Here is a 42,333-nt window from a genome sequence, read left to right on the forward strand (position 1 = left end):
AGCTAGATGTCCTAATTCCGCAAATTTAAATTTCCCTTTTATTCTCCCTGTAATTATTTCTGGTGAATTAATAGTGATGGTTCTGGTACTATCTTCAAATGATGAATTAATATTAAAATCTTTGAAAAAATAATCGCCTTTTTGGTTGGTGTACAACATATCTTTAAAATCCAGATTACCCACCAAATCATCAATAGAATTTCCTTTTACGTTAATATTTATTTCTCCTTTTAAATTTGAAATACTATCACGTTTAAACAAATTAATAGTATTTAAATCGCAATAATCTACAACTGCTTTAAAATTAAACGTATATATTTTTGAAGAAAAATCTGCCAATCCATTAAAATTCAGCTTAATATTTTCATCATTTACTTCTGTTTCGCCATTAAAATGTTTCTTTTTAACAACGCCATTAATTTTAATATTCTTATATGCATATTTATTGTATTCGTAATTGGTAATTATTCCTTTTACGGATGTATTCATTTTTTCTAAAGAAAATCCTTCTCCGTCTACATCCAAAGAAGTTGATAACAAACCAATTGAAGGATTGTCAATTAACTTACCTAACTGAAAATCAATAAATTCAATATGTCCAATATACGTTGCATCATCAATATTTGTAACATTTGTAAGCTCTAAATCTGAAATTACACTTCCCAAATTAGAATTCATAACCAATTTGGCATCAATTAAATTAGGTGTAATAAAGGTTTTTCCCTTTAAGGTAAATTTTCCTAATTTAGAAAATTCAGTAGGCAATGTATTTCCTAAAACATTTGGAAGTAATGCTTTTAAATGATAATAATCTGATGTTAAATTATCAATATCTCCTTCTAAAGAAAACCCGTTTTCCTGATTAAAAACATTTTTAAAATTAATAGTTCCTTTAATAATGGCGCCTTTATCAGATTCTAAATCTAAATTATGTGTTATAAAATTATTGAGTGTTCCTGTTATTTTTGTTGAAAAATGCAATTCATCATCAGTTCCTAATTCATTATAGAATTTTTTCAAATCTATTAACGATAAATTTGCCTTTTGAACGTCTGCATTTAATTTTACTTTATTATTAAAATCCGAAAAGTCATCTCTATGGTAATTAAAAATAATATCTGCCTCTAATGAAGATTCCGCAGTTTCTAACAACGTATTATTAAAACTCATGGAAATTTTAGAATACGAAAAGTTACTTGTTAAGTTTTCAACCTCAATATTTCTATTTTCAATAAAATGAAGGTTTTTAATATCAGCAGTAACATTTGGTCCTTCAATTTTAAAGTTTTTTGCACTACCCTTTATTTTTTTGAAGAATATAGGTTGATCATTTTTAATATTAGCATCTACAACTTCAACATATCCATTGTTTAATTTTAATCTGGTTGAAGTTAATAAAAACCCAGATGGTTGATCACTCACTGTTCCATCATCAAATTTATCTACAAACACTGTTAAAGCATCATCTACTTCTCCTTTGTAGGTTTTAATATTTAAAATAAAATTATCTAAAAATATTTGGCCAAATTCTGGTTTTCCATCCACCAATTTTTTAAAACTAACGATTGATGTAGTTAAGTTTTCAATATAAATTAACGTATCTGCATGGTGATTTTTAATATAAACTTCTTTTAATTTTACATTTCCTAAAAATGACAAATCAACTTTTTTAACATTAATATCAACATCAAATTCTGTTCTTAAATAGTTTGTTGCTTTTTTTCCAAGCGAAGTTTGTACTGCCGGGATTGACAGTAATACACTAACTACTGCTAATGAAACCAGTAGTATTAGTAAAATATTTACAACTATTTTTTTAATTCGTTTGATATGCGCTAAATTTGCAAATTAACGGCAATTATTATGCCTATATTTTATTTAAATGACTAAAATTAATCCAATTTATATTCTTGGTATTGAATCGTCTTGTGATGATACAAGTGCCGCTGTTTTATGCAACGGAAAAGTACTATCAAATGTTGTTGCCAATCAAGAAATTCACACCAAATATGGAGGTGTTGTTCCTGAATTAGCTTCCAGAGCACATCAACAAAATATTGTTCCTGTTATTCAACAAGCAATTCAACAAGCAAATATCGACAAAAAAGAGTTACATGCCATAGCTTTTACGCGTGGACCTGGATTAATGGGGTCACTTTTAGTGGGAACATCGTTTGCAAAGTCACTTTCTATGGCTTTAAATATTCCATTAATTGCTGTAAATCATATGCAAGGGCACGTTTTAGCTCATTTTATTGAAGATGAAACTCAACAAAAACCGCCATTTCCTTTTTTATGTTTAACAATTAGCGGTGGACATACGCAAATTGTAAAAATTACCAATTATTTTACCATGGAAGTTATTGGTGAAACTACTGATGATGCCGTTGGAGAAGCGTATGATAAATCGGCAAAAATTTTAGGGCTGCCATATCCTGGCGGACCTTTGGTTGATAAATATGCGCAACTTGGCAATCCAAAAGCCTTTAAATTTACAAAACCAAAAATGCCAAATTTAGATTTTAGTTTTAGTGGACTAAAAACAGCTATTTTATATTTTATTCAGAAAAATGTAAAAGAAAATCCAAATTTTATTGAAGAAAATCTCCACGATATTTGTGCTTCTATTCAGTACACTATTGTGCAAATATTATTCGATAAACTTAAAAAAGCAGTGAAACAAACAGGAATTACACATATTGCAATAGCCGGTGGTGTAAGTGCTAATTCTGAAATACGTAAAACCTTAAAAGCTACTGAAGAAAAATATGGATGGACTACGTACATTCCAAAATTTCAATACACAACAGATAATGCTGCTATGATTGCTATTGTTGGGCATTTAAAATATTTAGAAAAAGATTTTTCTGAAACAGATATTGTGGCAACTGCACGTTTAAAAGTACAAGAAGGTTAAAAATTTAAATTAGGTTTTTCTTTCATAAAAAAAGTATCAGCATATTTTTGCAAAAGTATCAGCATACTTTAGGAAAAGTTTCAGCATACTTTGGAGAAAGTATGAGCATACTTCTTTGAAAGAATCAGCATACATTTTAAACTACAATTACTTACTGAATATCAACTTGTTGCAAAATTAAATTTTCGATTATTCAAGTAACAACAAAATGCATAAAAAACCACTTTAAAATATTATCGCTCTGAATCAATTGTTGTTGCAACAGCTCGGTTAAAAGTGCAAGAAGGTTAAAAAATACTATTATTTTAAGATTTATCTGTACTGAAATTGTAATTTTGCAAAATGAAAAATGTTTTTCAAAAAATAACAGTTGTATTTATGGTCGCAATATTATTGCTATCCATTACATCTTTTTCAATGTATAAACATTTTTGTAATGATAATTTAGTTGAAATTTCTAATTTTTCAAAAGTTGATTCTTGCTGTAAAACTAAAATTGTTTCCAATAATTTTAACATTGTAAAGTTTTCAAAAAAGGATTGTTGTCAAAATGAAATTGTTATGAAAAGTAATACTTCTTTTCAACATACTAATTCTTTAAAATTAATAAAATCTCAATACGTTTTAGCTTTTTCATTTTATACAATTTTTGTAAAAAAAATGAATTTCATTAAAGTTAACACTACATTTTATCAAGATTTTTCTCCTCCTAAAATTTTACGAAACAAACAAGTACTGTTTCAGTCCTTCTTAATTTGATTTTATAGTTCTTTTTGAGAATAGCATTGGCTATTAAAACAAGATTTCTATTTATCACAATTAAGATTTTCATTCATGAAAAAATATATCATTTATTTATTCATCCTCCTTCCTTTGGGTGCAATAAGTCAAAATAGTACGAAAGGAAAAATTTTAGACACCTCTAACACTCCAATAATTGGCGCAAATATTTATTGGGAAGATTCTACAATTGGTGTTGTTTCAAATGAAAATGGGTTATTTGAAATTAAAAATTTATCAAACAATAATACTTTAATAGTAAGCTATATTGGTTATAAATCACAATCTATTACTATTGATAAATCAACTGAATTAACCATAAACTTAAGTCCAGATAATGAACTAAATGAAATTAGTATTAATTCTGTAAAACAAAGTTCCAACAGACCATCGTATGAAATTAAAAACATCATTAATGTAAATAAGGCAGAATTGTTAAAAGCCGCTTGCTGTAATTTAGCAGAGAGTTTTGAAACAAATCCATCTATTGACGTTAATTATTCCGATGCGCTAACTGGAACAAAACAAATTAAAATGTTAGGTTTATCAAGTCCGTACATTCAAATTGTTCAAGAAAATGTTCCTAATATTAGAGGTGCTGCTCAGGCATTTGGACTTTCATTTACTCCAGGAACTTGGGTTGAAAGCATACAAGTTACCAAAGGTGCAGGAAGTGTTGTAAATGGTTATGAAAGTATAACCGGTCAAATTAATGCCGAATTAGTAAAGCCTTTAACTGATAAAAAGTTATTTATAAATGCTTATACATCCTTAGATGGAAGATCTGAATTAAATACGCATTTCAATAAAATTTTAAATGATAAATGGAGCGCTGGTTTATATGTTCATGGAAATTTAAGAACTAAAAAAATGGACGAAAACAACGATGGTTTTTTAGATGCTCCGCTTTCTAATCAAATAAACATTATGAACAGATGGCAATATACCGATACAGAAAAAGGTTGGGTGAGCTTTGTTAATTTTCGCTATTTAACCGATAATAAACAAACAGGGCAAGTAAATTTTAATCCTGACATTCATAAAAAAACTAGTACATTTTGGGGAAGTGAAATTGAAACCGAAAGATTTGAAACCTCCGCAAAATTGGGTTATGTTTTTCCAGAAATGCCTTATAAAAGTTTTGGATTGCAATTTGCATTTAGCGACCACAAACAGCATTCTTATTATGGACTAAAAGATTATAATATAAAACATCAAAGTTTTTATGCTAATTTAATTTTCAATTCTATAATTTCAGATACAAGAAATAAAATTGTAACTGGACTAAATTCAACTTTTGATGATTTTAATGAATTAGTTTTAAATTCAAATTACACAAGAAACGAAAAATCTGTTGGTGCTTTTTTTGAATATAATTATGATAATTTAGACAATTTAAGCTTATCGGCAGGAGTTAGAGTTGATGCTCATAATTTATTAGGAACTTTTATTACGCCACGTTTACACGTTAAATATAACGCTTGGGAAACTGGAACATTCCGATTTTCAGCAGGAAGAGGAAAAAGAGGCGCTTCTATATTTGCCGAAAATCAAAAATTATTTGGCACAAACAGAACTTTAAATATTACTAATAATAATGGTAAATATTACGGATTAAAACCAGAAATAGCTTGGAATTACGGAACTTCATTCAATCAAAAATTTAAATTATTTAATAGAAGTGGTGATGTAACCATTGACTTTTATAAAACAATTTTTGATGAGCAAGTTATTGTAGATTGGGAAAATCCAACCGAAATTTCGTTTTACAATAGTTCAACAATAGGAAAAGCAAATAGCTTTCAAATTGAGTTAAATTACAGTCCGGTAACACATTTAGCAATAAGAACAGCCTACAAATATCAAGATATTACAAGTAATTTTATTTCCGGCGAAAAACAAGAACCATTACAACCTAAAAATAGATTTTTTACAAACTTATTTTTTGAAACTCATCAAACAGAAAAAGGTGGTAATTGGAAATTCGATTTCACATACAATTGGCAAAGTGAACAGCGAATTCCGGACACTAGTATTTATAGTTTAAAGTATCAACTACCACTATATTCAGACAATCACAGCGCTATAAATGCACAAATAACAAAGGTTTTTTCACCACGATTTGAATGGTATTTAGGTGGCGAAAATTTAACCAACCAAAAACAACAAATACCCGTTTTAGGAGCTGATGATCCTTTCGGAACAAATTTTGATACAAGCTTAGTATATTCGCCTGTTATTGGTGCAATGTATTATACAGGAATTAGATTTAATTTAGAATAAAACGTTTATTATGAAGAAATTACTATTATTTATTGGAATTTTATGTATTGGAATTTCAAGTGAAGCACAAGAAAAAAATAAAAATGCAAAAATTACTTTTGAAGTAAATGGTATTTGCGAAATGTGCAAAGAAAGAATTGAATTGGCAGCCTTAAAAACTAAGGGTGTAAAATTTGCGAATTGGACCATTGAAACGCATGAACTTTCATTAATATTTGATGAGCGTAAAATAGATGAATTAACCATTCACAATAATATTGCGGCTGTTGGTCATGACACAAAAAAAGTAACAGCAACAGATGAGGCGTATAACAATTTGCATGATTGCTGTAAATATGATAGAGTGAATCCAGAATTTGGACATTAAATTAATTGCTCAATTATACTATATTAACTTATTTCAAAAATAAAATTTTGAAATAAGTTAATCTGTTTTAATAAAGGCAGACAATCGTTAATTATTTGTTATTTAGTAAAACAGAAATATCCTTTCCTGTTGGCTCTTCAAATATTTCTAAATCAAAATAAGGAACTGCAGCAATCACATGGTCAAAAATATCTGACATAGTAGCTTCATAATTAGACCATTTTTTATCACTGCTAAAACAATAAATTTCTAATGGAATACCTTGTGAAGTTGGTGCTAATTGCCTTACCATTAAAAAAAGTTCTTTACTAACTTCTGAATTTTGATGTAAATAAAGGTCCAAATATTTTCTGAAGACTCCAAAATTAGTCAAATTTAACCCGTTAATTAAAACGGACTTATCTGCTCCAATTTTTTCATTATGCAAAGTAATTTCAACATGCTTATCTTCAATATATTGCTTTACTAATTGAATTTTCTTAAATTCTTCTATCTTTTCTTTCGTTAAAAATTTAATAGAATTTTGTTTAATAAAAACAGCTCTTTTTATTCTTCTTCCACCAGACTCTTCCATTCCTCTCCAATTTTGAAATGAATCTGAAATTAAACTATACGTTGGAATTGTAGTGTATGTATTGTCCCAATTTTGAACTCTTACTGTAGCCAAATTAATATCCGTAACCGTACCATCTGCTCCAAATTTACTGTAAACAATCCAATCACCTATTCTTACAATATCGTTTACTGAAACTTGAATGGAAGCTACAAAACCTAAAATAGTATCTTTAAAAATTAACAATATTACAGCAGAAGCTGCTCCAAGTGTTGCAAAACTTAAAACATCTCTTCCAGTTAACTGATAAACAATAAAAAATATGGCAACTCCCCATAAAAATATCATGACAACTTGCGAATAACTTTCTAAAGGTTTATCCTTAAATCGTTCCGTTGTTCTTAAATATTGTTGAGTTGACTTTAAAAAGCTTCGTATTATTTTTACAACTAAAATAATACCATAAATGTTTATTGCAATGGTGAACGCTTTTAATAAAAATGAAAAATCACTTAAAATTAGCGGAACTAAATATTTTAAAATAAATAGTGGAATTATATGTGCAATATATCTTGGAAACTTACTTTTCACTAAAAAATCATCAAATGTAGTTTTGGTTTTTATAGAGAAAAGATAAAATAATTTTACAATTACAAAACGTAAAATTCTATCTAAAAAATAAGCTATTACAACAATTACACTAAAAGTAATTATCAAATTTATGGTTGCTGCCCAAAAATCTGGCAACCCTTTATTTAGTAATATTTCTTTTATAAGATTTAAATACTTTATCATTAATAAATTTTGAATCATAATTTTAAATTTAGTGATAAATAGGCAAAAGCAGATTTTAAAAAAAACTGGGTAAAAAGCGTCATTCTGAACTTGATTCAGAATCTCATCATGCTGATTATAAAAAAGAATGAGAACCTGAATCAAGTTCAGGTTGACGACACGTTTATTTTAAAACGCCACTAAATTATAAACTTTCAAATTGAATTAAAACTCAGCGTTTACATCCCAAGCTTCTAATTTATCTTTAATTGATTTTATAAACATACCTCCTAAAGCTCCATTTACAACTCTGTGATCGTATGAATGTGAAATAAACATTTTGTGTCTAATTCCAATAAAATCTCCTTCAGAAGTTTCAATAACTGCAGGCACTTTTCTAACAGCTCCTAAAGCTAAAATTGCAACTTGTGGTTGGTTAATAATTGGCGTTCCAAAAACACTTCCAAAACTACCAACATTTGTAACCGTATACGTTCCTCCTTGAATTTCATCTGGCTTTAGCTGTCCTTTTCTAGCTCTTTCAGCTAAATCGTTTACAGCTTTTGTTATACCAACTAAATTTAATTGATCGGCATTTTTTATAACAGGTACAATTAAGTTTCCATCTGCTAACGCAGCCGCCATTCCTAAATTAATTGCTTTTTTCTTAATTATTTTATCTCCAGAAACAGCAATATTTATCATTGGAAATTGCTTGATGGCATTTGCCACAGCTTGCATAAAAATTGGAGTGTACGTAATTTTTTCTCCTTCGCGAGCCAAAAATGTATCTTTAACTTTCTCTCTCCACTTTACAATATTAGTAACATCAACTTCAATAAATGATTGTACATGTGCCGATGTTTGAACAGATTCTACCATATGATGCGCAATTAACTTGCCCATTCTGCTCATTTCAATAATTTCATCTTCTCCATTCACAGAAACAACAGAAACTACTTGCTTCACAATTTCTTTCTTTTCTACTACAACATCTTTTACTAAATTTTCAACCTTTGGAGCAGGTATTTCTTGTATTATTTCCTTCTTCTCAGAAATCTGAACTTGTCTTCCACCATTTATATAAGCTAAAATATCATTTTTAGTAACCCTATTATCTGTTCCAGTACCCACAATAGCTTCTAATTCTTCCATTGAAACACCTTCTGTTGTAGCAATATTTCTAACTAAAGGAGAAAAGAATTTTCCTGAAGCCGACGTTTTTTCAATGACTTTAGATTGTGTAATATCCGCAACATTTTGAACTATTTCAGCAACATTTTTTTCAATTGCTGTTGAAATAGGTTGCTCTTTTACTTCTGAATCTTTAGCAGAAGTTTCAATTATTGCAATGGTTTCACCAACCTTTACTATTGCATCATTTTCAAACAGAACTTCTACAAGTGTTCCTTCAACTTCACTTGGCACTTCAGAATCTACTTTATCTGTGGCAATCTCAACAATTGCTTCGTCCAATTCAATAGTATCTCCAACTGATTTTAACCATGAGGTTATAGTTGCTTCTGCAACACTTTCACCCATTTTAGGAAGTTTTACTTCAAATCTTGCCATTTTGATTTTTTTTAGAATTGCAAATTTACAAAAAATATATAGTGAATATAATAAATGGATCTATTAAATATTTTTTTGAATCCCATATTTTTAACACTTTCATAATTTAAACACAATATATATAATGTAAAATACATTATATAAAAATTTAAATTCTAAAATTATACATTTCATAAATTAGAAAGCGCCATAAACAATTCAATAAAATCAATTTTAATTAATTTGTAACCAAGGTTACGTAAGTCTGTAACAAAATACGCACAACATTTTACTGAAATTAATTTTAATCGTTCTAAATAGCGATTAAACACCTGTTTATCAGCGTTATAAAAATGTTAAAACAATGACTTAAATCATAAAATTAATGTAATGTAGTAATTAAATTTACTAAAGATTTAAAACAAACAAATATCTAATATTATGAAAAATTTAAAATTAATAGGATTCTTGATGATTTTAGCATCAAGTTTAATGTTTATACAATGTACCAGCGATCCAATTATGGGACCACAAGGTTTAGCTGGTGTTGATGGTGTTAATGGAGTTGACGGAACTGATGGAACTAACGGCGTTGATGGAACCGCTAGTTGTGTTGCTTGTCACAATAACTTAAACAAAGAACATGCTGAAGAGTCATATTTAGTATCTATTCACGCAAAAGAAACTTTGCATACAGACAGAGGAACTGGTGACATAATTACTACATCTGCTTATACAAACAGATCAGGATGTGTTCAATGTCACACAAGTGGAGGTTATATTGATAGTATGAATGGTGTTGAATTAAAAGGTGGTTCTGGTTACCCAAGTGGTTTAGCTTATTCTGGTAACCAAGCAATTACTTGTACAACTTGCCATGGAACACATAGCACATTTGACTTTGCAAATGATGGATTTGATTATGCTTTAAGAGCTGGAATTATGCCTGTTGCTTTAGATCAAGATCCAGCTTATGCAATGGATATGGGATCTAGTAACACATGTGTAAAATGTCACCAACCAAGAGGTTTACCTCCAACTGTAGGAGATGCTTCAGGTAATGTTAAATTAAATGGTCGTTTTGGACCACACCACGGACCACAATCTACATTATTAGAAGGAATTCAAGGTGCAATGTATGCTGGATCAGCTGTTTATCCTGCACCAAAATCTGCAACTCATAGAACTGGATCTTCTTGTACATCATGTCATATGGGTCAACAAGATGAAGGTGAGCACAATGGATTACACTCTTGGCATCCATCTGAAAAAGCTTGTTTAACTTGTCATACTAATGGAGCTCCTTCTGAAGTTTCAGGTTATGCTGCAGATATGGAAACATTAAAAACTTTATTAATTGCAAAAGGTGCTTTTGATGGTACTGCAGATGCTTTTACATCAAACAGTGTTCCTTTAAAAGTTGCTCAAGCTGCTTGGAACTTTGCCCTTTTACGTGAAGATAGAAGTAATGGTATTCACAATCCTGGATATGCAAAAGCATTACTTAAAAACTCTATTGAAGCTGCACAATAAATAATAATAGTTAGATATTAAAGTTCTAGGGAACTAAGTTAGTAGTTCCCTGAACTTTTAAAACTAATTACTACTTATAAATAGTTACAGTATTAACTTAAAATTTTTACGAAAATTTTAATAAAAGTTAATTAACAATTTAAAACAAAACAAATGAAAAAACTATTGCAAATAGTTCTAGTTAGTAGCTTAAGTTTACTATGCTTTTCATGTTATTACGATGAAATTCCTGAAAAACTGGTAATTGATATTCCTGAAATACCAGACACTCAAGTTATTTCTTTTGGAACTGAAATACAACCTATATTTTCTAAATGTACAGGTTGTCACGGTGCAAACATAAGTCCAGACTTAAGAGCTGGAAACTCATATAGCGCCTTAGTTCCTAAATATGTTACCGCAAGTAATGCAGATGCTAGCAGATTATACAATTATTTACCAGGAAATGGACACCACGATGTTGGTATTTCATTAAGTGCTAATGAAATTGCTTTAATTAAAGCTTGGATAAACCAAGGAGCTAAAGACAACTAATAAATAAGACATTTAATATGAAAAATTATAAAATATTACTTCTTGCTTTTTTAATGCTCCCTTTTATTGGGTTTACCCAAGAAGAAGAGGTTGTTGAAAAAGAAGTAGTTAAAGAAAAACTTGAAAGACCTGCCTATGAAAGTTCTTTTATTGTTGATAATCCAACAAATGTGTTGTTTTCTAAAAATGCTTTAGAAGTTACTATGCAACACAGATTTGGAACTATTAATGGTGGAGATAATGATATGGCTGGTTTTTGGGCTCCGTCAAACATTAGAATTGGTTTAACTTATGCAATTCATGAGCGATTAACTATTGGTTACGGAACAACAAAATTTAATAGATTACAAGATTTTAACTGGAAAGTTGCATTATTAAGACAAACACAATCTGGTAGTATGCCTATTAGTGTTTCTTATTATGGAAATTTTACGATTGATGCAAGATCAAAAGAAAATTTCAATATGATTCAAGACAGATATTCTTACTTTAATCAATTAATTATTGCTAAAAGATTTAGTTCAAAAGTATCATTACAAATTGCACCAAGTGTATCTCACTATAATTTAGTAGATCCAACTATGCAAAATGATATGGTTTCTGTATCTTTTGGAGGAAGATTTAAAATTAGTCCACAAACTTCTATTTTAGTTGATTATAGCCAACCGATTACACAGTTTGACGCTAATCAGCCTAAACCAGGTTTAAGTATTGGAACCGAGTTTGCAACTTCTGCACATGCTTTCCAAATATTTTTAACTAACTATAATGGTTTAGTTTCACAAAAGAATTATATGTACAACCAAAACGATTTCTTTAAAGGCGATTTCTTAATTGGATTTAACATTACAAGAATTTACAACTTTTAAATTTTTTATAAATCACCCTTTTAGAAAACAAAATACCAATATTTCATTGGTATTTTGTTTTCTTTCGTTAAAAGAGCTCTATACTTAAATAATTTTAGATAATGTTTTGCATATCAACATTATAAAAATTTAAAAAAAATCAGTAAAAAGTCTGATTTTATAAAAATTCGCTGACAAAAGTCATCATAAAAAACAAGTTATGTAACTAAATTTACATAAGAATATTGCTCATAATTATTCGCTTAGATTTATACTATTATGGAAAATAAAAAAACTGAAAACGGAAGCACAAACAGACGTAAATTCCTAAAATTAGGATTAATGTCTAGTGTTACAGCTGTAGCCGGAGCTTCAATAATATCTAATTTTGCCGCAGATGAGGAAACCAAACCTTCTGGTGAAAAAATGAGATTACTTACACCAGACGGGAAAATTGTTGAAGTAGATGCATCAAACGTAAATAAATACCCAGAAGCATTAATAACACCTGAAGAATCAAGAAAAGGAATTCCAAACAGAAAGTTTGTGATGGTAATTGATTTGGCCAAATGTAAAAACGCAAGAAAATGTGTTGAAGGCTGTCAAAAAGCACACAATTTAGATCATAATGAGGAGTTCATGAAAGTACAATTAATACAAGATAATCCAGAGGCTTCTCCTTATTGGTTACCAAAACCTTGTTTTCATTGTGATGAACCACCTTGTGTAACTGTTTGCCCTACTGGAGCAACTTTTAAACGTGATGATGGTATTGTTTTAGTTGATAATGATCGTTGTATAGGTTGTAAATTTTGTATTACAAGTTGCCCATACTCTGCACGTCAATTCAACTGGGGACATAAAGATAAATTCGATGATAAATCACAGCCTTATTCACCAGAAACTAGTGTTCCTGCCGCGGAAGGTACCGTTATGAAATGTGATTTTTGTCCAGATATGCTACGTCAAGGAAAATTACCACATTGTGCATCATCTTGTCCAATGGGAGTAATTTATTTTGGAGATAAAAACGAAGATATTGTAACTAATGGTGAAGAAACTGTTCGTTTTTCAAAATTAATAGAAGACCGTGGAGGATATCGTCATTTAGAACATTTAGGTACAAAACCAAATGTATATTATTTACCTGCTGTTAACAGACAATTCCCATTAGAAAGAGGATTTAATGTTGAGGAGGATATTATTGAACGTTATAAAGATGTTCCTTATGTTCAACAACTAAAAAAAGACGGTAAAATTTAACTTTAAAACTCTTAATTATGAATTTAGAAAATAGAAAAAGAGAATTGGTTAAAGAATTTTCTCCTTTACTTGAAAAAACTACCAAAGTTTCAAAAATTTGGATGGGAATATTAGTTGCAATCATTTTGGTTGGAATTTATGCTTTCTTTTTACAATTATTTAAAGGACACGAAGTTACTGGTATGCGCGACAACGTTGTTTGGGGTGTTTACATTATTAACTTTATATTTTTTGTGTGCTTAAGCTATTCGGGAGCATTTATTTCCGGTATTTTACACTTCTACAACACGCCTTGGAAAAATTCAGTGTCAAGAATTGTTGAAATAATTACAGTGCTATCATTAATTATTGGACCTATATTTATTTTATTGTGTATTGGTAGATTAGACAGATTGCATTATTTATTCTTGTATCCAAGAATTCAATCACCAATTACTTGGGATATTATAGCAATTATGACCGATTTAGTAGGTTGTTTTATTTACTTATACTTAACATTTATTCCTGATTTGGCCATTTTAAGAGATCACAGTGAAGATGCACCAAAATGGAGACAAAAATTATATAAATTTTTAGCAATAGGTTACCAAGACACCACAGAACAAAGAGAAACTTTACATAAAATAACTAAAACAATGTCTGCAATGATTATTGCATTAGCAATTGTTGCGTATTCAGTTTTAGCGTGGATTTTTAGTTTAACGTTGCAACCTGGTTGGAACAGTTCAATATTTGCACCATACTTTATTATTGCTGGACTATATTCTGGTATTTCAGTTATAATACTAGCTATGTATTTAATAAGAAAATACTACAATCTAGAGCATTACATTAGAAAAGTACACTTTGTTAGTGCAGGTATTATCCTTTTAATACTATCATTATTATATGGTTATTTTACATTTAGTGAGTATTTTTCTAGATGGTTTAGTCATAAAATTCACGATACAAATTTATTAAACACATTGTTTACACGTTATTTTTGGCAATTTGTTTTAGCAAATTATGTAGGTGTTTTAGTGCCCGTTGTTATTTTATTTTTCAAAAAATTTAGAACTATAAAATCAATCACTTTTGCTTCAGTAATTGCAATTTTAGGATTATGGCTTAATAGATATTTAATAGTTGTACCAACTTTAGAAACTCCTTATTTACCAATTCAAGATACCAGAGAAGAATTTGTTCATTACACAGCCACTTGGGTTGAATGGTCTTTAAGTTTTGCCGGAGTAGCTGCTTTTATTTTATTCTTCATTTTAATTATGAAATTAGTTCCAATCATACCAATGTCTGGAATTATTGATCAAGAAAGAGAAGCTTTCAATAAAAAAGGGAATGCTAAACAAACAATCACTGAATAATAATAGTAAAATTAGAAATTATGCAACGTAACATATTTAAAAACACATCATTTACTTGTTTTCTTTTAGCGCTATTATTTAGTTTTAGTTTAGTTGCTCAAGAAACAACTGTAGATGATTATAAATTGTCTTTCTCTTTTAAAACAGTTAAAAAGTTTGACAATACACGTCTACTTGAAGTTTCATTTATTGGAAAAAATAGAGAAGATAGAAAAGATAAAATTCCTGTTTTTGATGCTGAAATAAAATTCTTTAACATTGCTAATGATGAAGAAATTTTATTAGGAACTGCAAAAACTTCAAATGAAGGTGTCGCACAATTAATACTTTCTGAAAAACAAAAATATATAACTGATGAAGATGGTTATATTAATTTAACCGCTAGATTTGAAGGTTCTGATGCATTAGATGCTGAGGAAGAAGAAATTTTGGTTAGAGATTTAATTTTAGAATTAAACTTAGAAGAAATTGATAGTGTTAAAACCATTTTTGTAAAAGCATTTACTTTAGATAGTTTAGGTGTTAAAACACCTGTTGAAGAAGTAGATGTAATTATTTCAATAGAAGGAATGCTTTCTAAAATGAAAATTAAAGAGGGTACTATTGAAAATGGTGAAATTGAATTTGAATTACTTCAAAATATTCCAGGTGATAAAGATAAAAATTTCACCGTTTATGCTCAAATTTTAGACAACGATGAATTTGGTGATGTAATTCAAAAACAAACCGTAAATTGGGGAACATTTAATAAAATAAATACAATAGACGAAAACAAACTGTGGTCTGAAGCCGCGCCAATATGGATGTATATTGTATTAACAATATTATTAGTTGGTGTTTGGGCAAATTACATTTATACGGTATATAATTTATTTAAAATAAAAAAAGAAGGAAAAAAATTAGAATTAAGCCAAGAAGAATAAAATATTTGCTACTTTTATTACAATTGGCATTGTATTTGAATTTAGATTAACAATTAATATATAACAAACAAAAATTAAACAAATGAAAACATTTAAAATTTTAATGATTATAGGTGTGGTTAGTATTGGGCTTTTGTCTTTCACTAAATTGGTGCAAGAAGAGTGGAAAGTTCCTGCTAAATACCAAACTATGAAAAACCCTGTAGAAGCAAGCAAATCTAATGTAGATTTAGGTAAAACTTTATATGCTAAACATTGCAAGTCTTGTCATGGTAAAGAAGGTTTAGGTGATGGTCCAAAAGCAGAAGAAGTTGATGGACATTTAGGAGATTTTTCTTCTAAAAAATTCCAAGCTCAAACTGATGGAGCGTTATTTTACAAAAGTTATTTTGGAAGAGACGATATGCCAAGCTATGAAAAGAAAATGCCAGAGAAAGATGATATGTGGGCAATTGTTCATTATTTAAGAACTTTAAAGAAATAAACCATATTTCTTATTCATAAAAAAACCGAACAATTGTTCGGTTTTTTTATGCTTTTATAATTTCTTAAAGACTAAATGGTCATAGAAAATATACGAGTGTCTGGCTTATTTTCTATTAATCGAAGATCAAACGTCATACAAATATTACGAACAAACATTCTTCCTTCTTCTTTTACCGTAACCTTCTCTTCTGAAACCTCAACCAAGCCATCATCAATTATTGGTTTTAAACGCTCTATAATTTCTTTTTTAACCTGTGCATCTAATCCAATTTTCCACTCAGTTTCTAAATTACACATTAGGTTTAAAATGTGCTTTCTAATAATTAAATCTTTATCGGTTAATAAATGACCTCTAAATATTGGTATAATACCTGCATTCACTTTATCAGTATAATCATCTACATCCTTTTCATTTTGAGCAAATGCGTACCAAGAATCACTAATGGAAGACATTCCCAAACCAACCATTAATTCAGTTTTTCCAGCAGTATAACCCATAAAATTACGATGTAACTTTTTAGCTTCCATTGCCTTATGTAAAGAATCGGATGGTAACGCAAAATGATCCATTCCAATTTCTACATAACCATTGTCAAAAAACAATTGTTTTCCAAGTTCATATAAATGACGCTTTTCGCTATCCTTTGGCAAATCACTATCTTCAAAACCACGTTGCCCAACGCCTTTTATCCAAGGCACATGTGCATAACTGTAATAAGCTATTCTATCTGGTTTTAAAGCAATAGTATTTTTAATGGTTGTTCTAATACTTTCTTCAGTTTGAAAAGGTAATCCGAAAATTAAATCGTGACTAATAGACTCATAACCAATCTTTTTTGACAAATCATGAACTTTTTTTACTTGCTCAAAACTTTGAACCCTATGAATTGCTTTTTGAACTTTCGGGTCGTAATCCTGAATACCAAAACTATTTCTTCTAGAGCCTAAATCATACAAAGTTTGTAACTGTTCTTCTGAAGTATGATTTGGATGTCCTTCATAACTAAAATCGAAAGTTTCAAATTTATCAGCTCTTTTAAAAATTCCGTTAATCAGTTTTTTTAAATTTTCTGAAGAAAAGAACGTTGGTGTTCCTCCTCCTAAATGAATTTCTCTAATTTTTGGTCTTCCTTCAAACAAATCGCAATATAAATCCCATTCTTTTAAAACGGTTTCAATATATGGTTGTTCAACTTCATGACGTTTTGTTATTTTTTTATGACAAGCACAAAATGTACATAAACTCTCACAAAAAGGTAAGTGAATATATAAGCTAATTCCCTCTATATCATTACTTTCAATAAAAGATTTTTTAACTGTTTTTTTCCAGTCTGATAGAGCAATCCCTTCTTTATCCCAAAAAGGAACCGTTGGATAACTGGTATATCTTGGACCAGGAATATTATATTTTTGAATTAAGTTTGTCATTTTTTAGCTATTGGCTGTTGGCTGTTGGCTTGCTAAAAAATAGCTACCAAAAACTAACAACTATTTTATTTATATTCTTTTACAGCATCAATAAATGCTTTTGCATTGTCTAAAGGTATATTTGGTAAAATTCCATGACCTAAATTAACAATGTACTTATCTTTTCCAAAGTCGTTAATCATTTTTGTAACCAACTTTTTAATTTCTGCTGGTGGTGATAACAATCTTGATGGATCAAAATTACCCTGTAAGGTTATATTATTTCCTGCAAATTTTCTTGCCATTTGTGGCGTAATTGTCCAATCTACACCCAAAGCAGCAGCATTTGATTTTGCCATATCTTCTAAAGCAAACCAACATCCTTTTCCAAATGCAATTACAGGAGCTTCGTCTCTTAATGCTTCAATAATTTGATTGATATATTTCCAAGAAAATTCTTGATAATCAACTGGAGAAAGCATTCCTCCCCAAGAATCAAAAATTTGAACTGCATTAACACCTGCTTTCACTTTTTCTTTTAAATAAGCGATGGTAGTGTCTGTTATTTTTTGAAGTAATAAATGCGCAGCAACTGGTTGTGTAAAACAAAATTCTTTAGCTAAATCGAAATTTTTTGACCCTTGTCCTTGCACACAATAACATAAAATTGTCCAAGGTGAACCTGCAAAACCAATTAATGGAATGTCATCATTCAACATTTGTTTGGTAATTTTTATGGCATCCATCACGTATTTTAATTCAACTGTTACATCTGGCACAACAACTTCATCTACAGCTTTTGCAGTTCTAATTGGATTTGGTAACCACGGTCCTACTCCATTTTTCATTTCCACCTCAATATTCATTGCTTGAGGAATAACTAAAATATCTGAAAATAAAATAGCAGCATCCATTCCAAATCTTCTAATTGGTTGTACTGTTATTTCTGACGCTAATTCTGGAGTTCTACAACGTGTAAAAAAATCGTAATTATCTCTAATTGCAATAAATTCTGGCAAATAACGCCCCGCCTGACGCATCATCCATACCGGTGGACGCTCTACAGTTTCGCCTTTTAAGGCTCTTAAATATAAATCGTTTTTAATCATATTATTTATTTATTTGAAAATATTAGTGTTTTGTTTTCTTAAACTTAAACACTAATCCTCATCTTCATTTTTTTTATTTGCAACTGCTTTCATTGCAATATTTATAGCTGTTCTTACTTTATAAATATCTCTTTTGCTCATTGCAGTTGCTAAAAACCAAGCTTCAAACTGTGATGGTGGTAAAAACACTCCGTTTTCCATCATTTTCCAAAAGAAGGTTTTGAATTTTTTAGTATCGCTAGTTTGAGCAGTTTTAAAATCAACAACTTTGGTTTTTGTAAAAAATGGATTGATCATTGATCCAAATCTATTTACTTGTAAATCAATTCCATTTTCTTTAGCTGCATCTAACATTGCTCTTTCTAAAAATGCGGCCGTTTTTTCAAAATCTTTATACGGATCTTGTTTTTTCAACTCTTTTAAAGTCGCAATTCCGCAAGCCATAGCTATTGGATTTCCAGATAACGTCCCAGCTTGATACATTGGTCCTAATGGCGCCACTTTTTGCATAATTTCATTTCTTGCACCATATGCTCCCACTGGAAAACCTCCTCCAATAACTTTTCCTAAACATGTAATATCTGCTTGAATACCTAACAACTCTTGAGCACCACCAAATTTTGAACGAAAGCCAGTCATAACCTCATCCATAATTAAAAGAACACCGCTTGCTTTGGTTAAATCTCTTAATTCTTCCATAAATTCTTTAGTTGGAAGAACTACCCCCATATTTCCCGCAATTGGTTCAATAATTACAGCAGCAATATCATTATGTCTTGCCAAATGTCTTTCAACACTATCAATATTATTATATTCTGCAATTAAGGTATTTTTTACTGCATCATCAGGAACACCTGCGCTACCGGGTAAACTTAATGTTGCTAAACCAGAACCCGCAGCCACTAACAACGCATCTGAATGCCCGTGATAACAACCGGCAAATTTTATTATTTTATTTTTACCCGTAAATGCTCGTGCCAAACGAATTGCACTTAAAACAGCTTCTGTTCCAGAATTTACAAAACGAACTTTATCCATTCCTGGAAAAGCATCACAAACCATTTCTGCTAAAATAAGTTCTCCTTTAGTTGACGCCCCAAAAGTGTAGCCTTTTTTAAGGTATTTTTTAATAGTTTTTTCAACAACACTATTTCTATGCCCTAAAATCATTGGACCATAAGAAAGCACCATATCTACATATTCATTATCATCAACATCTACAATCTTGCTTCCTTTAGCGTGGTCAATAAAAATAGGAACTCCACCTACAGATTTAAATGCTCTAACAGGTGAATTTACGGCACCAACTAAGTGTTTTTTTCCCTTAGTATATAATTCTATTGATTTTTCTAATTTCATTTTAATTTATTTTTTCAATAATACTTTAGCTACATCTTTCGCAAAATACGTAATAATAATATCCGCTCCTGCCCTTTTCATAGATAATAAACTTTCCATCATTACACGCTCTTCATCAATCCAACCATTGGCTGCAGCTGCTTTTATCATGGCATATTCTCCACTTACATTATAACAAGCAATTGGTCTGTCAAAATTATTTTTTAAATCTCTAATAATATCTAAATAAGCTAAGGCTGGTTTTACCATTAAAATATCAGCTCCTTCCTGATCATCAAAAGTAGCTTCACGCATTCCTTCATCTCTATTGGCTGGGTCCATTTGGTAGGTTCTTCTATCTCCAAAAGTTGGAGCTGAATCTGCTGCATCTCTAAACGGACCATAAAACGCTGATGAATATTTTACAGCATAAGACATTATTGGTATGTTTGGAAAACCTGTATTATCCAATGCTTGACGAATTGTATCAATCATTCCGTCCATCATTCCTGATGGAGCAACCATATCTACACCTGCTTTTGCATGAGAAATTACTTGCTTTGCAATATTTGGCAACGTTGCATCATTATCTACATCATTATCGTGAATTATTCCACAATGTCCGTGACTTGTATATTCACAAAAACAAACATCTGTTATTACATATAAACTTGGGTAATTTTTTTTGATAAAACGAACTGCCTTTTGCATAATTCCATCATCATTCCAAGTTTCAGAACCAGTTTCATCTTTTTTTGATGGAATTCCAAATAATAAAACAGCAGGAATATCTAACGCAACAACTTCATCTAATTCTTTTGAAATTGTATCTAATGAAAAACGCTTAATTCCTGGCATTGAAACAATTTCAGTTTCAATATTAACTCCTTCTTCAATAAATAAAGGATAAATTAAATCATCAATAGTTAGCTTATTTTCTCTAACTAAACGACGGATATTTTCTGTTTTACGAAGACGTCTTGTTCTGTTTATCATGTTTGTTATTCTTTTACTTTAAAGTATTCATTTGCTGTTTCAATAACACTTTCAATAGTTGAAACTTTTGAAACTTCAACATTTTTAAAATATTTTCTAGCCACAGTTGCAGTGGTTTCTCCAATACAAAATGCGACTATATCTGTTGCTTTATTTTGAGTTAAAAAACTTTCAATTGCTGAAGGACTGAAAAATAATATTCCATTAATTTTTTCATCAATTTTACGCGGAGTTAATGCTGTTTGATAACTTTCAACTTCATTAACAACTATGTTATTCTCATTTAAAATGTTTGAAAGTTCTTCTCTTTTTTTATTTCCACAAAAAAAAGTAACTTCTTTCTCACTTAAATTTTCAACTAAATAATTTGCTAATTTTTCAGCACTATTTTCATCTTGAGAAACTTTACCAATTTTCTTTTCAATTAAACGTTTGGTTCTTTTACCAACGCAATACATATTTTCGAATTGCAGTTCCATTGGACTAAAATTTTCCAATAATGCTTCTACTGCATTTTGACTTGTAAAAATTACGTTTTTAATTGGTTTTTTAACAACCATAGGTTTTAAACGGTTGCTACGTGTTGTTATAAAATCGCTCATTAAAGAGCCAATATGAGAGGAAATACTATTTACCTGATTAAGCGATAAATTTTTAGTTGAATAAATATTGATATCTTTTTCAATAATTATTTCTTCTCTCATTAATTTTTTACCACCTCTATCTAAAATATAGTTGGCAGCATACACACCTAAATCACCTATTTTATCTAATTCAACAGATTTAGAAAACTCAATTTTATTTTTTCCATCAGGACTAAATAAAACGCCTTTAAACATTAATTCTTCTTTAATAATTAATGCTAAAGCTCCAATTGGCGCTGTACAACCACCTTCTAAAACACGTAAAAAATCACGTTCAATTTTTACGCAAGTTGCTGTATCTTCGTGATTTAATTCTGTACAAATAGCTTTTAACTCTTCGTTTTCATCTAAAACAGCTACCATTACCGCTCCTTGTGCTGGAGCAGGAATCATCCAATCTAATTTTATATGTTTTTCCTTTTCAGGTAATAACTTTAATCTTTTAAGTCCGGCTGCTGCAAAAATAGCACCATCCCAATCATTGTCTTCTAATTTTTGCAAACGTGTATTTACATTGCCACGTAAACCTGTAATTGTATGATGCGGGTAACGATATAACCATTGTGCTTTTCGTCTTAAACTTCCTGTTGCAATAATTGCAGTGTCATTTGTAAAGAAGTTTTCATCTTCTTTAAGGACTAAAATATCGTTAAAATCTCCTCTTTTTAAAATTGCACCTTGCACAATTCCATTTGGTAATTTTGTTGGTACATCTTTAAATGAATGTACCGCAATATCAATTTTATCATTTAATAAAGCAATGTCTAAATTTTTAGTAAAAACACCTGTAATACCTAATTCATACAATGGTTTATCTAATACAATATCTCCAATGGAATCTATTTTTACTATTTCACTTTTATAACCTAAGCCATCTAATTGTTTCGCTACGGTATTAGCCTGCCAAAGCGCTAATTCACTTGAGCGAGTTCCAATTCTAATTATTTTATCCATTCTAAATTTCGGTTATTTCAGTGTTAAAAATTTTGCTAATAACACTTATACTTTGATCAACAGAAGTTTCTTGATCTTTTAAATGCTTTACAAATTGTGTGGTAATTTTTTGAATCATTCTATTGGTTACAAACTCTGCATCTTCAACATTAAAATCTTTATTTTTTTTGCTATAAAAATTAATTTCATCTTGCTGAATTGCCATTAAAGATTCTTTTAGAGCATTCACTGCAGGCACATATTTTCTGTGTGAAATCCATTCGTTAAATTCTTCTCTATATTTTTCAATGATTTTTTCTGCTAAAGGAATTTGTGCTTGACGCGTTGCCACTGTTTTATCAGTAATTTTTGAAAGTTCATCAACATTAATTAATGATATGCCTTTCATTTTTTTAACCTCAACATCTACATTTTCAGGCATTGATAAATCAATTATCAATAACTCTTTTCCTTCTTCTAAATTTTCTTTTGTAACAGTATGTGAACTTGAGCCTGTAGAAACAATTAAAATATCTGTATTATGAATTTCTTTTGATAAATCAGAAAAATCCGCAACAGAAACATCATGATGTGTTTGTTCAAAATCAACAGCTTTTTCAAGTGTTCTATTTACTAAAGTTATATTTTTATTAGAAGTATATTCTAATACGTTTTTACAGGTATTTTTTCCAATTTCACCTAAACCGTAAATTAAAATTTTCTTATCGTTATAATTTTCAACATTTTCAACAATATATTGAATAGCTGCATACGATACTGAAGTTGTACCTGAACTTAATTTGGTGTTATTTTTCACATCCTTACTAGCTTGCAAAACCAAATTCATTAAACGTTCTAAATAGGCATTGGTAGTTCCTATTTTTTTAGCCATTTTAAAAGACTCTCTTAATTGTCCAACAATTTCATAATCTCCTAAAATTTGACTATCTAAACCTGTTGCTATGTTGAATAAATGACTTATTGCATCGTTATTTTTATAAACATTTGAAACGTTTATAAATTCTTCAACCGTACCTTTTGAATATTTAATCATTAAACTAATTAACTCAAATGGGTGCTTAGCAAAACCGGTTATTTCAGTTCTATTACAAGTTGAAAGTATAAAAATACCTTCAATTCCTTTCGCTTTCGCTTCTTTAAGTAGTAATTTTTGATTTTCTTTAGTTACGCTAAAAGCACCACGCACTTGCACGTCTGCCTTTTTATAACTTAAACCTACATTGTAAAATTTTGTAGGAAGATTTTCTTGATTCATAAAATTAGTATTACCAATAAGTATCGACAAAAGTACAACTAATAAAAAATTCATTATGTCGCCAAAAGTACTTTTATTGTCGACATAAGTTATTGTAATTAATTTAGAATTATTCCAAATAATAACTAAAACGATTTTTTTATGACAAATGTCAGTAAAATTAAGCTCTTAAAAATATGACAAATATCAGTTGTTTCTATTTTGAACAGTTTTTTTATATTAAAAATTATTGTATTTTTGTCGATATTTCACAAAAATATCATAAAAATGCTTTATGAAATCTAACTTTGAAAACTACAAAAACATCGACAAAAGTACTCATCTTCTTTTTAAAGAAGAAAACACTTTTAAAGTATATTATTTCAACAACTTAACTACTTCTACTGAATTATTTAGGCATAATTTAAGTGATAATTACATTCAACTTTATTTTTGCAGCACTAGCGAATGTACAGTTGCTTTTAACATGGAACATTGCGCTATAAATTTAACCGAAGGCAACTCTAGCTTGGTATATTTTAAAGATGAAAAAATGAATATTCTTTTTAATCTTCCACCAAAATCTGAGCTTTTTACCATTTTAATCTCTATTGAATATTTTCATTCCTTATTTTCAATTGATGGAAATTTTTTATTCAATTTTAATAGTTTTAAAATAGGAAAACCTATTATTGAACCAAAAGAGACCGCTACCTCTATAAAAATAATCCTTACACAATTAATAACAAAGCAAACCAATCAAACCCTACGACCAATTTTTATAAAAGGTAAAATTTTTGAATTATTAAGTTATTATTTTAGCACACATACTGATAACGAAACGGAACATTGCCCTTATATTGCTAATGAAGAAACGGTTTCAAAAATAAAGCATGCCAAGCAAATTATTATTGAAGAAATGAACAATCCGCCTTCTCTAAATGAATTAGCAAAAAAAGTTGGTTTAAATATTAAAAAACTAAAAACCGATTTTAAAGAATTTTATGGCGATCCAGTTTTTACATTTTTATTAAATTACAAAATGGAATTAGCCAAAAAATTATTACAAGAACAACAATTAAATGTAAATGAAATTGCAGTTCATTTAGGCTACAGCACATCTAGCCATTTTATTGCCGCATTTAAAAGAAAATATAAAATAACACCAAAACAATTTGCAAAATCATAAATAAATGAAAGGAGCATTAATAGTAAATTTAGGTTCGCCTAATAGCACATCAGTAAAAGATGTAAAAAATTATTTAGATGAATTTTTAATGGACAAACGCGTTATTGATACTCCGTATTTAATAAGAGCCTTTGTTGTTAAAGGAATTATTTTAAATACACGTCCAAAAAAATCTGCCGAAGCTTATAAAAAAATTTGGTGGCCAGAAGGATCTCCATTAATTGTTTTATCAGAAAGATTGCATAAAAAGGTGCAAAAAAATTCAGATATCCCTGTTGAATTGGCTATGCGTTATGGAAATCCATCTATTAAAAGTGGTATTCAAAAATTAGCAGACAAAGGGGTTACCGAAATTTTATTATTACCGTTATATCCGCAATTTGCAATGGCAACCACCGAAACAATTGTTGTGTTAGCAAATAAAATAGTTGAAAAATATTTTCCACATATTAAAATTACTGATGTTCCGGCATTTTATAATAAAACAGATTATGTGGATGTTTTAAGCAATAGCATTCAAAAACATTTAGAGGAAACCAACCCTGATCATTTACTGTTTTCTTATCACGGAGTTCCTGAGCGTCACATAAAAAAATCTGACATCACAAAATCTCATTGTAAAATAGATGGAAGTTGTTGCAATACGCCTTCGCAAGCGCACGAATTTTGCTACAGACATCAATGCTATCAAACAACTAAAAATGTTGCTGAAAAATTAAATTTGAAGGAAGGCAGTTATAGCACTTCATTCCAATCTCGTTTAGGTCGTGATCCTTGGCTACAACCCTACACAGATCAAACTATCGACAATTTTGCACAAAAAGGCATTAAAAATTTAGCAGTTGTAACTCCAGCGTTTGTTTCAGATTGTTTAGAAACTTTGGAAGAAATTGGAATGGAAGCTAAACATTCTTTTGAAGAAAATGGTGGTGAACATTTTTCAACAATTCCTTGTTTAAACGATAATGATGATTGGGCAATTACAGTTTCAAATTGGATTAATACTTGGAATTTAAAAATATAAGTTAGCTTAATTCTCTTTTATAATTTTATCATATGTACTACCTAAAAATATAAAATAAAGAATTACCAAACTAATAGCTATACTTGTTACAAAAAATGTTGTACTTGATCCAAATTTATACCAAATAAATCCGGCAATTGAACTTGCAAGCATTGTAAAAATGCTTTGAAACCCTGAGTAAGTTCCAATTGCCGTTGCAGTATCTTTCTTTAACGTAATATTGCTAATCCACGCTTTTGAAATACCTTCTGTCGCTGATGCATACATTCCATATATAAAAAACATTCCAATTATAACATAAAGATTTGTAGTAAATCCCATACCAAAATATACAATCACAAATAAACTAAGTCCAATTATAAACATCTTTTTTAATCCTATTTTGTCTGCAATAATTCCAGTAGGAAACGCACTTAAAGCATAAATTAAATTATAAAATATATAAACTCCAATAACTTGCATATCATTAAGTCCGGCTTGCTTAGCTTTCAGCAGCAAAAAAACATCCGAACTATTAAATAATGTAAACGCTAAAAGCCCAACAACCACTTTTCTATAAGCTACGGGACTTTCTTTCCAATAGTTTAAAAATGAAAAAACAGCTACTGATTTTTGCTCATTCAGATGTTTTGATTTCTTTTCTTTAAGATAAAAACTAGATATTACTGCTAAAATTCCTGGAATAAATGCAATATAAAATAAAGTGATATAATCTTCAGGATAAAAATACAAATATAGCAACGCCAATAAAGGTCCTAAAACTGCACCAAAAGTATCCATTGACCTATGAAATCCAAACACCTTACCTTTTGTTTCATGCGAGGCTTCATCAGAAAGAATGGCATCTCTTGCTCCAGTTCGTATTCCTTTTCCAAATCTATCAACTGTTCTTGCGAAGAAAATCCATAAAGGATAAACAAAAACTGCCATCATAGGTTTTGAAATTGCACTAAAAGCATATCCAATTTGAACAAAAGGAACGCGTCTTGCAGATTGATCAGACAATTTACCAAAATATCCTTTACTAAGCCCCGCAACTGCTTCAGCAAAACCTTCCAAAATACCAATTAAAACAATAGAAAAACCAATAGATTTTAGATATATTGGCATAATTGGATATAACATTTCACTTGCCGTATCTGTAAACAAACTTATAAGTGATATTACCCAAACAGTTCTTGTTATATATTTCATTTTAATTTATTTATTTTCTAAAAATCAAGTAGTACTCACTTACTTTAAAAGTATATTTTAAATTGTTTTCACTATAATTCAACAAAACTTTTTTTAAAAAAATTAGCCAATTATTTCAATAAAGTTCATTTTTTATAAAATTAAGTAAATATCACTCATTAACATCAATTATTGTATTTTTGATTCCTTAAAAATTTAGCATTTAAACTATGGAATATTTATACATAAAAGCACTTCATATTATTTTTATAACAACATGGTTTGCTGGTTTATTTTACGTTATTCGCTTATTTATATATTATAAAGAAGCCGAAGAAAAGCCAGAAATTGAACAACAAATACTTTTAAAACAATACAAATTAATGATTAAAAGGTTATGGTATATTATTACCTGGCCCTCAGCTGTTTTGGCTACTATTTTTGCCGTTTGTTTATTAGTTTTACAACCAAATTGGCTAGAAATGAGCTGGATGCACATTAAGTTAGGATTTGTAGCCGCACTATTTGCATACCATTGGACTTGTCAAATAATGTACAATCAAATTGAAAAAGGTTATTTAAAATATTCTTCATTTGCCTTACGAATTTGGAATGAAGTAGCTACTATTATTTTATTTGCTTGTGTGTTTTTGGTAGTTCTAAAAAACTCCATTGGTTGGATTTTTGGAACTATTGGAATTATTGGAATATCTGTTTTACTCATGTTAGGCATAAAATTGTATAAAAATATTCGAAAAAAGAAAAATTGGGATCACAATTAAATTACAAATACCATAAATATTATAGAAATTCAGTACAAATAATTTACTAAATATTTAAAATTCACTCTATTTAATTCAAAATTTATTTTGTTTTATTGAATATTTAATATATTGTATATCAATATATTAGATGTTACAATGTGATTTTAATCATCTATTTTACTAAATCGATTTCGTACTTTTATACCGTAAAAAATAAAATTTATGAACTCTAATTCTACAAAAAAACTGTTACTAGGAAATGAAGCTTTAGCACAAGCAGCTATAGATGCAGGAATATCAGGTGTTTACGCATATCCCGGAACTCCTTCAACCGAAATTACAGAATATATACAACGCTCAAAAACCGCAAAAGAACTTAAAATTCACTCGCAATGGTCCGTAAATGAAAAAACCGCCATGGAAGCTGCACTAGGAATGTCTTATGCAGGAAAAAGAGCTTTAACGGTTATGAAACATGTTGGCTTAAATGTAGCTGCTGATGTATTTATGAATATGTCGGTTGCTGGAATTAACGGCGGATTGGTTATAGTTGTTGCCGATGATCCATCCATGCATTCTTCACAAAACGAACAAGATTCTCGTTATTATGGAAAATTTGCAATGATTCCAATTTTAGAACCTTCAAACCAACAAGAATGCTATACCATTACAAAATATGCCTTTGATTTATCTGAAAATTTGGGTTTACCTGTTTTAATTAGAATGGTAACTCGATTATCACATTCAAGAGCTGGAGTAATTACTGGCAACCGTGAACCTCAAAATGAAATTCATTTATCTAAAAACCCAAAACAATTTCAATTAATTCCAATGCACGCCAGAGGAAGATACAAACATTTGGTTGATATTCAGACAGATATTCTTGAAATTTCAGAAAATAGCAATTTCAATGAATTTAAAAAAGGACCAAATACTTCCATTGGAATTATTGCTTCAGGAATAGCATATAATTATTTAATGGAAAATTTTGATGGTGAAAAATGTCCATATCCAGTTTTAAAAATTTCTCAATATCCACTTCCAAAAAAACCAATTAAAAAATTATTTGATACATGTAAAAAAGTGTTGGTTTTAGAAGATGGTTATCCATTTATTGAAGAAGCTATTTCCGACTTTTTAGGTGAAAACAGAACGGTAATTGGTAGACTAAGTGGCGATATTCCAAGAGTTGGAGAATTAAATCCAGATAATATTGCAAACGCATTAGGTTTTGATGTTGTAATAAATGATAAACTACCAAAAGTAGTTTCCGGAAGACCACCAGAATTATGTGTTGGTTGTGGTCATAGAGATTTATTTGATGCTATTAATGCTTTAGGAAAAGAAATGTCAAGTCAACAAGTTTTTGGAGATATTGGTTGTTACGCTCTTGGTGTGTTATCTCCGTACGAAAGCATAAATACTTTAATAGATATGGGTGCTTCAATTACAATGGCAAAAGGCGCTGCAGATGCTGGAATTCATCCTTCTTTAGCCATTATTGGAGATTCAACATTTACACATTCAGGAATGACAGGCTTGTTAGATGCAGTGATTGAAAACACCCCAATTACGGTAATAATTTCAGATAACTCAGCTATTGCAATGACCGGCGCACAAGATTCTGCTGCTTCTGGTAGATTAATTAGTATTTGTAAAGGAATTGGAGTTGATGAATCTCATTTAAAAGTTATTACACCACTTCATAAAAATTTACAAGAAAATATAGATTTAATAAGAGATGAAATTAATTACAAAGGTGTTTCTGTAATCATCTCTCAACGCCCTTGCGTACAATTACCTAAAGAGAAAAAAGATAAGTTAAACGAACTTAAAAAAGTTACCTTAAACTAAAAACAATGAAAATAAATATAATTTTAGCAGGTGTTGGCGGACAAGGAATATTAACAATTGCTGCAGTTTTAGATACTGCTGCTTTAGATAATAAACTCAACATAAAACAATCCGAAGTTCACGGAATGAGTCAGCGTGGTGGCGCAGTGCAATCACACGTACGTATTTCTGATAAAGAAATTTTTTCAGATTTAATTCCACAAGGAAAAGCAGATATTATAATCTCGGTTGAGCCCATGGAATTATTGCGGTATTTACCTTTTTTAAAAGAAGATGGATTTTTAGTTACAGACTCAAATCCATTTATAAATATTACAAACTACCCAGAATTAGAAGATTTATACAAAGAAATTAAATCATATAAAAACAGTATTTTAATAGACGCTAAACAACTTGCAAAAGATTTAGGAAACTCTAAAGCAACAAATATGGTGTTGTTAGGAGCCGTTTCTTCACTACTTCCATTAAGCGATGAAAGCTTACAAAAAGCCATAAAAACGTTGTTTGAAAGAAAAGGTGAAAAAATTGTAGCTAAAAATTTAGAAGCTTACGAAAAAGGAAAAGAGGTTGCTGTAGAATTTATTTCATAATTAAAATTAAATGCTAAACGAAAAATTATTAAACCCGAAAAGTATTGTTGTTATTGGCGCTTCAAATAATATTCAAACACCTGGAGGAAGCGTTTTAAAAAATTTACTCAATCATAATTTTAAAGGTGAATTGTTTACCGTAAACCCAAAAGAAACCGAAATACAAGGTTTAAAATGCTATCAACATATTACAGAAATTCCAACTGTGGATGTTGCAATTATAGCAATTGCAGCAAAATTTACATTAGAAACTGTAAAGGTTTTAGCACAACAAAAAAAAACCAAAGGTTTTATTATTTTTTCAGCAGGTTTTAGCGAAAAAGATGAAGAAGGCGCACAATTAGAACAACAAATTGTTGATGAAATAACAGCCGTTGGCGGAACATTATTAGGTCCCAACAATATTGGATTAATCAACCAAAATTACGCAGGTGTTTTTACAACTCCAATACCAAAGTTAGATAAAAATGGTGTTGATTTTATTTCCGGTTCTGGAGCAACAGCTGTTTTTATTATGGAAGCTGCAATGGCAACAGGACTAACTTTTTCTAGTGTTTATTCCGTTGGAAATTCAGCACAAATTGGTGTTGAAGAAGTCTTACAACATTTTGATGAAACATTTAATTTAGAAACAAGTTCAAAAATAAAACTGCTTTATATTGAAAGCATAGAAAATCCACAAAAATTATTAAAACACGCACGTTCACTAATTAAAAAAGGTTGTAAAATAGCCGCTATAAAAGCAGGAAGTTCTTACGCAGGTAGCAGGGCTGCTAGTTCGCATACTGGTGCTTTGGCAAATTCTGATGTTGCTGTTGATGCCTTATTTAAAAAAGCTGGAATTGTGCGTTGCTACGGCAGAAATGAATTAATTACAGTCGCTTCCATTTTTACATTGCCTCAGTTAAAAGGAAAAAATATTGCAATAATTACGCACGCTGGTGGACCAGCAGTGATGCTAACCGATGCTTTATCTAAAAACGGATTATCTGTTCCTGAAATAAAAGGAAAAGAAAGTGAAGAATTACTTTCTAAACTTTATTTAGGTTCTTCCGTTTCAAATCCAATTGATTTTTTAGCAACAGGAACCGCCGAACAACTAGAAACTATTATAGATTATTGCGAAGATAAATTTGATGAAATTGATGCCATGGCAGTTATTTTTGGTAGTCCAGGTTTGTTTGAAGTTTATGATGTTTATGATGTGATTCACAAAAAAATGAAGACTTGTAAAAAACCAATTTTCCCAATTTTACCTTCCGTAATTAATGTGAAAAATGAAATTGATTACTTTATTAGTAAGGGAAATATCAATTTTCCAGATGAAGTTTTATTTGGAAATGCGTTGGCAAAAACAATGTTTATTGAAAAAACAACTTCAAGAGAAAAAATAGTGTTGAAAACTAATAATCAGATAATTAGAAGCATTATAAAAAATTCAACAGATGGGTATTTACAACCTCAACAAGTTAGAGAATTATTAATTGCTGCGAAAGTTCCAATGGTTAATGAAATTGTTTGCAAAACTAAATCCGAATGTATTTCGGCAATTGACATTTTGCAATTTCCAGTTGTAATGAAAGTTGTTGGACCAATTCATAAAAGTGATGTTGGTGGAATTATTTTAAATATTTCATCAAAAGAAGCGTTAGTCATATCTTTTGATACTATTATGAAAATTGAAGGTGCAACATCGGTGTTATTACAACCAATGAAAAAAGGTACCGAATTATTTATTGGCGCTAAAAAAGAAGGAGATTTTGGACATTTAGTTTTATGTGGTTTAGGTGGTATTTATATTGAAGTTTTAAAAGATATTCAAACTGAATTAGCTCCGGTTTCAAAAAATGAAGCTGTAGAAATGATTCAAAATTTAAGATCGTATAAAATAATTCAAGGAATTAGAAATCAGGAAGGTATCAACGAAAATGAATTTGCAGAAATTATTACAAAAGTTTCTAACTTGGTAACTATTGCGCCTGAAATTGTGGAGTTAGATTTAAACCCACTTTTTGGAAATTCAAAAGAAATTTTTGCTGTAGATGCCAGAATTAGGATTGAGAAAAATTAGATTTCATAAATTAATTCTACCTTTCCTCTATGCTCTGAATTATTACTTCCAATTAAAAAATTGGTGGTTCTAGGATGAATTTTAAAAGAAACTTGCTCATTTTTCAACAATTCAAAATGGGCAATAATTTTTTTATTTGACAGTATTGCGTTATCAAAAACAATGGTATCAATCGCGTTGTTTTTAATTATTTCTTTAATTTTATCAAAATCATCAATAAGTATATTATTTATCAGTAAGTATTTTTTATTTAAATGATTGATAATTAACTCATCTTTCCCAAAATACAAAACATTTGATATCTCATTAGTTTTGTCACTTGCTTTTCTAAACTTAAAGTATTTTATAAGGTACCAAAACTCAATCCCCAAACTCATAAAAAAATCATAAACACGATTTAATTTAAAGTGTTTTTTGTAAAAAATTTTCATAGCGTTATGAAAATATTTTAAATAAATAATATCTTTTTTTGTAGATTCTCCTTTGTAGTGAATGATTTGTGTTTCAGCAAAATAGTAATTTTGATACCCTTTATTTAAAACCTTAAAACATAAATCTATGTCCTCGCCATACATAAAATAGTCTTCATCAAAACCTTTCACTTCATTGTAAATAGATTTCTTTAAAAACATAAAAGCTCCAACCAAAACAGCTACTACTCCACTTTCATTTTCCATTAAATGAGTTGCATAATATTTACCAGTTTGCTTGTTTGAAATTCCAAATAATTTATTGAATGAAGCACTGGGTGTTGGAATTCCTCTTTTACTTTCAGGTAAAAAACAACCTGATCCATCAATTAGTTTAGTTCCTAAAATTCCGATATTTTGATTTGTTTTTGCAAAATTAAAAACAGTTTCTAAAGTGTCTTCTGCTACAACTGTATCTGGATTTAAAATTAAAACATATTCACCTTTTGAAATTGCAACTCCTTGATTATTAGCTTTTGAAAACCCAACATTTTCTTTATTAACTATTAAAATTATATTGGGATAATTTTTTTGTAAAAAAGAAACACTTTCATCGGTTGAATTATTATCTACCACAATAACTTCAACAGATAAATTTTTAGTGGCATCAATAATACTGAGAATACACTGCTCTAAAAAATACCGAACATTGTAATTTACAATAACTACTGATATATCCATATTTTAAAAGGACTTATCAAATGGAATTCTGTTTATAATACTTCTTCCCAAAGTAATTTCATCGGCATATTGGAGTTCGTCTCCAACTGCAATTCCTCTGGCAATGGTAGATGTTTTTATTGCTAGTTTTTCTAACTGCTTAAAAATATAGAAATTTGTTGTATCACCTTCAATTGTTGAACTTAAAGCGAAAATCACTTCTTTTACAGTTCCTAACTTAACTTTTTCAATGAGGCTTTCAATAGTTAAATTTTGTGGGCCAACACCTTCAATGGGTGAAATTTTACCACCCAATACATGATACAAACCTTTATATTGCGAAGTGTTTTCAATTGCCATAACATCACGAACATCTTCAACAACACAAATTATTTCTCCGTTTCTAGAAGGGTTAGCACAAATTTCACAAATGTCAATATCAGAAATATTATGACATTTTTTACAAAATTTAATGTTATCAACTAAATTATTTAATGAACTCGCTAAATTATGTGTTTGTGATTTTGGCTGCTTTAATAAATGCAAAACCAAACGAAGTGCTGTTCTTTTTCCAATTCCTGGCAATTGAGCAACTTCATTTACAGCATTTTCTAAAAGTTTCGATGAAAAATTCATTTCGCAAATGTACAATTAGCAAACGATATTCTCAATAATTTTAGTTTCTTTGTTATTCCTAAATTTTAAATCTATTTAATGCAACCAATATATTTACTTTCGCTAATTGCAGTATATTTTTGTGTACTGCTTTTAATTGCCTATTTCACCGGTAAAAACGACACCAACGATACTTTTTTTAGCGCCAACAAAAAATCACCTTGGTATATTGTTGCTTTTGGTATGATAGGAGCATCGCTCTCTGGTGTTACTTTTATTTCAGTGCCTGGTTGGGTGCAAGCTTCGCAGTTTAGTTATATGCAAGTTGTGCTTGGTTATATGGTTGGTTACCTAGTAATTGCTTATGTTTTAATTCCTATTTATTACAATTTACAGGTTACTTCAATTTATGAATTTTTAAAACACCGTTTTGGACCAACATCACACAAAACCGGATTTGTTTTCTTCTTTATTTCCAGAGTTTTAGGCTCGGCATTTCGATTGTTTTTAGTAGCATCTGTAATGCAATATTTTATTTTTGATGCTTGGAATGTTCCTTTTGAAATTACAGTTATTTTTTCAATTTTATTAATTTGGATTTATACTTTTAAAGGTGGAATTAAAACCATTGTTTGGACAGATACTTTACAAACTGTATTCTTGCTTTCTGCCGTTTTTGCAACTATTTATATTATTTTAAATAGATTGAATTTAAATGTTACCGATATTTTTACTTCAACTGAATTTGACAAATACAATAAAATATTTTTTACTGATGATTTTAATGGGAAAAAGCATTTTATAAAATCGTTTTTAGGAGGAATGTTTATTGCTATTGCAATGACTGGTTTAGACCAAGATATGATGCAAAAAAACCTGACGTGTAAAAACACCAAAGAAGCACAATGGAATGTGCTTTCGCTAGGTTTTGTGTTAATACTTGTAAATTTTGTTTTTCTAACATTAGGAGCGCTTTTATTTATTTATGCTGAAAAATTTGGAATACAAATACCAATTGTTGAAGGCAATCCAAAAACCGATTTACTTTTTCCCGAAATTGCTTTAAAAGGTGAATTGAGCTTCTCAATTGGCATTATTTTTATTTTAGGATTAATAGCCGCAGCATATTCTAGCGCCGATAGTGCGCTAACATCTTTAACAACATCTTATTGTATCGATTTTTTAGATATTAAAAAAAGAGAAGCTTCAAAACAAAGAGCCATCAGACAACGAACACATATTGGAATTTCAATTTTATTAATTGTTGTGATAATTATTTTTAAATATGTTTTAAAAGAAAATGTTATTAGCAGTTTATTGCAAGTTGCAGCTTATACGTATGGTCCCTTATTAGGACTTTTTGCCTTCGGTATATTCACAAAAATTAATATAAAAGACAAATATGTTTGGCTTATTGCTATTATTTCAGTGGTTTTAAGCTATTTACTAGATACTAATTCTACAGCATTATTAAACGGTTATCAATTTGGTTACGAACTTTTAATTGTGAACGGAATGTTTACCTTTGCAGGGTTATATTTAATAAAAGACAAAACAATCCAAAATTAATTTTTTGATGGAAAAGGATTTAAGCGATTATAGAAGAAATTACGTAAAAAAAGAGCTTTCACTAAAAGAAGTTTTAGAAAACCCTATGGAATTATTTCAAAAATGGTTTTATGAAGTTGAAGAATTTGGAGGTGACGTAGAATCTAATGCTATGACAATTGCAACTATTGGCAAAGATGGTTTTCCAAAAAGTAGAGCTGTTTTATTAAAAAAATATACTTGGGAAGGCTTTATTTTTTACACAAATTACAATAGTGAAAAAGGAAAAGCTATTGAAGAAAACCCAAATGTTTGCTTATCTTTCTTATGGCATAATATTGAACGTCAAGTCATTATTAAAGGAGTTGCTGAAAAAATTTCAGAAAACTTATCCGATGGTTATTTTGAATCTAGACCTGACGGAAGTAAATTAGGAGCTTGGGCATCTGACCAAAGCGAGGTTGTACCTTCTAGAAAATATTTAGACGAACGCTTAACTACTTTTGAAAAACAATTTGAAAACAAAGAAATAACTCGTCCAGAATATTGGGGCGGATATATTGTAAAACCAATTAGTATTGAATTTTGGCAAGGAAGAGCAAATAGAATGCATGACAGAATTAGATATACTTTACAAGAAAATTTTGATTGGAAAATTGAACGTTTAGCTCCATAATTTTTATATTTGAAAACTAACCAACATTAAATGAAAACACTTTACATTGTTAGGCACGCAAAATCTTCTTGGGAATACGAAGGCATAAAGGATATTGATAGACCTTTAAATAAAAGAGGAATAAACAATGCTTATTTAATTTCCAGCGTATTAAATAAAAAAATTGCGTGTCCAGACGTATTTGTATCAAGTTGTGCAAACAGAGCTTTGCATACAGCTATGATTTTTAGTTACACCTTTAATTATCCGTTAACTAATTTAAAAATCAGTAAATCACTGTACAGTTTTAGCGATGGTTATTTAATAAAAACAGTAAAAGCGTTAGACGATGGTTTTGATTCTGCCATAATTTTTAGCCACGACCATGGAATAAGTGACTTTGTAAACAAATTTGGTAGCGAAGAACTAGATCACGTTCCTACTTGTGGAGTTGTTGGTATAAAATTTAATACAAACCACTGGAAAAATATTAAAGATGGTAATACTTTTATAAAAGAATTTCCAAAACATTATAAATAAAATTTAAGCTCCAAAATTTAAAGAATGAAAATAGAAAAACTTGCAGCTATAGATATTGGTTCTAATGCAATAAGATTACTTGTTGCCAACGTTATAACCGAAAGAGAAGGTAAAGAACCAACTTTTACAAAATCGGCTTTAGTAAGGGTTCCTATTCGGCTAGGAGCAGATACATTTAATTCTAAAAACATTTCCGAAGAAAGTAAAAATAGAATGATAAAAGCTATGGAAGCTTTTAAACTGTTAATGGAAGTTCACGGAGTTCAAAAATATAAAGCTTGTGGAACATCTGCAATGCGAGAAGCTAAAAATGGTATAGCTGTTTCAGAGGAAATTTTTCAAAAAACATCGGTTAAAATAGATCTAATAGATGGAAAAAAAGAAGCTGCCATCATTTTTTCAACCGATTTATCTGCTATAATTAGAAATGACAGATCTTATATTTATGTTGATGTTGGTGGAGGAAGTACTGAAATTACTATTTTTTCAAATGGAAAAATTGTGAACTCAAAATCTTTTAAAATTGGAACGGTTCGTTTATTAAATAAAAATAATTCCTTTAAAGATATTTGGGAAAACATTGAAATTTGGTTAAAAGGAAATACACAATTTCTTAAAAAACCAACACTAATTGGTTCTGGAGGAAATATAAATAAAATTTTTAAACTTTCAGGAAAATTAGAAGGTGAACCACTTTCATTAATATATATGAAAGCACAATATCACTTTTTAAAAGCAATGACTTATGAAGACAGAATCTCAGAATTAGGTTTAAATCCAGATAGAGCAGATGTTATAATACCAGCAACAAAAATTTATTTATCTGCCATGAAATGGAGCGGAGCCAAAAGAATATATGTTCCAAAAATAGGACTCGCAGATGGTATTGTTAAAAGTATGTATTACGGAAAAATATAAATTTACAATCATAAAAAACCCACTAAATAGTGGGTTTTTTATTTAATTTTTTTAATGCAGCATTTAAAAACAAATAATGATATTTTGTATCTCTTGAAGAATTATAACCCTTCATCGTATTTACGAATTTTCCTTTACTATCAAGAATACAAATTGTTGGATATGAGTTTATTCCAAACTTATTTTTTAATTTTAAATTATCCTTAGTTTGCACGGCTGTAACTAAACTTTTATTTCTAGGAAAATCAGCTTTATACAATACAAACTCTTTATTGGCAATATCTTTAAACTTTTCAGATTCAAAAAAATCAGCAACCAACATTTTACAAGGTCCACACCAATCAGAACCCGTAAAAAAAATTAATATTGGCTTATTTTCATTAATTGAAATTAATTTAGCTTCATTATAACTTTCTATCCAATTTAAATTACTTTCAGAAAAATTAGTACTAATCTGTGCTTTCAACAATACATTTGATGCAACTATTAAAAAACAAACCAAAACAATTTTTTTCATTTCAAAAATTTTAAATAAAAGCAACTTAAATTAGTTCTCTATGCTGAAATAATAAATTCGGTTACTAAATTACCTAAATTCTTTTCAGAACCCTTGGCAGCTTTTTGAACTTCTTCGTGAGATACCGCCTCAACAATTCCTTCAACACCCAAGTCTGTAATTACGGAAACTCCAAAACAAGTCATTCCCATATGTTTTGCAACTATAACTTCTGGAACTGTAGACATTCCTACCGCATCCGCGCCTAAAATTTTCACCATCTTATACTCTGCAGGTGTTTCAAAAGTTGGTCCTTGTAAGGCTAAATAAATACCTTTTTGAACTGGAATATTTAATTTTTTAGCTACTCTTTCCATTTTAGCAATCATTTTTTTGCTGTATGGTTCGTGCATATCAACAAAACGAGGACCAAAACGTTCATCATTTTTACCATGTAATGGATGCTTTGGCATTAAGTTAATATGATCTGTTATAATCATAATATCACCAACTTTAAAAGCTGGATTAACCCCTCCTGAAGCGTTGGAAACTATTAAATCATTAACACCTAAAAATTTCATTACTCTTACTGGAAAAATTGTTTCTTCCATTGTCCAACCTTCATAAAAATGAAAACGCCCTTTCATGGCTATCACTTTTTTATTTCCAATTGTTCCAAAAATTAATTCACCAGAATGACCAGCAACTGTTGAAACTGGAAAATTTGGTATTTCGCTATACGATATTTTAATTTCAACGGTAATTTTTTCTACTAAATTTCCTAATCCGGTTCCTAAAATTATTCCGTAATCTGGCTTTGTAATTCCTTTGTTTTGTAAGAATTTAACTGTTTCTTGAACTTTGTTCCACATATTTTTTTATAATATTTTCAAAATCGTTTTTGCGATTTATAAATTTTGTTTCTATTGGTAAATAATACAAATTCTCCAATTTGTCAAAGATACGAACATAATCTTTCTCTGTTGTTAAAAGAACGGCATTATTTGATTGTAATTTCTTTATTTCTACAATATCTTTAATAGTAAACTGATGATGATCTTTAAATTTTAAGTGTTTAAATTTCAAACCATTATCACTTAAATAAGCCGTTAATGGTTTTGGATTTGCAATTCCCGTAATTAAAATAATGTCTTTATTTTTAATTTCATTCAAAGTAATTGAATTGGCACCTTTTAACTCATTATTATAATCAATTGTTGTAAAAAACACTTTTTGATATATTGACGGACGTAACTTTTTAGTTATTTTAACTTGTTCTTTTTCTGAAAGCGAATTTGGACATTTTGTTACAATAATAACTTGGGCTCTTTTTGCTCCTTTTTTACTTTCACGTAAATTACCAGTTGGTAACATTACGTCATTTACATACAAATTATTGTAGGCGGTTAGTAATATATTTAAACCTCCCTTAACTTTTCTATGCTGAAAAGCATCATCTAACAAAACAATTTCTGGCGGATTTTTTATATGTTCTAACTCTTCAATTGCGTTGGTTCTGTCAGCATCAACACAAACAATAATATTATTGAATTTTTTATAATATTGAAAAGGTTCATCTCCAATAGTTTCCGCAGTTGCAGTTTTATCTGCTAATACAAAACCTTCACTTTTTCTTTTATAACCTCTACTTAAAACTGCTACTTTAAAATTATCTTTTAAAAGTCGGATTAAATATTCAATTTGCGGTGTTTTACCAGTTCCTCCAACACTTAAATTACCTACAACAATAGTAGGCGTATCAAACTGGGTAGATTCTATAATAGCATTTTCATACAAATAATTACGCACACTTGTAATTAATCCGTACAACAATGATATTGGATATAATAAATTTCTTAAAAATTTCATCATCGGCGAAATTACAAAACAATTCATAATTTTTACAGTATTTTATTTTGTATAAATTATATTTGTAATCACCTACATATTTCAACTATGAAAATTAAAGATATTACTAATTGTATTGAAGAAATTGCTCCTTTAAATTATGCCGAAGAATTTGATAATGTTGGGTTATTAATTGGCGATTATAACACAAATGTAACTGGTGTTTTAGTCACGTTAGATACTTTAGAAACTATTATTGACGAGGCAATTGAGAAAAATTGTAATTTAATAGTTAGTTTTCATCCCATCATATTTAGTGGTTTAAAAAAATTAAATGGCAAAAATTATGTTGAAAAAGTAGTTTTAAAAGCTATAAAAAATGATATTGCTATTTACGCCATGCATACTGCATTAGACAATTCTATTGTTGGAGTAAATGCCAAGATTTGTGAAGTATTGGGGTTGAAAAACACAAAGATTCTAATTCCTCAAAAAAATACTATAAAAAAATTAACTACCTACGCTCCTATTAATTCTGCCGAAAAAGTTAGAATAGCTTTATTTAATGCTGGTGCTGGTATGATTGGAAATTACGAAAATTGTAGTTTTAACACACAAGGCATTGGAACTTATAAAGGGAACGAAAATTCCAACCCAGTAATTGGGGAAAAAGGCAAACTTCATGCTGAAAATGAAACATTTATTAGTGTAATTTTTGAAAAACATAAAGAAAAAAGCATTTTAAAAGCTTTATTTGAAGCACATATTTACGAAGAAGTTGCTTACGACATCGTTTCCTTAGAAAATATTAATCAAGAAATTGGTTTAGGAATGGTAGGTGAATTAGAAAGCGAAATGAATGAAATTGCTTTTTTAAAACTTGTTCAAAAAACAATGAATTCAAAAGGAATTCGTCATTCAAAATTACTAGATAAACCAATTAAAAAAGTAGCAGTATTAGGAGGTTCAGGAAGTTTTGCTATTGAAAACGCCAAGAATTCTGGCGCCGATATCTACATCACTTCCGACATAAAATACCATGAATTTTATAAAGCGGAAGGTAAACTTATAATTGCCGATATTGGGCATTATGAAAGTGAACAATTCACAAAAAATCTTTTAGTTGATATACTTACGAAAAAATTTCCTAATTTTGCAATCATTTTATCGGAAAAAAACACAAATCCAATTTATTACTTATAAATATGTCTAAAAAAGAAGTTACAGTTGAAGAAAAATTAAGAGCACTTTACGATTTACAATTAATTGATTCTAGAATTGATGAAATTAAAAGTGTACGAGGGGAACTACCTTTAGAAATTGAAGATTTAGAAGATGAAATTGTTGGTTTAAATAAAAGACTTTCAAATTTTGATGAAGCTGTTGCAAGTTTAAAAAACGATATTGCAGCTAAAAAAGTTGTAATTGAAGATGCCAAAACTTTAGTAAAAAAATATTCTGAGCAACAAAAAAACGTTAGAAACAATAGAGAATTCAATTCTTTAAGTAAAGAAACTGAATATCAAGAACTTGAAATTGAATTAGCTGAAAAGAGAATTAAAGAATTTAAAGTAAAAATTGAGCAAAAAAACGAATTGATTGCTGCTACAAAAGAAAATATTGCAAAACAACAAGATTTATTAAAACATAAATCAGCTGAGTTAAACGATATTATGGGTGATACTGCAAAAGAAGAGACTCTTTTATTAGAAAAATCTAAAGAGTATAGTGAAATGATTGATGAAAACCTGTTTAAAGCTTACAAAAGAATTAGAACTACAGTTAAAAATGGTTTAGCCGTTGTATCTATTGAAAGAGGTGCTTCTGGAGGTTCATTTTTCACCATCCCACCACAAAGACAAGTAGAAATTGCGAGTCGTAAAAAAATTATTACTGATGAGCACAGTGGAAGAATTTTAGTTGATGGAGCTTTAGCTGAAGAAGAAAGAGAAAAAATTGAAAGATTATTACGCTAATCTTTACTACATGAGTCGTCCTAAAATAGGTTGACGATTATTAAAAAAATTAATGAAAACCTGTGAAGATATCTTCACAGGTTTTTT

At 29.4% G+C, this 42,333-nt stretch carries 38 protein-coding genes (1 of these 38 running past the window's edge); 22 read left to right on the forward strand and 16 right to left on the reverse strand.

All coding sequences use genetic code 11. From position 1 onward, the window contains the following. Positions 1-1,659 carry the 5' end (the start) of a translocation/assembly module TamB domain-containing protein gene (locus tag JEY78_RS10220; RefSeq protein ID WP_291850520.1) on the reverse strand. Its footprint begins 2,640 nt before the window's first position, so the window shows 1,659 of its 4,299 coding nt (coding positions 1-1,659); the start codon lies at positions 1,657-1,659; its stop codon lies beyond the left edge, outside the window. Positions 1,660-1,882: 223 nt separating this feature from the next. On the opposite strand from JEY78_RS10220, the gene tsaD reads away from it, so the two are divergent. Further along, a complete protein-coding gene (gene tsaD, locus JEY78_RS10225) occupies positions 1,883-2,917 on the forward strand; it encodes a tRNA (adenosine(37)-N6)-threonylcarbamoyltransferase complex transferase subunit TsaD (protein ID WP_291850523.1) in 1,035 nt (344 codons plus the stop codon). A gap of 356 nt (positions 2,918-3,273) precedes the next feature. On the opposite strand, the gene JEY78_RS10230 is transcribed toward tsaD, so the two are convergent. Next, positions 3,274-3,435, reverse strand: a complete 162-nt coding sequence (locus tag JEY78_RS10230) for a hypothetical protein (protein WP_291850526.1) — start codon at positions 3,433-3,435, stop codon at positions 3,274-3,276. Positions 3,436-3,751: 316 nt separating this feature from the next. Between JEY78_RS10230 and JEY78_RS10235 the strand changes: the two genes are divergently transcribed. After that, positions 3,752-5,980 carry a TonB-dependent receptor gene (locus tag JEY78_RS10235; RefSeq protein WP_291850529.1) on the forward strand — a complete coding sequence of 743 codons (2,229 nt, stop codon included), beginning with the start codon at positions 3,752-3,754 and terminating at the stop codon, positions 5,978-5,980. Positions 5,981-5,990: 10 nt separating this feature from the next. Next, positions 5,991-6,347, forward strand: a complete 357-nt coding sequence (locus tag JEY78_RS10240; protein WP_291850532.1) for an ATPase — start codon at positions 5,991-5,993, stop codon at positions 6,345-6,347. A 91-nt stretch (positions 6,348-6,438) separates the two neighbouring features. On the opposite strand, the gene JEY78_RS10245 is transcribed toward JEY78_RS10240, so the two are convergent. Then, positions 6,439-7,713: a mechanosensitive ion channel domain-containing protein gene (locus JEY78_RS10245; RefSeq protein ID WP_291850535.1), complete on the reverse strand. Its 1,275-nt coding sequence runs from the start codon at positions 7,711-7,713 to the stop codon at positions 6,439-6,441. A 186-nt stretch (positions 7,714-7,899) separates the two neighbouring features. Next, positions 7,900-9,246: a dihydrolipoamide acetyltransferase family protein gene (locus JEY78_RS10250; protein ID WP_291850538.1), complete on the reverse strand. Its 1,347-nt coding sequence runs from the start codon at positions 9,244-9,246 to the stop codon at positions 7,900-7,902. 420 nt (positions 9,247-9,666) lie between these two features. Here JEY78_RS10250 and JEY78_RS10255 point away from each other — a divergent pair, with 420 nt between their 5' ends. The 7 genes from JEY78_RS10255 to JEY78_RS10285 all read left to right on the forward strand — a co-directional run bounded on the left by JEY78_RS10255 (position 9,667) and on the right by JEY78_RS10285 (position 16,171). After that, complete coding sequence (locus JEY78_RS10255; RefSeq protein WP_291850542.1) at positions 9,667-10,758, forward strand: multiheme c-type cytochrome; 1,092 nt, start codon at positions 9,667-9,669, stop codon at positions 10,756-10,758. A 153-nt stretch (positions 10,759-10,911) separates the two neighbouring features. Beyond that, positions 10,912-11,292, forward strand: a complete 381-nt coding sequence (locus JEY78_RS10260) for a hypothetical protein (protein ID WP_291850545.1) — start codon at positions 10,912-10,914, stop codon at positions 11,290-11,292. Between the two features lie 17 nt (positions 11,293-11,309). Then, positions 11,310-12,161: a DUF5777 family beta-barrel protein gene (locus tag JEY78_RS10265; protein WP_291850548.1), complete on the forward strand. Its 852-nt coding sequence runs from the start codon at positions 11,310-11,312 to the stop codon at positions 12,159-12,161. A 258-nt stretch (positions 12,162-12,419) separates the two neighbouring features. Then, positions 12,420-13,403 carry a 4Fe-4S dicluster domain-containing protein gene (locus JEY78_RS10270; RefSeq protein ID WP_291850551.1) on the forward strand — a complete coding sequence of 328 codons (984 nt, stop codon included), beginning with the start codon at positions 12,420-12,422 and terminating at the stop codon, positions 13,401-13,403. A 17-nt stretch (positions 13,404-13,420) separates the two neighbouring features. Continuing rightward, complete coding sequence (gene nrfD / locus JEY78_RS10275; RefSeq protein ID WP_291850554.1) at positions 13,421-14,764, forward strand: NrfD/PsrC family molybdoenzyme membrane anchor subunit; 1,344 nt, start codon at positions 13,421-13,423, stop codon at positions 14,762-14,764. 20 nt (positions 14,765-14,784) lie between these two features. Further along, a complete protein-coding gene (locus tag JEY78_RS10280) occupies positions 14,785-15,687 on the forward strand; it encodes a hypothetical protein (protein WP_291850557.1) in 903 nt (300 codons plus the stop codon). An 82-nt stretch (positions 15,688-15,769) separates the two neighbouring features. Continuing rightward, the gene (locus JEY78_RS10285) at positions 15,770-16,171 is read left to right on the forward strand and encodes a cytochrome c (RefSeq protein ID WP_291850560.1); all 402 of its coding nucleotides are present in this window, start codon (positions 15,770-15,772) and stop codon (positions 16,169-16,171) included. A gap of 71 nt (positions 16,172-16,242) precedes the next feature. Here JEY78_RS10285 and hemN read toward each other — a convergent pair whose 3' ends face one another. From hemN to hemA, 6 genes are all read right to left on the reverse strand, one after another. Further along, complete coding sequence (hemN, locus tag JEY78_RS10290) at positions 16,243-17,601, reverse strand: oxygen-independent coproporphyrinogen III oxidase (protein WP_291850563.1); 1,359 nt, start codon at positions 17,599-17,601, stop codon at positions 16,243-16,245. Positions 17,602-17,666: 65 nt separating this feature from the next. Then, on the reverse strand, positions 17,667-18,689 hold the full coding sequence (hemE, locus tag JEY78_RS10295; RefSeq protein ID WP_291850567.1) for a uroporphyrinogen decarboxylase: 1,023 nt from the start codon (positions 18,687-18,689) through the stop codon (positions 17,667-17,669). 51 nt (positions 18,690-18,740) lie between these two features. Further along, positions 18,741-20,048, reverse strand: a complete 1,308-nt coding sequence (gene hemL, locus JEY78_RS10300; protein ID WP_291850570.1) for a glutamate-1-semialdehyde 2,1-aminomutase — start codon at positions 20,046-20,048, stop codon at positions 18,741-18,743. 6 nt (positions 20,049-20,054) lie between these two features. Further along, the gene (gene hemB / locus JEY78_RS10305; RefSeq protein ID WP_291850628.1) at positions 20,055-21,020 is read right to left on the reverse strand and encodes a porphobilinogen synthase; all 966 of its coding nucleotides are present in this window, start codon (positions 21,018-21,020) and stop codon (positions 20,055-20,057) included. A gap of 8 nt (positions 21,021-21,028) precedes the next feature. Further along, the gene (hemC, locus tag JEY78_RS10310) at positions 21,029-22,621 is read right to left on the reverse strand and encodes a hydroxymethylbilane synthase (RefSeq protein WP_291850572.1); all 1,593 of its coding nucleotides are present in this window, start codon (positions 22,619-22,621) and stop codon (positions 21,029-21,031) included. A 1-nt stretch (position 22,622) separates the two neighbouring features. Beyond that, entirely contained in the window at positions 22,623-23,876 is a 1,254-nt protein-coding gene (gene hemA, locus JEY78_RS10315) for a glutamyl-tRNA reductase (protein WP_291850575.1), read from the reverse strand. A gap of 274 nt (positions 23,877-24,150) precedes the next feature. On the opposite strand from hemA, the gene JEY78_RS10320 reads away from it, so the two are divergent. Continuing rightward, positions 24,151-25,044 (forward strand): AraC family transcriptional regulator, encoded by an 894-nt coding sequence (locus tag JEY78_RS10320; protein ID WP_291850578.1) that lies wholly within the window; start codon positions 24,151-24,153, stop codon positions 25,042-25,044. A 4-nt stretch (positions 25,045-25,048) separates the two neighbouring features. After that, entirely contained in the window at positions 25,049-26,068 is a 1,020-nt protein-coding gene (hemH, locus tag JEY78_RS10325) for a ferrochelatase (RefSeq protein ID WP_291850583.1), read from the forward strand. A 6-nt stretch (positions 26,069-26,074) separates the two neighbouring features. On the opposite strand, the gene JEY78_RS10330 is transcribed toward hemH, so the two are convergent. Beyond that, the gene (locus tag JEY78_RS10330) at positions 26,075-27,262 is read right to left on the reverse strand and encodes an MFS transporter (RefSeq protein ID WP_291850586.1); all 1,188 of its coding nucleotides are present in this window, start codon (positions 27,260-27,262) and stop codon (positions 26,075-26,077) included. 209 nt (positions 27,263-27,471) lie between these two features. Here JEY78_RS10330 and JEY78_RS10335 point away from each other — a divergent pair, with 209 nt between their 5' ends. The 4 genes from JEY78_RS10335 (at position 27,472) to JEY78_RS10350 (ending at position 32,520) form a co-directional block, all read left to right on the forward strand. Then, complete coding sequence (locus tag JEY78_RS10335) at positions 27,472-28,023, forward strand: CopD family protein (RefSeq protein ID WP_291850589.1); 552 nt, start codon at positions 27,472-27,474, stop codon at positions 28,021-28,023. A gap of 204 nt (positions 28,024-28,227) precedes the next feature. After that, positions 28,228-29,859, forward strand: a complete 1,632-nt coding sequence (locus JEY78_RS10340) for a thiamine pyrophosphate-dependent enzyme (protein WP_291850592.1) — start codon at positions 28,228-28,230, stop codon at positions 29,857-29,859. 5 nt (positions 29,860-29,864) lie between these two features. Beyond that, on the forward strand, positions 29,865-30,449 hold the full coding sequence (locus tag JEY78_RS10345; RefSeq protein WP_291850595.1) for an indolepyruvate oxidoreductase subunit beta: 585 nt from the start codon (positions 29,865-29,867) through the stop codon (positions 30,447-30,449). Positions 30,450-30,459: 10 nt separating this feature from the next. Further along, a complete protein-coding gene (locus tag JEY78_RS10350; protein WP_291850597.1) occupies positions 30,460-32,520 on the forward strand; it encodes an acetate--CoA ligase family protein in 2,061 nt (686 codons plus the stop codon). Here JEY78_RS10350 and JEY78_RS10355 read toward each other — a convergent pair. Then, positions 32,517-33,671: a glycosyltransferase family 2 protein gene (locus tag JEY78_RS10355; protein WP_291850600.1), complete on the reverse strand. Its 1,155-nt coding sequence runs from the start codon at positions 33,669-33,671 to the stop codon at positions 32,517-32,519. The genes JEY78_RS10350 and JEY78_RS10355 overlap by 4 nt on opposite strands. Before the next feature lie 3 nt (positions 33,672-33,674). After that, complete coding sequence (gene recR / locus JEY78_RS10360; RefSeq protein ID WP_291850603.1) at positions 33,675-34,286, reverse strand: recombination mediator RecR; 612 nt, start codon at positions 34,284-34,286, stop codon at positions 33,675-33,677. A 78-nt stretch (positions 34,287-34,364) separates the two neighbouring features. Between recR and JEY78_RS10365 the strand changes: the two genes are divergently transcribed. The 4 genes from JEY78_RS10365 to JEY78_RS10380 are packed head-to-tail and all read left to right on the forward strand — an operon-like array spanning position 34,365 to position 37,926. Then, positions 34,365-35,834 (forward strand): sodium:solute symporter, encoded by a 1,470-nt coding sequence (locus JEY78_RS10365; protein WP_291850606.1) that lies wholly within the window; start codon positions 34,365-34,367, stop codon positions 35,832-35,834. Between the two features lie 7 nt (positions 35,835-35,841). Beyond that, complete coding sequence (gene pdxH / locus JEY78_RS10370; RefSeq protein WP_291850609.1) at positions 35,842-36,489, forward strand: pyridoxamine 5'-phosphate oxidase; 648 nt, start codon at positions 35,842-35,844, stop codon at positions 36,487-36,489. A 30-nt stretch (positions 36,490-36,519) separates the two neighbouring features. Further along, positions 36,520-37,008 carry a histidine phosphatase family protein gene (locus JEY78_RS10375; RefSeq protein ID WP_291850611.1) on the forward strand — a complete coding sequence of 163 codons (489 nt, stop codon included), beginning with the start codon at positions 36,520-36,522 and terminating at the stop codon, positions 37,006-37,008. 24 nt (positions 37,009-37,032) lie between these two features. After that, positions 37,033-37,926, forward strand: a complete 894-nt coding sequence (locus JEY78_RS10380; protein WP_291850614.1) for a Ppx/GppA phosphatase family protein — start codon at positions 37,033-37,035, stop codon at positions 37,924-37,926. 22 nt (positions 37,927-37,948) lie between these two features. On the opposite strand, the gene JEY78_RS10385 is transcribed toward JEY78_RS10380, so the two are convergent. The 3 genes from JEY78_RS10385 to lpxK are packed head-to-tail and all read right to left on the reverse strand — an operon-like array spanning position 37,949 to position 40,291. After that, entirely contained in the window at positions 37,949-38,443 is a 495-nt protein-coding gene (locus JEY78_RS10385) for a thioredoxin family protein (RefSeq protein ID WP_291850617.1), read from the reverse strand. Positions 38,444-38,481: 38 nt separating this feature from the next. Then, positions 38,482-39,294 carry a purine-nucleoside phosphorylase gene (locus JEY78_RS10390; RefSeq protein ID WP_291850620.1) on the reverse strand — a complete coding sequence of 271 codons (813 nt, stop codon included), beginning with the start codon at positions 39,292-39,294 and terminating at the stop codon, positions 38,482-38,484. Next, entirely contained in the window at positions 39,266-40,291 is a 1,026-nt protein-coding gene (lpxK, locus tag JEY78_RS10395; protein WP_291850631.1) for a tetraacyldisaccharide 4'-kinase, read from the reverse strand. The genes JEY78_RS10390 and lpxK overlap by 29 nt, the downstream gene beginning before the upstream one ends. An 87-nt stretch (positions 40,292-40,378) precedes the next feature. Here lpxK and JEY78_RS10400 point away from each other — a divergent pair, with 87 nt between their 5' ends. Both JEY78_RS10400 and JEY78_RS10405 read left to right on the forward strand, forming a co-directional pair. After that, on the forward strand, positions 40,379-41,473 hold the full coding sequence (locus JEY78_RS10400; protein WP_291850623.1) for a Nif3-like dinuclear metal center hexameric protein: 1,095 nt from the start codon (positions 40,379-40,381) through the stop codon (positions 41,471-41,473). Between the two features lie 2 nt (positions 41,474-41,475). Then, positions 41,476-42,246 carry a C4-type zinc ribbon domain-containing protein gene (locus JEY78_RS10405; protein ID WP_291850626.1) on the forward strand — a complete coding sequence of 257 codons (771 nt, stop codon included), beginning with the start codon at positions 41,476-41,478 and terminating at the stop codon, positions 42,244-42,246. Positions 42,247-42,333: the final 87 nt, after the last annotated feature.

This window comes from Lutibacter sp. (assembly GCF_016342705.1).
GTDB lineage: Bacteria > Bacteroidota > Bacteroidia > Flavobacteriales > Flavobacteriaceae > Lutibacter.

Coding starts and splice junctions, on each gene's coding strand:
- JEY78_RS10240 (WP_291850532.1), top strand. CDS start 5,991: ATGAAGAAATTACTATTATTTATTGGAATTTTATGTATTGGAATTTCA.
- JEY78_RS10245 (WP_291850535.1), bottom strand. CDS start 7,713: ATGATTCAAAATTTATTAATGATAAAGTATTTAAATCTTATAAAAGAA.
- hemA (WP_291850575.1), bottom strand. CDS start 23,876: ATGAATCAAGAAAATCTTCCTACAAAATTTTACAATGTAGGTTTAAGT.
- JEY78_RS10385 (WP_291850617.1), bottom strand. CDS start 38,443: ATGAAAAAAATTGTTTTGGTTTGTTTTTTAATAGTTGCATCAAATGTA.
- lpxK (WP_291850631.1), bottom strand. CDS start 40,291: ATGAAATTTTTAAGAAATTTATTATATCCAATATCATTGTTGTACGGA.
- hemN (WP_291850563.1), bottom strand. CDS start 17,601: ATGACAAACTTAATTCAAAAATATAATATTCCTGGTCCAAGATATACC.
- JEY78_RS10270 (WP_291850551.1), top strand. CDS start 12,420: ATGGAAAATAAAAAAACTGAAAACGGAAGCACAAACAGACGTAAATTC.
- JEY78_RS10380 (WP_291850614.1), top strand. CDS start 37,033: ATGAAAATAGAAAAACTTGCAGCTATAGATATTGGTTCTAATGCAATA.
- hemL (WP_291850570.1), bottom strand. CDS start 20,048: ATGAAATTAGAAAAATCAATAGAATTATATACTAAGGGAAAAAAACAC.
- JEY78_RS10390 (WP_291850620.1), bottom strand. CDS start 39,294: ATGTGGAACAAAGTTCAAGAAACAGTTAAATTCTTACAAAACAAAGGA.
- JEY78_RS10335 (WP_291850589.1), top strand. CDS start 27,472: ATGGAATATTTATACATAAAAGCACTTCATATTATTTTTATAACAACA.
- JEY78_RS10320 (WP_291850578.1), top strand. CDS start 24,151: ATGAAATCTAACTTTGAAAACTACAAAAACATCGACAAAAGTACTCAT.
- JEY78_RS10400 (WP_291850623.1), top strand. CDS start 40,379: ATGAAAATTAAAGATATTACTAATTGTATTGAAGAAATTGCTCCTTTA.
- JEY78_RS10355 (WP_291850600.1), bottom strand. CDS start 33,671: ATGGATATATCAGTAGTTATTGTAAATTACAATGTTCGGTATTTTTTA.
- tsaD (WP_291850523.1), top strand. CDS start 1,883: ATGACTAAAATTAATCCAATTTATATTCTTGGTATTGAATCGTCTTGT.
- nrfD (WP_291850554.1), top strand. CDS start 13,421: ATGAATTTAGAAAATAGAAAAAGAGAATTGGTTAAAGAATTTTCTCCT.
- JEY78_RS10265 (WP_291850548.1), top strand. CDS start 11,310: ATGAAAAATTATAAAATATTACTTCTTGCTTTTTTAATGCTCCCTTTT.
- hemH (WP_291850583.1), top strand. CDS start 25,049: ATGAAAGGAGCATTAATAGTAAATTTAGGTTCGCCTAATAGCACATCA.
- JEY78_RS10280 (WP_291850557.1), top strand. CDS start 14,785: ATGCAACGTAACATATTTAAAAACACATCATTTACTTGTTTTCTTTTA.
- JEY78_RS10235 (WP_291850529.1), top strand. CDS start 3,752: ATGAAAAAATATATCATTTATTTATTCATCCTCCTTCCTTTGGGTGCA.
- JEY78_RS10330 (WP_291850586.1), bottom strand. CDS start 27,262: ATGAAATATATAACAAGAACTGTTTGGGTAATATCACTTATAAGTTTG.
- JEY78_RS10345 (WP_291850595.1), top strand. CDS start 29,865: ATGAAAATAAATATAATTTTAGCAGGTGTTGGCGGACAAGGAATATTA.
- JEY78_RS10350 (WP_291850597.1), top strand. CDS start 30,460: ATGCTAAACGAAAAATTATTAAACCCGAAAAGTATTGTTGTTATTGGC.
- JEY78_RS10250 (WP_291850538.1), bottom strand. CDS start 9,246: ATGGCAAGATTTGAAGTAAAACTTCCTAAAATGGGTGAAAGTGTTGCA.
- JEY78_RS10340 (WP_291850592.1), top strand. CDS start 28,228: ATGAACTCTAATTCTACAAAAAAACTGTTACTAGGAAATGAAGCTTTA.
- JEY78_RS10405 (WP_291850626.1), top strand. CDS start 41,476: ATGTCTAAAAAAGAAGTTACAGTTGAAGAAAAATTAAGAGCACTTTAC.
- recR (WP_291850603.1), bottom strand. CDS start 34,286: ATGAATTTTTCATCGAAACTTTTAGAAAATGCTGTAAATGAAGTTGCT.
- JEY78_RS10365 (WP_291850606.1), top strand. CDS start 34,365: ATGCAACCAATATATTTACTTTCGCTAATTGCAGTATATTTTTGTGTA.
- JEY78_RS10230 (WP_291850526.1), bottom strand. CDS start 3,435: ATGTTAAAATTATTGGAAACAATTTTAGTTTTACAGCAAGAATCAACT.
- pdxH (WP_291850609.1), top strand. CDS start 35,842: ATGGAAAAGGATTTAAGCGATTATAGAAGAAATTACGTAAAAAAAGAG.
- JEY78_RS10285 (WP_291850560.1), top strand. CDS start 15,770: ATGAAAACATTTAAAATTTTAATGATTATAGGTGTGGTTAGTATTGGG.
- hemE (WP_291850567.1), bottom strand. CDS start 18,689: ATGATTAAAAACGATTTATATTTAAGAGCCTTAAAAGGCGAAACTGTA.
- JEY78_RS10255 (WP_291850542.1), top strand. CDS start 9,667: ATGAAAAATTTAAAATTAATAGGATTCTTGATGATTTTAGCATCAAGT.
- hemC (WP_291850572.1), bottom strand. CDS start 22,621: ATGGATAAAATAATTAGAATTGGAACTCGCTCAAGTGAATTAGCGCTT.
- JEY78_RS10260 (WP_291850545.1), top strand. CDS start 10,912: ATGAAAAAACTATTGCAAATAGTTCTAGTTAGTAGCTTAAGTTTACTA.
- JEY78_RS10375 (WP_291850611.1), top strand. CDS start 36,520: ATGAAAACACTTTACATTGTTAGGCACGCAAAATCTTCTTGGGAATAC.